The sequence below is a fragment of the Bradyrhizobium sp. HKCCYLR20261 genome (assembly GCF_051168435.1).
GTDB lineage: Bacteria > Pseudomonadota > Alphaproteobacteria > Rhizobiales > Xanthobacteraceae > Bradyrhizobium.
Genome location: NZ_JBNPUZ010000002.1, coordinates 114,679 through 172,349 on the forward strand (window position 1 = coordinate 114,679; position 57,671 = coordinate 172,349).

Genomic DNA, 57,671 nt, shown 5'->3' on the forward strand with positions numbered 1-57,671 from the left:
TCCCGGGCGGCCGCAACTGATTTGACTTGAACGTTGGCCTGACCGCAGCCCGCGGTCAGGCACAGGCCCGGCTGGTCACCACCAGCCCGGCTGCACCGGCCGATAATAGGTCGGAGCCTGGCCGCGGCGACGCTGCGGCGCGACGGGCTGACCATCCCAGCCGCGCTGGACCGGCTGGCCATCCCAGCTGCGCTGGAAGAAGTTCCCGAACCCGTCATCATATGGATCGCCGCTGGCGACGACGTCGACATTGGTCGTCGGCTTGCGCGTGATGAAGCCGCCCTGCGGCTGATTGCTCAGCACGGCAACGAACTCGGTGCGATAATTGGTCTCGCTCGACAGCGGCTCGTCGGAGACGATGATCGAGGAACGCGGCACCGCCGTCGGTGCGATGCGGTCGAGCACATCCTTCGGGATCGTGATGCGGTCGAGCGCGTCCTTGGCGTCGTCGCCGTCGTCGATCGTCACCGCCGTCCAGCGCAGGCCCGCGCCGTTCTGCGCCACGGCCGTGAAGATATGCGTGCCGAGCGGGCGGTCGGGATCGCGGATCGTGACCGGCGACTCGATCGAGGTGTCGAACACCTCGCCACCGCCGTCACGCGCCGGCTTGTGCGTGTTCCGCCGCACATACAGCATCTGGGTCGAGCGGCTGATATAGACCGAGACCGGCTCGGTCGCGAGGCTGGCGTCGGTCGCCGCCTTGCTGGTCTCGGCCTTCTTGGTCGCAGTCGCTTTGGCTGCTTCCTTCGCGCTGGTGACAGCGGCGAGCTTGGCGGAAGCCTCCGCCTTGGCGGCGTCGAGCTGCGCGGCCGCGTCGGCAGCCTTCGCCGCCGCCTTCTGCTGCGCCTCCTCGGCCGCCGGCTTCGCCTGATCGGTCTTCACCGCGGCGAGCTTCCTGTCGGCCATCTTGAGCTCGGCATCGGCACGCGCCTTCGCCTGCTCCAGCTTGCGCAAATTCGACTTCACCGACTTCGCCTCGCGCTCGGCGGCGGCCGCAGCGGCTTTCGCCTCGTCGGCGGCCTTCGTCGCCTCCTCGGCCTCGCGGTTCAGCGTGCTCGCACGCGACGGCGCCGCCGCCAGCGCGTCCGGCTTTGGCACGAACAGCGCGGGATGCGAGAACTCGACCGGCGCCGCGTCGCCGGGGGCGATGATCACGCGCATGCCGATATAGGTGCGGTCGAACAGCTTCTCAGCAAACCCATAGGGCATGCGCACACAGCCATGCGAGGCGGCATAGCCCGGCAGCGGCCCGCCATGCAGTGCGACGCCGTTCCAGGTGATGCGCTGCATGTTCGGCATCCAGGCATCGTCATAGAGCGTCGAGTGGTGGTCCTTGTCCTTCTCCAGCACGGCGAACACGCCAGCCGGCGTCTCGCGGCCGGACACGCCGGTCGACACCGGCGCGCGCCAGATCCAGCCTTCCGAATCGTAGAACGTGACCTTCTGCGTCTTGATCGAGACGATCGCCATGATCGGATCGCCATGCGCGCGCGGCGCGGTCGCCTCGGTCACCGGCGCGGGCTTCGCCTGCCGGGCATGCGCCACGGGGCTGGTCAGTCCCAGCGCCAGGGCCGCCAGAAGCACGAGAGCCGGTCCGGGTGGGTGCATCGCTGCAAGGTTCTGAGCCGCCGAGGATCGTGTCACCATGCCCTATTCCCGATTCGCCATTGCCGTTCCGCCCGCGCGAGCGACGCAGGGTATATACGCTCGATCATGTCTTGGGGTGAAGTGAGGCGGACAACCGCCTCAATCGGCCTCACTTGCCGCATTTGCGTCAGGTGCCTGCACACATCCGCTGACGTGCTTGCCCCCCTCGGCCGCTGTGATCACCCCAACACGGAAGACACCGCATCCAACACCCTACCGGTTGCCCGTCACTTAACGCGAAAGGGCGCGGCGAGGTCCGCGGGCTTCGCACGGGCGGAACAACCGTCATGCGACAAGATGAACGAAATTTTCCGGGAGCGCTTGAATGCGCTGTTCCGCGTGCCCACCCTCCATCGCGCAGGCGAGCTCCGCACCATTCGGGCCCGCTTTTTCTCACCCGGCCCGAAGGGAAGAGAGCCGATGCCCGACCCGCGCGATTTTCACACACCGCAATCGTCCTACACCAAGGAGGACCTGCTCCAGTCCGGCGAGGGCGGCTATTTCGGCCCGGGCAACGCGCAGTTGCCGGCGCCGCCCATGCTGATGATGGACAGGATCACGGCGCTCAGCGTGGACGGCGGCCGATATGGCAAGGGACGTGTGGTGGCCGAGTTGGACATCACGCCGAAGCTGTGGTTCTTCGACTGCCTGTTCCGTGGCGATCCGGTGATGCCGGGCGGCCTCGGCCTCGACGCGATGTGGCAGATGGTCGGCTACTGGCTCGGCTGGTCGGGTTCGCCGGGCAAAGGCCGCGCCACCGGCGTCGGCGAGGTCAGCTTCCGCGGCCAGATCACACCGGACGTGAACTGCGTGCGCTACGAGGTCGACATGCGCCAGGTCAGGCGTGGCCGGCTGGTGCTCGGCATCGCCGACGGCCGCGTGCTGGCCGACGGCAGGTGCGTCTTCGAGGCAGCCGACATGAGGGTCGCACTGGTCGGCGCGGCGGGTTGAGACTTCAACAGTTCCGCTTAACGACCATTTTTATCGAGACGACATGAGCAAAGAATTCATCCTGATTGCCGGCCCCATGGTGCGCGCGTCGAGCTGGCAGCCAACGGCCGAACACCTGCGGAAATTAGGTTACTCGCTGCAAGTGCCAGATATTCTCGCGCATCATGCAACGCCACCGGCCTGGAGCGCTTGGCCACGGCTTCTGCTCGATCACATCGCGCCAACCGACGCCTCCATTCTCGTCGGCCACAGTTCAGCGAGTGCGCTCGTCGCCAGTCTTGCGACCAAGCTCCCAGTCCGCGGCATCATCATTGTCGATGGCGACATTCCGCCGGACGGAGGCCGCGCATGGCCGGTCCGCCCCGCACTGCATGAGTTCGTGCGCCGCATTGCTGCAGCGGACGGAATTCTTCCAATCTGGTCGCGGTGGTTCGTTCAGGACCCGCAGCGGGCCACGCTCATCGGCTTGGACCAGCTGTCCCAGAATCCGATCGCGTTAGCGCAATTCGAGGATGGCCTTCCCGCTATGACGCTGAGCTGGTTCGAAGAGGACATGGACCTGATGCCGTGGCGCCATATCCCCGTTGGCTACCTCCAAACTTCGCCGATCTATGAGCATGCTAGTGCAGAGGCGCTCCGCCTGCGTTGGCCAGTTGAGAAGCTGAACGGAACACACCTTCATCCCACATTGTGCCCAGCCGAGACGGCGAGTGCCCATATAGCGATCGCGCGCCAACTCGAGCCGAACGCAAGCCGCACTCAACCTAAAGCACCTTCTCGAAAAACAAATCCGGATACGGATCGTCGTTGAAGCGGTCGATCTCGGTCCAGCCGGTCTTGCGGTAGAGCTGCTGGGCTTCGCCGAGCGCGCTGTTGGTGTCGAGCCGGAGCGTCGTGATCGACAGGTGTCGCGCGGCGGTCTCGGCGGCGTCCATCAGGCGCCGGCCGAGGCCGAGGCCGCGCGCTGCAGGAGCGACCCAAAGCCGCTTGATCTCGGCGATCTCTCGGCCCGATCCCTTCAGGCCGACGCAGCCGAGCGGCAGCCCGTCCGACAGCGCAATGAAGAACGCGCCTCGCGGCGCCAGCATGTCGAGCGCATCGGGATCGCGCGACAGCTTGACGTCGAAACCGCGCGCGAAGCGGCGCGACAGTTCGGCGTAATACTCGGTCAGGCAGTAGCGTGCCGGCTCGCCGCGCGGATCGACCTCGTCAATCGCGATGCGGTCGCGGCCGAGCGCCGCGGCGACCATATCCATGGCGGCGAGCAGCGCCTCGCGCTGGCTGGAGCGCCCCAGCATCGATTGAGCCTGCGCGTTGGAGAGCGTCTCATAGGCGTCGAACTCGCGACGGCCTGCGGCGGTGAGTTTTGCGATGCGGCGGCGCGCATCGTCCGGATGCGGCCTGGTGGTCACCAGCCCCTCCTCCTCGAGACCGCGCAGCAGCCGGCTCATCAGCCCGGAATCGAGCGCGAGGTAGTCGCGCAGCTCGGCGACATCGCTGCGGCCATGGCCGATCGCATTGAGCACACGCGCCGCGCCGAGCGGCCGCCCCCGCCCGAGGAAGGAGGTGTCGAGCGCGCCGACCTCCGAGGTGACAGCGCGGTTGAAGCGGCGAACGCGGGCGATCGGATCGAGCATGATATCTGACTTAAGTCAGATATCATGCTCTGTCAATGAAGTGGAGGCCGACAGCCGCAACCACCACCGTCTTCATCCGCGCAGGCGGATGATCCAGTACGCCGCGGCGGCCATGATTGAACGATAGGCCACGGCGTACTGGACCCGCCTTCACGGGCATGCCGGCGGAGTAAAACAAGCGACGGCGTCACACCTCGGTGACGTCACGCATTGCGGAAGGTCGGCCGAACGGCCGCGTCTGCGCTTCCACCCAACAAAAAAGGCGGTCCAGACACCCCGCCGAAGCCGGGTGCCGGACCGCCAGGTTTTCCCCGGGAGGAACTCAGATCAGTTCAAGAGCTTCGCGACGTTGTCCTTGGTCACGAGATCGAGGCCGGTGTAGATCACCTCCGGCACCTTCTCGCCCTTCTTGATCGCGAGCAGCGTGTCCATCGACTTCTCGCCCATTTCGAACGGACGCTGGCCGGTGAGCGCGTTGGAATAGCCGTCGCGCAGCAGCTCGAGCTGCATCTTCAAGGTATCGGCGACAACCAGCGTCAGCTTGCCGGCATCGATGTCCTTCTTGTTCTTGTTGACGAAGGCCTTGTAGCCCTCGGGCGCGAACATCGGCCAGCCGCCGATCGGCACGATGGCGCCGAGGTCGGGGGTCGCGGTGCGGAGGTCAGCCATCTGCTGGACGGCCAGCGCTGGATCGTCGTTGCAGAAGGTCGGCGAGCCCGCCACTTCCGTCCACTTCGAGCCCTTCAGCGCCTCGCGCACGCCATCGACGCGCTCGGCGAGATTCTTGGCACCGGGACCGCCGGACACCACGGCGTACTTGCCACCATCAGGCCGGAGCTCGCGCAGCTGCTTGCCGAGCGCAAGGCCGAAGTCTTTGTTGTTGGTGCCGATGTAAGCGAGGCGCTTGGAGCCGGGCGCATCCGCGTCGAAGGTGATGACAGGGATGCCGGCCGCCGTCGCCGCGTCGATCGACTTGGTCATCGCCGCGACGTCGGCCACCGAGATCGCGAGGCCGTCGACCTTCTGGGTGATGAAGTCCTGGATGATCTGCGCCTGGGTGGCCGGCTCGTGCTCGACCGGGCCCTTGTAGATGCACTCGACATTGCCGAGCTCCTTGGCGCGCTTCAGGCAGCCGTCGCGCGCGACGTCGAAGAACGGGTTGTTCATCGCCTTCGGCACGATGGCGAAACGATACTTGGTCTCGGCCTGCGCCGGGCCCATCAGGATCGCGAGCGATGCGACCGCATACAGCAGCTTCTTCATGGCTTCCCTCCTCCATGTCTATCCTTGATGATTGTCTGCGCCGGGCGCGGATAGACCTGATCAGTCACATCCCGGCCAGTATTCGTTACAGCAGTCGCGCGCGGATGCGATCGACCAGCACGGCCGCGATGATGATCACGCCGACCAGGGTCTGCTGCCAGTAGGAGTTGACCTGCGCCAGCACGAGGCCGTTGCGGATGACCTCCAGCAGCACGCAGCCGACGATGGCACCGAGCGGACCGCCGATGCCGCCGGCGAGATTGGCGCCGCCGATCACCGCCGCCGCGATCACGTTGAGCTCGTAGGACGTCGCCATGTTGGCCGGCGCGGAGCCGAGCCAGCCGGAAATGATGATGCCCTGCAGGCCCGCTGCGAGCGCACCGACCACATAGACCTCGATCTTGACCCGCGGCACCGAGACGCCCGTCAGCTCCGCCGCCTTCTCGTTGCCGCCGATAGCGAAGACGTGGCGGCCGAACGTCGTGTGGTGCAGCACCAGCGCCATCAGCAGCGCCAGCAGGATCAGATAGATGAACGGCGCGGGCACGCCGTACACGTCGCCTTGCGTCAGCGCATAGAAATAGTCGGCATCCGGGCCGCCAGGAAAGCTGCCCTTGCCGTTGGAGATGACGTAGCCGAGGCCGCGCACGATCGAGAGCATGCCGAGCGTGGTCACGAACGGCGACAGCCCGAGCAGCGCGACGCAGACGCCGTTGACGAGGCCGACGATCAGCGACACGACGAGGCCCGCCAGCACCGAGACGATCAGGATCAGTCCCGGCACGTTCGCCACCACTGTCTTGCCGTCGGCGGCGAGATGCACGAACAGCGACGACAGCGGCATTCCCGGCGTCGACAGCGACGTCATCACCATCGAGGTGATCATCGCCGCAAAACACATCAGCGAGCCGACCGAGAGATCGATGCCGCCGGTGATGATCACGAAGGTGATGCCGAGCGTGGCGATCGCGATGAAGGAGAAGTTCTTGGCGACGTTCTGCAGGTTGCCCTGGGTGAGGAAGTAAGGGCTGGCAAAGCTCATGATGACGATCAGCGCGACCAGCGCCATCGTCACATAGGCCGTCTGCGACGCGAACACGCCGCGATGCCACCACCTGCTGGCGCCGACATTGGTGAAGGTGACGTCGGGGCTCGTCGCGCTCGTTTCGGATGGAACGGACATCACGCGGCCTCCTTGGCGCCAGTGATCAGCGCGGTGACTTCCTCGGGGCTGGTCTCGGCGACCGGCTTGTCGGCCTTCTTCTCGCCGCGCCGCATGACGACGACGCGGTCGCACACCGCGAAGATGTCGGGCATGCGGTGCGAGATCAGGATCACGGCGATGCCCTGCTCCTTCAGGCGATGGATCAGGCTCAGCACCTGCTCGACCTGGCGCACCGAGATCGCCGCGGTCGGCTCGTCCATCATCACCAGCTTGGCGTTGGACAGCCGCGTGCGCGCGATCGCCACCGCCTGGCGCTGGCCGCCCGACATGTCCTTGACGAGATCATGCGGCCGCGTCTCCGAACGCAGCTCGCGGAACAGTTCCAGCGCGCGCGCCTCCATGCCCTTGTGGTCGAGCAGCTTGAGCGGACCGAAATTGCGCCTGAGTTCACGGCCGAGAAAGACGTTGGCGGCGGCGGTGAGGTTGTTGGCGAGCGCGAGGTCCTGGTAGACGACCTCGATGCCGACGCTGCGCGAGTCCATCGGGCGATGGAAATGCACCTCGCGGCCGCAAAACTGGATCGCGCCCTGGCTCGGCGGAAAGTTGCCGGCGATGATGCGCACCAGGGTCGACTTGCCGGCGCCATTGTCGCCCATCAGGCCGACGACCTCGCCGGCGCCGATCGTCAGATCGACGCCGTGAAGTGCGCGGATCGCGCCGAACTGCTTGCCGATGCCCTTGAGCTCCAGCACCGGCTGTGCCGTGGGCGTCGCGCCCATGGCGGCCGTCTCGTTTGGCATGCGCAGGCTGCTGTCGTCAGACATAGCGGTTCACCACACTTTCCAGATATTCCTGCCGGCCCGAGCGCGGCTGCGGATCGAGGCCGGAGGTGATGGCGCGGTCGGCGAGCTCGGCGAGCGAGCGGCGGCCGGCGAGAATGGCCTGCCCTTCGTCACCGTCCCAGCCGGCGTAGCGTTGCGCGAGCGGCGCCGTCAGCGCGCCGTCCTCCAGCATCTGGTCGGCCGCGATCAGCGCCCGCGCGCACGCATCCATCGAGCCGACATGGGCGTGCAGCAGATCATCGGGATCGATCGACTGCCGCCGGATCTTGGCGTCGAAGTTCAATCCGCCCGTGGTGAAGCCGTCGCCCCGCAGAATGTCGTGGAACACCAGCGCCAGCTCTGGCACGTTCATCGCGAACTGGTCGGTGTCCCAGCCCAGGAGGTCGTCACCGCGGTTGATGTCGAGCGAGCCGAACACGCCGAGCGCCTGGGCCAGCGCGATCTCGTGCTGGAACGAATGGCCGGCGAGGATCGCATGGTTCTGCTCGATGTTGAGCTTGACGTCGTCGAGCAGATCGTAGCGCCTCAGGAAGCCGTAGCAGGTCGCGACGTCGAAATCATATTGATGCTTGGTCGGCTCCTTCGGCTTCGGCTCGATCAGGAGCGGCCCCTTGAAACCGATCTTGTGCTTGTGCTCGACCACCATGGACACAAAGCGGCCGAGTTGGTCGAGCTCGCGCTTCATGTCGGTGTTGAGCAGCGTCTCATAGCCCTCGCGGCCGCCCCACAGCACGTAGTTGGCGCCGCCGAGGCGATGCGTCACCTCGAGCGCGGCGCGCACCTGGCCAGCCGCGTAGGCGAAGACATCCGGATCGGGATTGGTCGCGGCGCCCGCCATGTAGCGGCGGTGCGAGAACAGGTTCGCCGTGCCCCACAGCAGCCGCACCTTGGCGGACGCCATCTTCCGTTCGAACAGATCGGCGATGGCGTTGAGATTGGCGACGGATTCCTTCAGCGTCGCGCCTTCCGGCGCGGCATCGACATCATGGAAGGTGAAGAACGGGACGTCGAGCAGCCGGAACAGCTCGAACGCGACGTCGGCCTTGGCGCGCGCCAGCGCCAGCGCGTCGTCGCCATGCTGCCACGGCCGCAGGAAGGTCTCGCCGCCGAACGGATCGGAGCCCGGCCAGCAGAGCGAATGCCAGTAGCAGACGGCGAAGCGCAGATGCTGCTCCATCCGCTTGCCGCGGATCATCCGGTCCTTGTCGTACCAGCGGAACGACAGCGGGCTACGCGACTCTGGCCCGCCATAAGCGATGGTCGCACCGGTCTGGAAGAAGGGGGCCTGGACGTTCACGAGATCGACTCCTTGAGAGCGGGATAGAGCTTGCGCCATTGCGCGTGAGCTGCGTCGTAAGCCGCACGCTGTGCGGCGCGGGGCGCGAAGCTCTGCAGCCGCCGCGGCTTGCGGCAGACATCGGCGGGCGCCTCGCCGGTGGCGGCGAGACGGCCGAGCCGGGCCGCGCCGATCGCGGCGCCGACCTCGCCCTCCTCGACGCGGTGCACGGCGACGCCGAGCACATCGGCCATGATCTGCGCCCACACCAGCGAGCGCGAGCCGCCGCCGACGAGATCGACCTCGGTGATCGCCTGAGCGTTGCGGCCGAGGGCTGCCAGCATGTCCCGCGCGGCGAACGCCACGCCCTCGATGACCGCCTGCACGAGGTCGCTGCGGTCAGCGGCGCTGCGCAGGCCGACCAGTGCGCCCGCGGCGCGCGCGTCATTGTGCGGCGTGCGCTCGCCATCGAGATAAGGCAGGAACTGCACCGGGCTCGGCCGTTCCACGGCCGCGCCCAGCGGCGCCAGCAGTTCAGCTTCCGGCGCATCGAGAATGCGCGCGAGCCATGCCAGCGACGCCGCCGCCGACAACATCACGCCCATCTGGTGCCAGAGACCGCCGAGCGCGTGGCAGAACGCATGCACGGCCGCCTCCGGCGCCGGTGCGAAACGGTCGGTGACGCGGAACAGCACGCCCGATGTGCCGAGCGACAGAAAGGCGTCACCGGGCCTGATCGCGCCGAGCCCGATCGCGCTCGCCGCATTGTCGCCCGCGCCGCCCGCGATCACGACATCGGCGCCCATGCCCCAGCGCCGCGCCAGTTCGCGTGACAGAACGGCACTGCGCTCATTGCCTTCGACCAGACGCGGCATGTGATCGAGACCGAGCCCGGTCGCCGCCAGCAGCGTCTCCGACCAGCGCCGCGCGCCGACATCGAGCCACAGCGTGCCCGCGGCATCCGACATGTCCTCGACCATCTCGCCCGACAGCCGGTAGCGCACATAGGCCTTCGGCAGCAGCACCTTCGCCACACGATCGAAAATCTGCGGCTCGTGCTTCGCGACCCAGGCGAGCTTCGGCGCGGTGAAGCCGGGCATCGCGAGATTGCCGGCGATGGCGTGCAGTTCCGGGCAGCGCCGCTCGAGCTCGGCGCATTCATCCTGCGAGCGGCCGTCATTCCACAGGATCGCCGGCCGCAACGGCCGACCGTCACGCCCGAGCAGGGTCGCGCCGTGCATCTGTCCGGACAGGCCGATACCGCGCACCGCCGCGGTCTCGCGCGGATGCGCGCGGGCGAGATCGTCGATCGCGCCCAACGTCGCTTCGACCCAATGATCGGGATCCTGCTCGGACCACAGCGGCTGCGGATGCGACAGCGCCAGCGGACGCCCGGCGCTCGCAATCAGCGCGCCCTTGTCATCCTCCAGCACGGCCTTCACGCCGGATGTGCCGACATCCAGTCCGAGAAACACGGTCTACTCCTCCCACGGGTTGCTGGACGTGGCGATCTGCGTCGCTTCGCACAGCCCCTGCTCGTCTCGTCGTCCATCCGCGATCAGCCCGGCCGCGACGCGGCCGCACCGGTCACAGCAGATTGTCGCGCATCACGATGTCGATGCGGATCGTTTCCTGTTCGCTCAGGATCGGCTCGCCGCGCGCCAGCGCCAGCAGCACGCGCAACGCCGAGCGCGCCTCATGTCCCGGGTTCTGCGAGATCGCCGCATCCATCGCGCCCGAGAGCAGCAGCTTGCGCGTCAGCGCCGTGACGTCATGGCCGACGAACACGATCTCGCCGGCGCGGCCGGACTCGGCCAGCGCCTTGGCGACGCCGGAGGTGCCGGCGCCGACATTGTAAAGACCGACGATGTCCGAATGCTCGGCCAGGAGCTTCCGCATGAGGTGTTCTGAGCGGTCGTCCGCATCATGCCCCTCAGCGACGGGCAAAACTTCCAATTGCCGAAACTCCGCCGCCAGCACCTGGCTGAAGCCGAAGATCCGCTCGGCATGGTCGCGCAGGCCGAGCGAGCCGGCCATGATCGCGATCCGCCCGGTCCTGCCGCTGGCAAAGCGTCCGACCAGCGCACCGGCGGTGCGGCCGGCCGCGATATTGTCGATCCCGACATAATGATGCCGGCGCGACGACGGCACGTCCGACACCAGCGTCACCACCTTGGCGCCGGACTCGACGAGATCGTTGATCGCCGCGCGCACGCTCGGATGATCGAGCGCGACCACGGCCACGCCGTCGACGCGGCCGACGAGGTCGTCGAGCCTGCCGGCCAGCACAAGCGGGTCGAATACGTCGGTCGTTCGCACATCGACCGTCAGGCGCCGCGCCGCCATCCAGTTCGCCATCTCGCCGAGTTGCGTCTGGATCTGCTGCATGAATGGGTTGGGTCCGGACGGCATGACGAAAGCAAAGCGCCGCGACCGCGCGCGGGCAAGCTCCGACGCCGCCGCATGCGGCTGAAAGCTGCTGCGCGCCATCGCATCCTTGACACGGCGCACGGTGTCGGGACGCACGCCCGGACGGTTGTGCAGCACACGGTCGACGGTGGCCAGGCTCACGCCGGCCTGCCGCGCGATATCCCGCAATGTCAGCGGTGCGTCCATGCTCCTCCCCTTCGGGTTGAGGAACTTAGCGCGATTTTTGAGGTGCGCAACTCATTTCTGAGGGCCGAGGACCTGGGTTCCGCGACCCTGCCAGACAGGGCGCTACACGAACGCGACCTCGATCCGCCGGTCCGACCGCGATGTCATGCGGCAGGCACGCGAGATGCCGTCATTGGCGATCGCCAGCTTGAACTGCTCGGGCACATCGGCCACCGACATCACGTCGAGCGAGGCCGCCGTCTCCGACAGCGCGCGGACCGTGCAGTCGAAGGTCGATCGTCCTGCGTTGAACGCGATCTGCCCGGCCTTGAACACGCGCCGCAGCGAGGGCGCGAGCGACGGCGCAGCCTCCACCCACGCGACGACGCGGTTGCGACCATCATTCTTGGCCGCATACATCGCAAGATCGGCACGCTCCAGCATCGCGTCGAACGTCAGCCCGGGAACGAAGTCCACGGCGCCAAAGCTCGCCGTCACCCGTATCGGTCCACACGGGCTGTCGACCGCGAGGCTGGCCACCGCCAGGCGCATCTTCTCGAGCACCGCCATCGCCTGGGCCAGGCTGGTGTGCGGCAGCACGATGCCGAACTCCTCGCCGCCGAGACGGCCGATGACATCGGAGTCGCGCAGGACGCCGCGGCAACTCTCGACCACTTGCGACAGCACGAGATCGCCGACGGCATGGCCGTACTGGTCGTTGACCGACTTGAAGTGGTCGACGTCGATCAGCGCGCAGGTCAGCCTGTGCCCGTGGCGCTCGGCCAGCGCCCGCAGCCGCTCGCCCTCGCTGCGGAAGGCGCGGCGCGACAGCGCCCCGGTGAGGCTGTCCCGCATGCTCAGATTGCGCAGCATCAGTTCGTCGATGGCGATGGCCGCCAGGTCTTTCAGAATCTCCGCGTCCTGCGCGCTGAATTCGCGCGGCTTCGTGTCCATCGCACACAATGTGCCGACATTGACGCCGGCGATGCGAAGCTGCGCGCCGGCATAGAAGCGGATGAAGGGCCGCCCATGCACCAGCACGTTGTCGGCAAAGCGCGGATCACGGTGGGTGTCGGCAACGATCAGCGGATCGAGCTGCTGGATCGCGTAGTTGCAGAAGGCCGGACGGCGCTCGCCCTCGCGGTCCGCCACCCCGTCGACCGCCTTGAACCATTGACGATGACCGTCGATGAAAGTGAGCGTCGACATCGGCACGTCGAAGATCTTCCGGCACAGGCCGGTCAGACGGTCAAAGGCGCGCTCGCGCGGCGTATCCAGAACGTCGAGTTCCGCCAGCGTCTCCAGGCGGCGTGCATCATCATGGTGGTCGTTGGACATCGGCGTCTCCCTCGCCTGACCATCGCGCGCGCGGCTTAACGCACGATTGATGAGAAGAATGAGGGAACTACTAACAGGGAACCTGCTGCTCGCATTTGCCGAGACGCGGAATGATGCGAGCAGCATCAGCAACAGTCCATCGCGATGTCGGGGGATGATGGAACTCATCCAGAGGCGATCAGAGCGGACCGCTCGCCGCACTCAATGCCGGGATGACGGCGGTGCTTGTTGAAGCTGGGATGGTCGATGCGCGGCCTTGTAGGGTGGGCAAAGCGGACGCCCGCAGGGCGGTCGCGTGCCCACCGTACATCGGCACGCGTGGAAGGAATGGTGGGCACGGCGCGCGATGCAGCGGAGCAAACAACTCGCAGCTTTGGCGCACCTTTGCCCACCCTACGGGCTGCGCAGGCCTCTAGAACGGCAGCCCGACATAGTTCTCCGCCAGCGACCGCTGCGCGGCGTCGGACGAGAACAGATAGGCGAACTCGGTGTCCTGCAGCTTGTCCTCATACGGGAGGCGATCGGGGAAGCGATGCAGCAAGGTCGTCATCCACCAGGAGAAGCGCTGCGCCTTCCAGATCCGCGCCAGCGCGCGCTGCGAGTAGCCGTCGATGCCGCGGTCGTCACCCTTTTTGTAGTGATCGAGCAGGCCGTGATAGAGATAGTAGATGTCGGACGCCGCCGAGTTCAACCCGCGCGCGCCGGTCGGCGGCACGATGTGGGCGGCGTCGCCGGCGAGGAACATCCGGCCATAGCGCATCGGCTCGGCGACGAAGCTGCGCAGCGGCGCGATGCTCTTCTCGATCGACGGTCCGGTGATCAGCTTGGCGGCGACCTCCTCAGGCAGGCGGCGCTTCAGTTCCTCCCAAAACGCGTCGTCGCTCCAGCCTTCCACCGTGTCGGTCAGCGGCACCTGGATGTAGTAGCGGCTCAGCACCTGCGAGCGCAGCGAGCACAGCGCGAAACCGCGCTCATGCTTGGCGTAGATCAGTTCCGGCGACACCGGCTTGGTGCGCGAGAGTACGCCGAGCCAGCCGAACGGATACACCCGCTCGAACTCCTTGATCTTGTCCTGCGGGATCGACTTGCGGCTGACGCCATGGAAGCCGTCGGCACCGACGATGTAGTCGCAATCGACGCGGATGACCTCGTCGCCGGTCCGATAGGTGACGTAGGGCGCATCGGAATCGATGTCGTGCGGCGTCACGTCGAGCGCGTTGTGCACGACCTTGCCGCCGAGCTTGTCGCGGGCCTCGTAGAGGTCGCGGGTCAACTCGGTCTGGCCATAGACCATCACCGAGTTGCCGCCGGAATATTTGTGCAGGTCGACGCGGTCGAGCTTGCCGTCATGGGCGATGTAGAAGCCGTGATGGATCTCGCCTTCGCGGTCCATGCGCTCGCCGCACTGCGCCTCGCGCATCAGCTTGGCGAAGCCGTGCTCGAGCACGCCGGCGCGGATGCGCGACAGCACGTAGTCGCGGCTGGATTTTTCCAGGATGATCGTGTCGATGCCCTGCAGATGCAGCAGCTGCGACAGCATCAGGCCCGACGGGCCGCCGCCGATGATGCAGACTTGGACTTTCATGGGCTTCTCCTCCCGGATTCGCGACAACAGGCTTGTTGGCTTTGCTTGTCAGTCGCGGATTTTAGCAAGGAATGCGGCTGGTCACTTGGATGGACCCGGCAATCTCTTGCACTTTTCCGGCATCATGCCGCAGCGCAACAGAGATGCTCGCGGCGCAGCTCAGCCGCCGGGAAGCGCGGAGCCATCGCCGACGCCTATCGCGCGGCGGTAATCGCGCGGGCTCGCTCCGGTATGGCGCTTGAAGAAGCGGCAGAAATAGGCGGGGTCCTTGAAGCCGAGCTCGAACGCCAGCTTCGACACCGGCGCCGCGATGTAGGTGAGCCGGCGGCAAGCCTCGCGGGCCAGCCGCGCATGCACGATATCGAGCGCAGACTGTCCGGTCTCCGCCCGGGTCAGCCGGTTCAGCCGTTCCGGCGTCATGCCGAGCTGGTCGGCATAGCGCGCCACCGACCAGTGATCGCGGTGATGCGCCTCGACCAGCACGATAAAGCGGGTGAACAACGCGGCCTGTCCGCTGCCGCGCCGCGCGCCCTCCGACAGCCGCGCGCTCTGCTGCGCCAGCCGCCACACGATCGAGCGCCCCAGCCAATGCGGCACCGGCGAGGCCGCCGAATCCGCGGCCGCGAACTCATCGGCGAGGTCGACGAACAGCGCGGCGATGCGGCGGGTGGCGACCGCCTGCGGATCGAGGGGCAGGATCTGCGCGGTCGCGAACAGGTCGCGCAGCGCTTCGCCGGTCGCCGGCACGTCGCCTTCGACAACGGCACGAGGATTGAAGGTGAGCACGTAGCCGTCGGTGTCGCGCGAGAAGCGGAAGGCATGCACGACTCCCGGCGGAATGATCACCGCCACCGGCCCGGTGCAGCGCTCGCGGCGTTCGTCCAAGGCGATCTCGGCCGGGCCGGACGCCACCCAGAGGATCTGATGCAGGCCCTGGTGCGTATGCGCCTCGATCTCCCAGCGATACAGCTTGCTGCGCACCTGGATCGGCTCGATATGCAGCATGTCCGGCTGCGCGGCGGACGCCTCGCCATACAGCGCGAAGGCGGGGATCGAGGGCTTGGTGCGAAAGCGTGGCATGCGCGACAGCTAAGCCGGAATGCCGGAAAAGTACAAGTCTTGGCCGGGGTTCGTGTCTCACGCCGCGGCAAGGACGCGGTTAGGATCGTGAAAAGAACAACAACGACCATACTCAATGGAGAGGAGGCCAAGGAGATGTTCACGTTCGATCCGTATTCGCCGGCGGTCGATGCCGACCCGTTCCCGTTCTACAAGACCTTGCGCGACGAGCACCCGTGCTTCTGGAGTCCCCAGGCCCAGGTCTGGATCCTGTCGCGCTACGCCGATGTCGCCGCGGCCGGCACCAACTGGCAGACCTATTCCTCGGCCAAGGGCAATCTGATGACCGAGCTGCCGAACCGCGCCGGCGCGACGCTCGGCACCACCGACCCGCCGCGCCACGACCGGCTGCGCGGTCTCGTGCAGCACGCCTTCATGAAGCGCAACCTGGAGAGCCTGTCAGGTCCGATCCGCGACATCGCCCGCGCCAGCGCCGAGGCGCTGCGCGGCCAGGAGCGCTTCGACTTCATCGAGGCGTTCTCGTCCAAGTTCACCGTGCGCGTGCTGTTCGCGGCGCTCGGCCTGCCGCTCGGCGACGAGCAGACGGTGCGCGACAAGGCCGTGCTGATGGTGCAGAGCGATCCGGTCAGCCGCGCCAAGGGGCCGCAGCACATCGCGGCCTATAATTGGATGCAGGACTATGCGGCATCCGTCATCGCCGAACGCCGCGCGCGGCCACAGAACGATTTGATCTCGCATTTCAGCATGGCCGAGATCGACGGCGACCGGCTCGACGAGCGCGAGGTGCTGCTGACGACGACGACCCTGATCATGGCCGGCATCGAGTCGCTCGGCGGCTTCATGAGCATGCTGGCCTACAATCTCGCAGACCATGCGGACGCTCGCCGCGCCGTCGTCGCCAATCCCGATCTGCTGGCGGATGCGGTGGAAGAGTCGCTGCGCTTCAACACCTCGGCCCAACGCTTCCGCCGCTGCCTGCAGAAGGATCTCACTTTGCACGGCCAGACGATGCGCGAAGGCGACTTCGTCTGCCTCGCCTACGGCTCCGCCAATCGCGACGAGCGGCAGTTTCCAAATCCCGATGTCTACGACATCACGAGGAAACCGCGCGGCCACCTCGGCTTCGGCGGCGGCGTGCATGCCTGTTTAGGCTCAGCGATCGCAAGGATGGCGATCAAGATCGCATTCGACGAATTCCACAAGGTCGTGCCCGAGTATCGCCGCACCCAGGAGCAACTGCCGTGGATGCCGTCCTCGACGTTCCGCAGCCCGCTGTATCTGGAGCTGACGGTGCATTAGTTAGTTGCAAGGACTAGATGAGAACCCAGGCTCGCGCCCCGCGGACAGTGCGCTCCCTCTCCCCGTTCTTACGGGGAGAGGGTTGGGGTGAGGGGCGGCCTCACCCACCGACCGTGCGGAGAGCCCCCCTCACCCGGATGGCATCTTCGATGCCATCCGACCTCTCCCCGCACGCGGGGAGAGGTGAAGACCGAGCAAACCGCGACAGCTCACACCAGCGCGCCAAGATCCGCCGCGTTGAAGCCCTTCAATCCGGCCTTGTCGCCGGCCTTGATCTTCGCCACCCAATCCGCATCGCTGATCAGCGCGCGTCCCACAGCGATGAGGTCGAACTCGTCCTTCGCCATGCGCTCGAGCAGCGCATCGAGATCGGCTGAACTCGACGGCTTGCCGGCGAAGGCCGAGAAGAACTCGTCGGACAGGCCGACCGAGCCGACGCTGATGGTCGCCGCGCCCGTGATCTTCTTCGCCCACCCGGCGAAGTTGAGCCCCTTCTCGCCGTCGATCTCCGGAAACTCCGGCTCCCAGAAACGGCGCTGCGAGCAGTGCAGGATGTCGACGCCGGCGTCGACCAGCGGCTGCAGCCAGTCGCCCATCAGCGCGGGCGTCTCGGCGAGGCGCGTCGCGTAGTCCTGCTGCTTCCACTGGCTGACGCGCAGGATGATCGGGAAGTCGGACCCGACCGCCTTGCGGATCGCCGCGACGATCTCGCCGGCAAAACGCGAGCGCTCCTTGATGGTCGGCCCGCCATAGCGATCCTCGCGCTTGTTGGTGCCGGACCAGAAGAACTCATCGACCAGATAGCCATGGGCGCCGTGAACCTCGACCGTGTCGAAGCCGGCACGCTTGGCATCGGCGGCAGCCTGCGCGAACGCGGCGACGGTGTCGGCGATGTCGTTCTCGGTCATCGTATTGCCGCGCGGCTTTTCCGGCGCGACCAGGCCCGAGGGGCTCTCGACCGGTGCGTCCGGCTCCCAGCGGCTCATGCCCTTGGTCGAGCCGGTGTGCCAGATCTGCGGCGCGATGCGGCCGCCGGCGGCGTGCACGGCGCTCGCCACCTTCTGCCAGCCGGCGAGGGCGGCGTCGCCGTGGAAGAACGGGATGTTGGGCTCGTTGCGCGAGGCCGGACGGTTGATCACCGTGCCCTCGGTCAGGATCAGCCCCACCCCGCCCTCGGCGCGACGGCGGTAATAGGCTGCATTCGCCTCGCCGGGGATGCCGTTCGGCGCGGCGTTGCGCGTCATCGGCGCCATGACGATGCGGTTCTTCAGTTCCAGCGACTTCAGGCGAAACGGACGAAACAGCACGCTGGTATCGAGATCGGACATTCAGAAGGCTCCATTGCGTTCGGAACCGCTCCAGTATACTTCGGAAACCTGAAGTCAATGGGGCACCCGAAGTCGCTCAGGTATATCAGAGGAAACCACCGCCTTGACCGCTACGCCGCCGTCCGAGACCGCCCCGCTCCGCTGCAAGCCGCAGCACTTCTCGTCGGAATGCCCGAGCCGGGTGCTGATCGACCAGATCGCCGACAAATGGTCGATGATGGTGCTGGCGGTGCTCGACGGCGGCCCGCTGCGCTTCAACGCGATCAAGAAGCAGCTCGAAGGCGTGACGCAAAAGGCGCTGACGCAGTGCCTGCGCAGGCTTGAGCGCAATGGCCTCGTATCGCGGGAAGTGATCGCGGGGTCACCGATCGCCGTCCAATACGAGATCACGCCGCTCGGCCGCACCTTGCAGCCGCCATTCCGCGCGCTCTACGCCTGGACCATTGCCAAGATGCCGGAGGTCGAGCAGGCGCGTCAGGCATTCGACGAGCGCCGGGCGCGCTGATCCGAAGCAGCCGCACGCTACTGAAACGCGACCTCGGCGAAGCTGCGCAGCTTGCGCGAATGCAGCCGCTCGGATTCCTGGTGCTTCAACAGCTCCAGCGCCTTGAGGCCGATCTGGAGATGCTGGCCGACGCGCTGGCGGTAGAAGTCGCTGGCCATGCCGGCGAGCTTGATCTCGCCATGCAGCGGCTTGTCCGAGACGCAGAGCAAGGTGCCGTAGGGCACCCGGAAGCGATAGCCGTTGGCGGCGATGGCGGCCGACTCCATGTCGAGCGCGACGGCGCGCGATTGCGACAGCCGCCGGATCACGGCGGGGCCCGAGATCTCCCAATTGCGGTTGTCGACGCTCGCGACCGTGCCGGTGCGCATCACCCGCTTCAGCTCGAAGCCGGAATAGCCGGTGACGGCCTCCACGGCCTCTTCGAGCGCGACCTGCACCTCGGCCAGCGCGGGGATCGGCACCCAGGGCGGCAGTTCCTGGTCGAGCACATGGTCCTCACGGACGTAGCCATGCGCCAGCACGTAGTCGCCGAGCCGCTGGGTGTTGCGCAAACCCGCGCAGTGCCCGACCATCAGCCAGGCATGCGGCCGCAGCACCGCGATGTGGTCAGTGACGTTGCGCGCATTCGACGGGCCGGTGCCGATGTTGATGAGAGTGATGCCCTGGTGACCGGGCTCGACGAGATGCAGCGCGGGCATCTGCGGCGTGCGCGCCGGCGCTGCGCCGGTGGTGCCGCCGCCGAGACGGGCATTGCGCGTGATCACGTTACCCGGCTCGACGAAAGCTTCCGCCGCGCCCTGCCCGGCCGCCAGTTGCTGCCGGCCCCAATCGGCGAAGGCGTCGACATAGAACTGATAGTTCGTGAAGATCACGAAATTCTGGAAGTGGTCGGGATCGGTCCCGGTGTAGTGATAGAGTCGGCGCAGCGAGTAGTCGACGCGCGCGGCGCGGAACAGCGACAGCGGCTCAGGCATGCCCGGCTTCAGCTCGAGCGTGCCATCGGCAATGGCGTCGTCCATGGTCGCGAGATCCGGCGCGTCGAACACGTCGCGCAGCGAGCGCGTCACCAGCGGGCTCTCGTGATGCGGCAGCGCCGTCTCGATGTTGATGTCGCGGCGGTAGGCGAAATGCACCGGGATCGGCTCGGCGGATTCGCCGATCTCGACGGGCACGCCGTGGTTCTCGATCAGCAGACGGATCTGCTCGGTGAGATAGGAGCGGAACAGGTCCGGCCGCGTGATGCTGGTCTCGTGCACGCCCGGCCCCGCGACGAAGCCATAGGCGAGACGCGAGTCGAGACGCGCATGGCTTGCGGTGATGAGGCGCGCGAAGGGATAGGTGGCGCGGATACGCGTCGCCGGCACCACGCCATTGGCGTAGGCCTCGAAATGCCCGCGCAGGAACGCCGTATTGCGCTCGTAGATCTCCTCGAGCCGGGCCACCGCGGCGGCGGCGTCGGTGAAGCTTTCGGTCGGGAACGATTGCGGGGAATGGACAGTCAAGGCGGCCTCATCTGCTGAAGCCGGAGGTTAAGCGAAGCGGCCGTTCCTGCGCAACGCCTGCCGGCGCATCGTCCCGGCGCCGGAGGTGCCCTCCCCGCGCACATCAGCGCGAGGAGGGGCTGACTTCAGCACTCCACTCAGCCCTTGGCGAGCTGCTCGTCGAGATCGTGCAGCACCTGGTAGCAGGGCAGCACCTGGGCAACGGAGGCGTTCGGCTCGCGGCCCTCGCGGATCGCGGCGAAGAACTCGCGGTCCTGCAGCTCGATGCCGTTCATGGAGACATCGACCTTGGAAACGTCGATCTTCTGTTCCTTGCCATCAACCAGATCGTCGTAACGGGCGATGTAGGTGCCGGTGTCGCCGATGTAGCGGAAGAAGGTGCCGAGCGGGCCGTCATTGTTGAACGACAGCGACAAGGTGCAGATCGCGCCATTGGCGGCCTTGAGCTGGATCGACATGTCCATGGCAATGCCGAGGGTCGGATGGATCGGTCCCTGGATCGCGTTGGCCTTCACGATCGGCGAGCCCGCCTGATAGGCGAACAGGTCGACGGTGTGCGCGGCGTGGTGCCACAGCAGATGGTCTGTCCAGCTGCGCGGCTGGCCCAGTGCGTTCATGTTGGTGCGGCGGAAGAAGTAGGTCTGCACATCCATCTGCTGGATGTGGAACTCGCCGGCCTTGATCTTCTTGTGCACGAACTGGTGGCTGGGATTGAAGCGGCGGGTGTGGCCGCACATCGCGACCAGCTTGGTCTCCTTCTGCAGCTCGACCACCTGCTGCGCGTCCTTCAGCGAATCCGCGAGCGGGATCTCGACCTGCACATGCTTGCCGGCCTTGAGGCAGTCGATCGCCTGCGCCGCATGCATCTGCGTCGGGGTACACAGAATGACGGCGTCGACCTCCGGCAGCTTGAGGCTGTCGGCAAGCTCGGTCGAGACGTGCTTGATGCCGTATTTGTCGGCGACTTCCTTGGTCTGGTCGAAGCGGCGGCCGACCAGCGACACCACCTCGACGCCGTCGATGTTCTTGATGCCGTCGAGATGCTTGATGCCGAAGGCGCCGGCGCCGGCAAGCGCGACCTTGATCGTGTTGGCCATTTAGTTGTTCTCCAGAATGACATGGCCGACGGCGGTGTTGCTGGCCGGCACATGGTAGAAGCGGTGACGCACGATCGGCGCGTTGCCCTTCTTGGTCTCGTTGACGTCGCTCATGGCGCCGCGCGCGATCAGCCACATCACGAGCTCGATGCCCTCGCTGCCGGCCTCGCGGACGTAGTCGATGTGCGGCACCTTGGACAGCCCTTCCGGATCGTTGATCAGCTTGTCGAGGAAGGCGTTGTCCCATTCGCGATTGATCAGGCCGGCGCGCGGACCCTGCAGCTGGTGGCTCATGCCGCCGGTGCCCCAGATCTGCACGTTGAGCGGCTCGTCATAGCTCTCGATCGCCTTGCGGATCGCCTTGCCCAGCATGAAGCAGCGGCGGCCCGACGGCACCGGATACTGCACGACGTTGACGGCGAACGGGATCACCGGACACGGCCAGGCATCGACCTGACCGAAGATCAGGCTGAGCGGCACGGTGAGGCCGTGGTCGACGTCCATCTTGTTGACGATGGTGAGATCGAAATCATCCTGGATCACCGACTGCGCGATATGCGCGGCGAGCTTCGGATGCCCGATCACCTTCGGGACAGGCCGCGGGCCCCAGCCCTCGTCGGCCGGCTGATACTCGGCCGCAGTGCCGATCGCGAAGGTGGGAATCATGTCCAGGCTGAAGGCGGTCGCGTGGTCGTTGAAGACCAGGAACACGACATCAGGCTTCTGCTCCTTCTCCCACTGCTTGGCGAAGTCGTAACCGGCGAACACCGGCTTCCAATAGTCCTCGCCGGTCTTGCCGAGGTCGAGGGCGGCGCCGATCGCAGGAACGTGCGAGGTGAAAACGCTTGCGGAGATTTTTGCCATTTACTTCTTCTCCCCGGTGTAGCGGTTGCCCTCAGGCGAGCGGCCGCCCTTGATCATCATCTCGCGGTACTGGTCTTCGGTCATGCCGGTCATGCTGCCGGCCATCTGCTGAAAGCTCTTGCCGTCTGTCGCGCCAATCTTGGCCAGGAAGTAGATGTTGCCGCCGAGCGCGATGCAGCGGTTGAGATCACGGTCGAGCACCGCCTGCTTCTGCTCCTCGCTCATCGGCCATTCGTCGAGATAGGCACGCTCATTGGCCTTGAAGCGGGCGCGGTTCTCGGCCTTCATCAAGGACATGCAGAACTGGTTGAGGTGATAGCCCATCCGCGACATGTCGGCGTCGAAGATGGTCGTGCCGGGAACGTCGGTATAGGGTTTGTCGAGCGACATCGCTTCCCTCCTTCAGGATTCTTCGGGCCAGTACAGCCGCATCGGATTGTCGACCAGGAGCTTCTTCTGCAGTTCCTGGGTGACGGCGATATGGGGAATGAAATCGACCAGCAGGCCATCGTCGGGCATGTGGTCCTTCAGGTTCGGATGCGGCCAGTCGGTGCCCCACAGCACGCGATCCGGGAATGTCTCGACGATGCGCTTCGCGAACGGCACCACGTCGCGATAGGCACTCTGCTCGCCGTTCAGCGCCGGCGGTCCCTTGACCGACAGCCGCTCCGGGCAGCTCACCTTGGACCAGACGTTGTTATGCTCGCGCATGAACTTCACGAACAGCTCGAACTCGGGGCCATCGACCGGTTTGGTGACGTCGGGCCGGCCCATGTGATCGACCACGACCGTGGTCGGCAGCGAGGTGAAGAAGTCCCAAAGCTCCGGCAGGTCGACGGCCTCGAAATAGATCACGACATGCCAGCCGAGCTTGTTGATGCGGTTGGCGATCTCGACCAGTTCGTCCTTGGGCGTGAAGTCGACCAGGCGCTTGACGAAGTTGAAGCGGACGCCGCGCACGCCGGCGTCGTGCATCGCCTGCAGCTCGGCGTCGGTGACGCTGCGCTTGACGGTGGCGACGCCGCGGGCCTTGCCGTTGGAATGCACGAGTGCATCGACCATGGCGCGGTTGTCGGCGCCGTGGCAGGTCGCCTGCACCACGACATTGCGGGCGAAGCCGAGATGGTCGCGCAGCGCGTAGAGCTGATGCTTCGAGGCATCGCAGGGCGTGTATTTGCGCTCGGGCGCGAAAGGAAACTCGGCGCCGGGGCCGAACACGTGGCAATGCGCATCGACGCTGCCGGCCGGCACCTTGAAGCGCGGCTTCGACGGGCCGTCGTACCAGTCGAGCCATCCCGGGGTCTTCTGGAACTCCATGAGGTTTCCTACTCCTTGGATTTGATCTTATTGAGAATGCGATCGGCCTCGGTGCGCCAGTCCGGGCTGCGCGCGAATTCCTTGCTGCCGCGAGTGCCGAACAGGCCATCATCGGCGAGGTCGGCCACCCAGGCCTGGCGCTCGGCGGTGCCTTCAGCCGACCATGGCGTCAGCCCGATGTCGCGCACGGTCTCCGCCACTTCCCGCACCTCTTCGGCGCGGCGGCGGCCATGCTCGATCACGCGCTGAAAGAAATAGGCGCCCTGCTTCTCCCAGTCGATGCCGGGAAAGGTCTCCTTGAGCGATGCGAGAACCGCATCCTCGACCCCGTAGGCGCGCGCGGTGGTGAAGCTCTCGATCACCATCGCCTCGAGGCCCTTGATCATGATGCTGCGGCACATCTTGGTCGCCGAGGCCACGCCGAGCTTGTCGCTGGCCGGCTTGGCGGCGAAGCCGAGATCGTTGAGCAGCGGCGCCAGCTCGCGCGCGCCGGCACCGCCGAGCAGCAGCGGCACCTTGATGCGATACGGCGGCACCGAGGTCATGACCGCGCCTTCGACGTAGCGCCCGCCGGCGCCGTCGATCAGCGCGGCCGCGCGCTGCTTGGCGCCGGGAGAGGCCGAGTTGAAGTCGAGGAACCAAGCACCCGGCTTGATCGCCGGAGCGCAGGCCTCCGCGACCGCCACGTCCTGGCTCGCGGTGACGGCGGAGACGATGAAGTCGGCCTGCGCCGCCAGTTCGGCGTGCGACGCGGTCAGCGTCACGCCGATGCCGTCGGCATGGGTTCGCATCGCGTCGCCACGGCTGTCCGACAGCTTCACATCATAGGCCGAGACGCGCACGCCGTCCTTGCGCAGATCCTCGGCGAGGATCTTGCCGACCTCGCCGTAGCCGATCAGCCCGACATGCCACTGGTTCGACGCCGCGGTCATCGCTTAGTCAATGTACTTGAGCCCGGCCTTCGCCAGCGGCTCGCGCATCTTGTACATGTCGAGGCCGAGCACGCCCGAGGCCAGCTTCTCGCGCTTGTCGGCCTCGTTGGCCTCGCGCGCCGCCGCCGCATCCGCCGCCTGATGCGCAACCGCGGCCGGCACCACGACGATGCCGTCGACGTCGGCGACGATGACATCACCCGGATTGACCGCCGCACCGGCGCAGACGATCGGGATGTTCACCGAGCCGAGCGTCGCTTTCACGGTGCCGCGCGCGCTGATCGCCCGCGAGAATACCGGGAACTGCATCTCGGTGAGATCGGCGACGTCACGGACGCCGCCGTCGATGACGAGGCCCAGCGCGCCGCGGGCGCGGAAGCTCGTCGCCAGGAGATCGCCGAAGAAGCCGTCGGTGTTCTCCACCGTGCAGGCGGCCACGACGACGTCGCCGGGCTGGATCTGCTCGGCCGCGACATGCAGCATCCAGTTGTCGCCGGGCTGCAGCAGCACGGTGACGGCGGTGCCGCACATCTTCGCGGTCGGATAGATCGGACGCATGTAGCACTGCATCAGGCCGACGCGGCCCATCGCCTCGTGGATGGTGGCGACGCCGAACTTCGACAGCTTCTCCACCGCCGCCTTGTCGGCGCGGGTGATCTTGGTCTTGACGATGCCGAGATTGTTCATGGGGGTGCTCATGGCTCGCTTTAGATTACTTGCCCTTGGCCTTCAACGCGGCGTCGAGACGCGGGAACACGCGCCGGGCGTTGCCTTCGTAGATCTGGTGGCGCTGCTCTGGGGTCAGCTTGGCGGCCTCGATGTAGCGCTTGGTGTCGTCGTAGTAGAAGCCGGTTTCCGGATCGATGCCGCGGACGGCGCCGATCATCTCCGAAGCGAACAGGATGTTGTCGATCGGGATCACGCCGGTCAAAAGGTCGATACCCGGCTGGTGATAGACGCAGGTGTCGAAGAAGATGTTGTTGAGCAGGTGATCCTTCAACAGCGGCTTCTTCAGCTCCTGGGCGAGGCCGCGGAACCGGCCCCAATGATACGGCACCGCGCCGCCGCCATGCGGGATCAGGAACCTCAGGGTCGGGAAGTCCTTGAACAGGTCCGAGGTCAGGCACTGCATGAACGCCGTCGTATCGGCATTGAGATAATGCGCGCCGGTGGTGTGGAAGCAGGCGTTGCAGCTGGTCGAGACGTGGATCATCGCGGGGATGTCGAGCTCGACCATCTTCTCGTAGATCGGATACCAGTGCCGGTCCGACAGCGGCGGCGAGGTCCAATGGCCGCCCGACGGGTCCGGGTTCAGATTGATGCCGACGAAGCCGTATTCCTTGATGCACTTCTCAAGCTCGGGAATGCAGCTCTTGGGGTCCACGCCCGGCGACTGCGGCAGCATCGCGACGCCGATGAAATTATCGGGGAAGAGCTGGCTGACGCGGTAGCACAGCTCGTTGCAGATGCCGGCCCAGGTCGAGGACACCTGGAAATCGCCGATGTGGTGCGCCATGAAGCTCGCGCGCGGCGAGAACACGGTGAGGTCGCTGCCGCGCTCCTTCATCTTCTTGAGCTGGTTGCTCTCGATGCTCTCGCGCAGCTCGTCGTCGCTGATCTTGAGCTCGGAGGCCTTCGGCATCACCGAGGGATCCTTGATGCCCGCGATCTGCCGGTTGCGCCACTCTTCCAGCGCCTTCGGAGCCGTCGTGTAATGGCCGTGCACGTCGATGATCACGTCAGTCTCTCCCTCAAGCTTTTCATTCGTCCGGCGCCGCTCAATGCGCGACCACGGGGCTGCCGACATCCTTGCCGCTGGCGCGGCCGCCCGGTCCGACCGCCTGCTTTACCACAAGGGCGAGCGCCGCGATCAAGCCGGGAACTGCGATCACGGTGAAAATCTCGCTGAAGGTGAGGTGGCGCGCGGTCAGCTCGGCAACCAGGAAGGAGCCGGCGATACCGCCGAAGCGGCCGATGCCCATCATCCAGGCCACCCCGGTGGCGCGGCCCTGGGTCGGGTAGAACGACGCCGCCAGCGCCGGCAGCGACGACTGCGCCGTGTTCATGACCACGCCGGCGACGAACACGATCACCACCAGGAAGCCCATGTTGCCGGCCGCCTGCCCGATCAGGAAGATCGTCACCGCCGTCAGCGCGTAGCCGACCGCGACGATGCGGTTGGCGTTGAAGCGGTCCATCAGGAAGCCGAAGAACACCGCTCCGACGCCGCCGAGCGGGAACAGCGCCGAGATCAGGGTCGCGGTCTGCGGGTTGAGCCCGACATCCTTGAACAGGATCGGCATCCAGTTGATCAGCGCGTAGAAGATCACCAGCCCCATGAAATAGGTGATCCAGAGCATCAGCGAGCCGATGCGCAAGACCGGCGACAGCACCATGCCGATGCCGGTGGCGTTGACGCGGCGGGTGGTCTCGGCATGCTCCGGCTCCAGCATCACGAACTGGCCGACATCGGCAGCCCTGGCCGAGATCTTGCGCATCACCTTGCGGACGCGCTCGGCGCTGGCGCCGCGCGACAGCAGATAGTGCACGGATTCCGGCAGGATCGCGATCAGCAGCACGGTGAGCACCAGCGGCGTCGCGCCGCCGAGCACCAGCACGCTGCGCCAGCCCCATTGCGGGATCATCCATGCGGCGAGGAAGCCGCCGCAGGCGGCGCCGAGCGGAAAGCCGCAGAACATCAGATTGGTCATGGTGGCGCGCAGCCGGCTTGGGCAGTACTCGCTGAGCAGCGTCACCGCATTCGGCATGGCCGCGCCGAGGCCGAGGCCAGTGACGAAGCGCAGCACCGTGAGCTCGGTCAGGTTGGTCGCGAAGGCCGAGGCGAGACAGGCGACGCCGAAGATCAGGACCGAGCCGACCAGCACCAGCTTGCGGCCGAGACGATCGGCCACGGGACCGGCGAGCAGCGCGCCCGCGGCCAGGCCGAACAGCGCCGCGCTCAGCACCGGTCCGAGCGCCGATTTCTCGATGCCCCACTCCTTGAGCAGCGACGGCGCGATGAAGCCGATCGCCGCGGTGTCGAAGCCGTCGAGCAGCACGATGGTGAAGCCGAGCGCAAAGATCAGCCACTGGAAGGCGGAGAACGGGTGATCGTCGAGAAAGGCCTGGACGTCGACACGGGCGGTCGTAGGCATCGCTTCTGCTTCCTTGGGGTGCTGTTCTGGCTCGTTCGCCGAGGTCCGCAGGCGCGTGTTTCCAGCGCGATCGGGTCCTGCAGCTTCGGCAGCTTGACCGGTTATGTGACCGAGGGCGACCGCCCGCGCCAGCGCCGGGAGGCTTCTATCAGCTATTCCGAAATGGCATAGGATATCAGATGAGCCATGCTGATTTTAGAATGGGTCTGGAGAGCTCCGCTGTTTGCTTTTTGCCCCGCTGGACGCCGCGGCTCCACCCTCCCCTGGAGGGGGAGGGTGGCACCGCCCGAGCTGACGTTATTCGCGATTCACCGCGGCAGCTTCTTGATCAGCGCCGTCGCCAGCTTCATCGTCTGCTGCGCCAGCGGCGTCGGGCGCTTGTGGGCTGACGTGACGAAGCACAGCACGCTGGTCGGGGCCGGCTCGGTCAGCGGCCGGATGGCAAGCTCCCCTGCCCGCCCGGACGCCGCGACGCCGCTCGGCGTCAGCACCGCGTGGCCATAGCCCGCGCAGACGAGATCGATGATCGACGGCACGCTCGACACCTCCCAGGCGATGTCGAGCTTGACGCCGGCGAGCGCCGCCTGCGTCTCCAACAACCGCCGCATCGCGTGCACGCGCTCGGGCATGATCAGGCTGTAGCGCGACAGCTCGGCCATCGGCAGCGGCGCGGTGATGCGGCGCTTGCCCTTCGGGGCGTGGCTGACCAGCGCCAGCGGCTCCTGCAGCACCGGCGTGATCTCGATGCCGGCCTGGGCGTCCGGATTGTAGACCATGCCGACATCAATGCGGCCCGAGGTGATCCACTCGACGACGTGCGTCGACAGGCCCTCGACGATCGCGAGCCGCGCCGCCGGATACTCTTTGCGGAAGCGATCGATCAGCGGCAGGGTCAGCTGCCGCGCGATGCTCGGCGGCAGGCCGATGGTGACGCGGCCGACCGGCGCGTCACGGCTGGCGCCGAGATCCTCGCGCGCATGCGCCACCAGCTGCAGCACCCCGACGCTGTGATCGAGCAGCCGCTTGCCGGCCTCCGTGAGCTCGACGCCGCGGCCATTGCGCGCGAACAGCTGCTGCTTCAGTTCGGATTCCAGCGCCCGCACCTGCCGCGACAGCGCCGGCTGGGCGACGTCGAGCACGGAGGCGGCCTTGCTGAACGAGCCGAGCTCGGCAACCTGGACGAAATATTCGAGCTGCTTGAGGTTCATGGTTGGGCCCGCGCCTCCGAGCCGCGCGACGCAACGTCCGATCGACACACTGGACGCAACCTCTGAGGCCCAGCGGCAGCGCCATGGCCTTCGACGGTCGGGGTTTTGCGCCTGCCTGCCTCCGCGCCGTCATGGCCGGGCTTGTCCCGGCCATCCACGTCGTTCGGCAAGCCGGGGACCACGTGGATGCCCGGGCCTTCGCCGGGCCGAAGCGGCTTCGGCCGCGCAGGCGGGACAAGCCCGGGCATGACGGAGTAACTAACGGGCACGATCGTTCGTCGCGACAGCCCCGCATTGCTTGCAAGAAGAGAAGTAATCCGGGTGAGGGAGTAGAGGTCTCGACGCAGACACTCCCCGTGCGGTCGCCCCTCACCCCAACCCTCTCCCCGTAAGGACGGGGAGAGGGAGCGCACGGGCGTCTGCGCCTGGCAGCGAGCTTCCATCACACCCGCCTTATCTCAATTCAGCACATTCACCGAGAAATTCAGCACCGACGCGAACGCGACCCAGCACGCATAGGGCACGAACAGCAGCGCCGCGGTGCGGTCCTCGCGCCATTGCATCACGATGAAGGTCACGATCAGCACGAACATGCCGGCGATGATCGCGAACGCGACCCACATCAGATGCGCGGTGAAGAACACCGGCGACCAGGCGAAGTTGAGCACCAGCTGGCCCCACCACACCTGCATCACGGCGCCGCTCTCGACCCGCTCATAGGTGCGCCAGCCGGCGACCGCGACCAGGATGTAGATCACCGTCCAGGCGATCGGAAACAGCCAGCCGGGCGGGGTGAACCAGGGCTTGTTGAGCGAGCCGTACCAGGCGCCGGGCATGTTGGAGGCGCCGATGATCCAGCCGCCTCCGACCACGAGGACCAGGAGGACGAGAAGATGCAGGATGGATCGGTTCATATTCCGCTCGGCGTGATTTTCATGAGAAGGTTCTCGGCTGGCTCGCTGGCGACCGGCAGCCATGCGACCGAGGCACCCACCCGCGCACTGGACAGGGCCGCTCGGTGCGCGTAGCCAGGACATAACACAATGCGAGGAAAAGTCAGGGTTTTCCCCTGACGCCAACGTCCAGGGACGGGAACGCCGATCAATTCTGCGCCCGGGTCCTGATACCAGGAAACGGAGCACCGTCAGTGGCTGATTCCCCGGCCCCCTCTTCAGCCATCGCCTCGATCGCGGCCGTCGAAGCCGGCCTCGCCGCCCAGGGCTATATCGCCAGCCGCCAGATCGCGACCGCGGTCTATCTGTCGCAGGCGATCGACAAGCCGATCCTGGTTGAGGGTCCGGCCGGCGTCGGCAAGACCGAGCTTGCGAAGGCGATCGCCGCCTGGCGCGGCCTGAAGATGATCCGGCTGCAATGCTATGAGGGGCTCGACGAGGCCAAGGCGCTGTACGAGTGGAAATACGCCAAGCAGCTGCTCTACACCCAAATCCTCAAGGACAAGCTCGGCGAGGTGCTCGGCGGCGCCCAGACCCTGCACGCTGCGCTCGGCCAGCTGCATGATTTCGGCGACGTGTTCTTCTCGAAAGAATTCGTCGAGCCGCGGCCGCTGCTCCAGGCCCTGCTCGAGCCCGAGGGCTGCGTGCTGCTGATCGACGAGATCGACAAGTCCGACGCCGAGTTCGAATCGCTGCTCTTGGAAATCCTCTCCGACTTCCAGGTCACCATCCCCGAGCTCGGCAGCATCGCCGCCGCCAAGCCGCCGACCGTGATCCTGACCTCCAATTCCGAGCGCAATCTCGGCGACGCCTTGAAGCGGCGCTGCCTGCACCTGCACATCGGCTTCCCCGAGCAGCGGCTGGAGGAGCGCATCGTCGAGAGCCGCGTGCCCGGCATCTCGCAGACCCTGCGGCGCCAGCTCGTCGCCTTCATCCACGACATCCGGACGCTCGACCTGAAAAAGCAGCCGTCGGTCAGCGAGACCATCGACTGGGCGCGCGTGCTGGTGCTGCTGCAGGCCGCCGAGCTCGGGCACGAGGTGGTCAAGGACACGCTCAACGTGCTCCTGAAATACGAGTCGGACATCGAGGTGGCGCTGCCGCAGGTGACGACATTCGTCGCCAAGGCACAGCGCCAGAACATCTTCGGGTAGGCGCCATGCAGGAGAACCTTCATCGGTTCTTCCGGGCAGCCCGTGGCGCCGGCGTCCACGTCTCGCCGGCCGAGAGCATCGACGCGATGCGCGCGGTCGCGAGCGTCGGTGTCGCCGATCGCACCGTGCTGCGCGACACGATGCTGCTGACGCTCGCCAAGAGCGAGGACGAGAAAAAGGCGCTCGGAGCCTGTTTCGATCTGTTCTTCGCCCATGTCGATCCGGCGCAGGCCGAGGTCAACGGCGACGCGTCGACGGACGCCGCGTCAGACGAGGCCCAGGCTGCACCGCCCTCGGGACAGCCGAGCGACGGTGACGCGAGTCCCGAACTCGGCCCCCTCGCCCAGATGCTGCTGGCGCAGAACACCGCCGACATCTCGGCCGCGATCGCCAACGCCTCCAGCGCCGTTGGCCTGTCCGAGATCCGCTACTTCACCCAGCGCGGCCTGTACTCCAGCCGCATGCTGGAGACGATGGGCATCCAGCGGCTGCGCGATGATCTGGATGCGCTGACCGAAACCAACCCGGCCCTCGCCGAACGGCTGCAGGGCGGCCTCGACGGCCTGCGGGACACCGTGCGCGATGCGGTCGCGCAGGCGCTGGCGCTGTACGGCCGCGAGGAGACCGAGAACCTGCGCCACGAGATCCTGCGCAACGCGCAGCTGTCGCGGATCGAGCCGCGGCAGGTCGCCGAGATGCGGGCGCTGATCCGGCAGATCGCCCGCCGGCTGCGCGAGCGCTACAGCAAGCCGCGCAAGCGCCAGCGCCGCGGCCATCTCGACGTCCGCCGCACGCTCCGCCGCAACGCCGCGTGGGGCAGCGTCCCCTTCCTCACCGCCTGGAAGCGCAAGCACCGCGACCGCCCGAAGATCGTCGCGCTGTGCGACGTCTCCGGCTCGGTCGCCCGCGTGTCCGACTTCTTCCTGCTGCTGATCCACAGCCTGCACGACGTCGTCAGCGACGTCCGCTCGTTCGCATTCTCCGGCCATCTGATCGAGGTCAGCGAGATCCTGGAGCAGAAGTCCGCGGAAGACGCCATGGCCGAAATCATGCACAAGGTCGGCTTCGGCTCGTCCGACTACGGCTCCTCGCTGGTCGATTTCGAGAAGCAGTTCATGGCCTCGGTGACGCCGCAGACCACCGTGATCGTGCTCGGCGACGCCCGCAGCAACAAGCTCGACCCGCGCGCGGACATTCTGAAAGCGATCTCCGAGCGCGCCAAGCGCGTCGTCTGGCTCAACCCGGAGGGCCGCGTCACCTGGGGCTGGGGCGACTCCGAGATGCCGCGCTACCAGACCTTCTGCAACGTCGTGCGCCCGTGCGCCACGGCGCAGCAGCTGGAGCGCGCGGTGAGCGACATCGTCTCGGCGTATCAGTAGGCCACCGCTCTCGCCCCGTCATTGCGAGCGAAGCGAAGCAATCCAGGGCCGAGTGCGCGACTCTGGATTGCTTCGTCGCTGCGCTCCTCGCAATGACGACGGGGTTTGTAGCAAGGGTGGGCAAAGACGTCCTGCGGCGCGAGCCGCGCGACGGCGTGCTCACCGACAGGCCGTCGCGAAGGACTGATTGCTTCATCTCGGACAGACCGACGGGTCGAAATAAGAGTCCATCTTATGAGTCCCAGCGTTTAGCTTGCGCGCTGGTGGGAGTTGCGGTTCGATATGCGAGCCCCACCCATCGCTGTCGTCCCGGACAAGCCGTGCCGCGCATCAGCGCGGCGCGGCGCCGATCCGGGACCCATACTCCGCGGCGGACGTGAAGGGCACGAAGCCAATCGCCAGCGTGCCTCAAGCTGCTCCCTAGGGGTATGGGTCCCGGCGCTCGCCGGGACGACAGCTGTGTTTGTCGTTCGACTGTCGCATATGCAGACACAGATGCTGCGCCTGATGTGCATCGAACGTAGGATGGGCAAAGACATCGGGCGGCGCGAGCCGCGTGAGGGCGTGCCCGCCGACAGACCATCCGCGAAGGACGGTGGGCACGGCGCGATCATATAGCGGCGACTAACAACTACACTACGGCGCGCCTTTGCCCACCCTACGCACCGTCGCCTGAGCTACCGTCCGCCCCCAGCGCGCTTCATCAGGGTCGCGCGCTGCTGGTCCGAAAAACTCACGCCCGATTTCTTCTCCACCACCCGCACGGCCCACGACCGCATCGGATCGTCATCCACCCGCGCCGGCTCGCGCAGGATGGCGACGCCGATCTCCAGCATCTTGGCGTCGGCCTGATGCTCGATGCCGCCGCCTGCCGTGCTCGTCAACCCGAACACGCCGGCTGCCGCGCCGATCGCTGCTGCCAACGCCGTCGTCACGAAGAGTCTCCAGTCCAAGTCCGCCCCCTGCTCTCACTGCCACTGAGCGGCCACGGTCGAACAGGTTGGTGGCTGCGACATGGCAATCCCGAGTCCATCGTTCGGCAACGCGCGCATCAGATGACCACAATTGTTCGATGAGCGAAGCCAGATGCGTGCGAACTGTGACGTGCTATGTGACTGCCCGTCGCGTTACCTTGTCGCAGCAGTGAGGCCTTGTGTCGTCGGGCAAATCAGCCCGATGCTTACGCTCAACCTGCCTCGACGAAGAGGGGCGTACGCGTCGTCACGATACGTGAGGCAGGCTGCGGTGGACGTCGTGCATCATGCGCATCTCGCGCGGACGAGTGATGTGGGACGTCCGGTGAAGTCGTGATGTCCTGATACCCCGATGCTGGTATCACCCGCGCGATGCGCAAGCATCGTCGCGGCATGGTGGCCAACAAGCCCGGCGCACCAGGGAGACCACGTATAAGCCGATAAAACATCGCGCAGGGAAGGCCGGCATGTTCGGCCCACCTGTGGTTCCTGCCCCGTGCATTTTCTGTCGCACGGGGGCCGCGGGTGTGGTGAGCACCCGGCCTTCCCTGCGCCCTCGGTTCTCCCGTGGGTGATCCACCAGCAAGGCTCGGACGCGTCAGCGCCGCGAGAACGCGCATGCTCGTGTCCGGTCGACGTGAAGAACGCCTGAGGAGAAGCGGATGCACGCGCCCGCGCGCAATCGCGATCTAGCCCCGCATGGGCCGATCCGATCGGCCATTCACCGGCGACACATCCGCATCAACGAACAGGCGCTGATGGGCCGCAATGGCGAGATTGGCCATCCTGAGCCGGTTGGTCTGGCCGCGATCGACCAGCCGCGAGATTTCGGCCGCCAGGAACTGATAGGTTTCGACCTCGTCGCGGACGGCGCCGGACCGCCAGAGAAAGTCGAGCGCGATGTCATAGGCCTCGGCGGCCGCGGGCTGTCGAACGTCACTGAAGATCAAACGTGCCATGGAAGTGAAGGCGCGGAGGCGAGTCTGGTTCCTGTAGCGGGACATGATCTCACCACCTCCGTGCCGGCCTGGCCCTCAGCGCGGCACCACCGCGGTGGCCTCGATTTCCACCCGCGCCGCCTTCTCCACGAGCCTGACAACCTGCACCAGCGCCATGGCCGGATAGTGGCTGCCAAAGATCTCGCGATAGATCTTCCCGAGCTCCTTCAGGTTGCCGAGATACTCGTCCATGTCGACGACGTACCAGGTCAGCCGCACAAGGTGCTCCGGACGCGCGTCGCCCTCGGCCAGGATCGCGGCAATGTTCAGCAGCGCCTGCCGGACCTGCGCGATGAACCCGTCGGCAAGCTTCTCCTGCGCGTCCCAGCCGATCACACCGCCGGTGACGACGATGCGCCCCTCGGCGCTGATGCCGTTGGCATAGCCCTTCGGCATCGGCCAGCCGCTCGGCTGCAGCACGCGCAGGCTCGAAGCATCCTGCTTCACCACGGCGAGCGTGGGCGCTTTGGTCGTGCTCACGAACGTCTCTCCCTGTTTCTGCTACGCGGCCGTGCCGGAGGCCGCGGCCTGCGCGATCTGCCGCAGAGCGAACCGCTTCAGCTTGCCGGTCTCGGTCTTGGGCAGTTGCGTGACGAATTCGATCGCGCGCGGGTATTTGTACGGCGCGATCTCGCGTTTGACATGCTCCTGCAGCTCGGTCACCAGCGCCGGCGTGCCCTCCGCTCCGGGCGCCAGCACGACATAGGCTTTCACGACCATGCCGCGGGCTTCGTCGGGGGCGCCCACCACGCCGCATTCGGCGACGGCCGGATGGGTCAGCAGCGACGCCTCGACGTCGGTGCCGGCAATGTTGTAGCCCGACGACACGATCATGTCGTCGGAGCGGGACTGGTACCAGAAGTAGCCGTCCTCATCCATCACATAGGTGTCGCCGGTCACGTTCCAGCCGTTCTGGACGTATTTGCGCTGGCGTTCGTCGGCGAGATAGCGGCAGCCGGTGGGACCGCGCACCGCGAGCCGGCCCATCGTGCCCGGCGGCACGTCGCGGCCCTCATCATCGACGATCTTGGCCTCGTAGCCGGGCACTGGTTTGCCGGTGGCGCCGGGACGGATCTCGTCCTCAACAGCGCTGATGAAGATGTGCAGCATCTCGGTCGAACCGATGCCGTCCATCAGCTTGAGCCCTGTCGCCTTCAGCCAAGCGTCGAAGGTCGGCTTCGGCAGGGTCTCGCCGGCGGAGACGCATTTCCGCAGCGAGGAGATGTCGCGGCCCTCGAGCTTGCCCAGCATCGCGCGATACGCCGTCGGCGCGGTGAAACAGACGGTCGCCTTGGTGCGCTCGATCGCGCCGAGCAGATCGTCCGGCGAGGTCTTCTCCAGCACGACGTAGGAGGCGCCGATATGCATCGGAAACAATACGCCGCCGAAGCCGAAGGTGAAGGCGAGCGGTGCGGTACCGATGAAGCGGTCACTCTGGCTGGCGCGCAGCACATTGCGGGCATAGCCGTCGCACACCGCGAGCATGTCGCGGTGGAAATGCATCGTGCCCTTGGGATCGCCGGTCGTGCCCGAGGTGAAGGCGATCAGGCAGAGATCGTCGGAGGCAGTGTCAACCGCGGTGAAGTCGGGGCTCGCGTCTACAATCAGCGCTTCCAGCGCGTCGGGCTGCCCGTTGCCCCAATACACGACCTGCTTGAGCGCCGGCGCGAGCGGGCGGGTCTTTTCCATCTCGTCGGCCAGCTTGCCGTCGCACAAGGCGAGTGCAATCTGCGCCTTCTGGATCGGATAGGACAACTCCTTGGCGCGCAGCAGCGGCATGGTGGCCACCACGATGCCGCCGGCCTTGATCGCCGCCAGATAGGTCGCGACCATCATCGGATTGTTGGCGGAGCGCAGCAGCACGCGGCCGCCCGGCACGAGGCCGAGCTTGCCAACGAGGACATTGGCAATTTTGTTCACCAGCGCCTGCAGCTCACGATAGGTGTAGCTCACCTCGGTGCTGACGATGCACGGCGTATCGCCCCGCCCCTCCGCGACCCAGCGGTCGAGGAAATGCGTCACGCAGTTCAGCCGCGGCGGATACTGGAATTCGGGACGGCTGAACACGAAGTCCGGCCACAGCTCGCGCGGCGGCAGGTTGTCCTGCGCGAAGGTGTCGACATGGGCGCTGTGCGCGCTCTCCGGCTGCTGAACCTTGGCGGCAGTGGCCATCACACGCTCCTGTCTCAAAGGGAAGGACGCCCGGCACGTTTCAGTCCTAAACATTTTAGACTTAAAACAATTGGACGCAAGAGGCGAAGAGAGCCGAAGATTGTGCACTGCCCGCAAATTGTTTGAGCGTTTGCCGCGCGCCGCGGCGTGCCTGCGACGTGCTGTCAGGCCCGGCTCAGTCCTGCCGGCGCTGCACGGCCTTCTGTGCGGAGCCCTTGGTCTTGGCCAGCAGCCGCATCAGTTCGCGCACGTCCTTCTCCGTGAGATCCCCGAAGATGTCGGCGATCCAGCCCTCATGCTCGGTGGCCATCTTGCGGAATTCGGCGCGGCCGAGCTTGGTCAGGCGGATCACCTGGACGCGGCGATCGGTATCGGAGGTACGGCGGTCGAGATGGCCGGATTCGACAAGCCGCTCGACCAAGCCCGTCACGTTGCCGTTCGACACCATCATGCGCTTGGACACGTCGGACAGGGTCATGCCGTCAGGCGCCTTGTCGAGCTGCGCCATCAGGTCGAAACGCGGCAGGGTCACGTCGAAGCGCTCGCGCAGCCGGCCGCGGATTTCGCCCTCGATCAACGTCGTACAGGTCAGCAGCCGCAGCCACAGCCGCAGCTCCTCCGCATGGTCCTCGGGCAGCTCGACGGCCTTGGTCTCAGAATCAAGCGTCATGACGGGTTCACTGGTGACGGAATCATTTGGAGCACGTTCAGCCTCGTCGGCGCGGCTCATGAGTTTGACCTTCAGGAGGTCAAGGGAGCAAGGAAAAACGTACCGTCATTTGCGCCGGACGGTGAGCAGGACAATTCCTTTAACCTTCAAGCAATTGGCGCGCCGCTTGCATACGGCCGAAACTGCCCGTTCCGCAAGCAGCTCGCTTGCGGCTCGGGGCATCATCAGACTAGGCTTGGTCCAAGCTGCGGTCTGACCCATCATTCGGTCAGGTGCCAAAAACAAGACCTGAATTTCCGCATCCCGGGGGAGTTGTCATGAAAGTGAGTTCGAAGCTGGCCGGTCTCGGCGTCGTGGCGTGCGTGCTGGCGCAGCCGGCGCTGGCCGCCGACAAGATCAAGATCGGCGTCATCGTCACCCTGTCCGGCCCCGCGGCCGCGCTCGGCGGGCAAGTCCGCGACGGCTTCAACCTCGCGATCAAGGATCTCGGCGGCAAGATGGGCGGCAAGGACGTCGAGGTCGTCGTCGCCGACGACGAGCTGAAGCCGGACGCCGCGATCACCAAGGTCAAGGGCCTGCTCGAGCGCGACAAGGTCGACTTCGTCGTCGGCCCGATCTTCTCCAACATGCTGCAGGCGATCCACCGCCCGGTGACCGAGAACAAAACCTTCCTGGTGAGCCCGAATGCCGGCCCGTCCAGCTATGCCGGCAAGGAGTGCAGTCCGTTCTTCTACGTGACCTCGTATCAGAACGACCAGGTGCACGCGATCCTCGGCAAGGTGGCGCAGGACCGCGGCTACAAGAAGATGTACCTGCTGGTGCCGAACTATCAGGCCGGGCGCGATTCCGTCGCCGGCTTCAAGCTCGACTACAAGGGCGAGATCGTCGAGGAATCCTACGTTCCGCTGAACACGCTCGACTTCCAGCCCGAGCTGTCCAAGATCTCCTCGCAGAAGCCGGACGCCGTGTTCACCTTCATGCCCGGCGGCATGGGCGTGAACCTGGTGAAGCAGTTCAAGCAGGCCGGCCTCGCCGACACGGTTCCGGTGCTCTCGGCCTTCACGGTCGACGAATCCACCCTCCCCGCGCAGCAGGATGCCGCCGTCGGTATGTTCGGCGGCGCCAACTGGGCGCCGAACTTCGACAATGCCCAGAGCAAGAAATTCGTCGCAGCCTACGAGGCCGCCTACAACATCGTGCCCGGCACCTATGCGATGCAGGCCTATGACGCCGCCCTGCTGATCGACAGCGCCGTGAAGGCGGTCAAGGGCGACCTCAGCAACAAGGACGCCGTCGCAGCCGCGCTGAAGAAGGCCGATTTCGCCTCGCTGCGCGGCAACTTCAAGTTCAACACCAACGGCTATCCGATCCAGGACTTCTACCTGACCAAGGTCGCCAAGCGGCCCGACGGCAAGTTCCAAACCGAGATCGTGCAGAAGGTGTACGAGAACTACGCCGACCGCTACGCCAAGGATTGCGCAGCCAAGTAACGACAGGGAGTGAAATCAACATGAGCCATCCGGAAATCGCCGGCATCACCCGGGCCAATGAGGGCATCCAGGGCATCTCCTGGAACATCCTCGGCCAGGTCTACGTGCCGAAGAGCCGCACCGAGCACAGCTTCTCCTGGCATGCGACGTTCCCGGTCGGCACCTTCGTGCCGCCGCACATCCATCCCGACCAGGACGAGTATCTCTACATCCTCGAAGGCCGGCTCGACTTCTTCCTCGACGGCGCCGAGGACTACGCCACCGCCGGCGACACGGTGCGGCTGCCGATGGGCAAGCCGCACGGCATCTTCAACAAGTCGCAGCAGACCGCGAAGACCCTGTTCTGGGTGTCGCCGACGCGGCGGCTCTACGAGCTGTTCTGGGGGATCCACAACATGCGCGACCAGAACCCCGACGACGTCGTGAAGCTCGCCGCCGAGCACAACATCCACTTCTTGCCCCCACCTCCGGGGGCGTGAGGCGACCGGCGCTTGAGCTACGAGCCGTCGCGCAGCAAACAGTGCGCTCCCTCTCCCCGTCCTTCACGGGGAGAGGGCTGGGGTGAGGGGCAGCCCCAGCAACGGTCTGAGCTACAACTACGACGCCTGCCGCGTCACCATCCGCGCGGCAAAGCCAGCCCGGCTCGCATAGCCGCGTACGATGCCCTCGCGGGCCTCGTAGTTGAGAATGGTGTTGATGTCGGTGAACCCTTGCGGCGCGAGCTGCTCGACGGCATCGATGACGCCTTCCGGCCCGCCACGGCGGTTCGACGCGACGATCTCCGCGGTCATCGGCAGCCGCTTCTGCTCATAGGCCATCAGCGCCTGGCGCGGATGCTCCGAGCGGGCCAAGGCATCGGCGAGCGCACGGGCATCGAGGATCGCCTGCGACGCGCCGTTGGAGCCGACCGGATACATCGGATGCGCGGCATCGCCCAGCAACGTCACGCGACCGCTCGACCAGTACGGCAGCGGATCGCGGTCGCAGCAGGGATACTCCCAGAACTCCGGCGTCGCGCGCACCATCGCCGCGAAGTCGACCTGGGGAATGGAGAAGCCGTTGACATGCGGCATCAGTTCGTCGGCCTTGCCGAGCCGCGACCAGTCCTCGCGCCGCGGCGGCGCGGTGTTGGCGTCGCCGATGCGCACCAGGACAGCCCAGTTGGTGAGCCGGGTCGCGGTGCTCGAGCCCTCGGCGATCGGATAGATCACCGCCTTGGCGTTGAGGCCGCCGGCGATGATCATCGACCGCCCGCTCAAAAACACCGGCCAGTCCGTGGCGCCGCGCCACAGCATCAGGCCGTTCCAGCACGGCGCGCCCTCGTTCGGGAACAGCGTCTGCCGGACCTTTGAATGGATGCCGTCGGCGCCGATCAGGACATCGCCGCGGGCGGTGTGGACATGGGAGCCGGAGCGGTCAAAGAAATAGGCGGTGACCCCGCCCTCGTCCTGGGTGAAGGAGCCGAGCCGGCAGCCGGTGTGGACCTTCTCTGGTCCGAGCCGCTGCATCACGGCCTCATGGATCACGCTCTGCAGCCGGCCGCGGTGGATCGAGAATTGCGGCACGTCGTGACCCGCGTCGACGCCACGGGTCTCGTGCCAGACCTCCTGGCCGCGCCGGGTCAGATAGAACAGCTCATAGGTGCGGATGGCGACCTCATCGAGCCGGTCGAGCAGCCCGAGTTGGGCAAGCTCGCGGATCGCGTGCGGCAGCGTGTTGATGCCGACGCCGAGTTCGCGGATCGACTCCGCCTGCTCGAACACCTCGCAATCGATGCCGCGCGCCCGCAGCATCAAAGCCGTGGTCAACCCGCCGATACCGCCGCCAACGATGATCGCCTTCATCGCCCATACTCCACTGACATTCGTCGTACCGGGCGGCAGCGTCGCACAGCGGCTTACTCCGCCGCAAGCGGCTTCGCCGCCTCCGCCTTCAGCTCCGCCCGCGTTTTCGGTTTAGCCTTAATCTTCAGCTCCTCAAAGTCCTGCCGCTCCCGCACGCTATTGCGGAAGATCTGCTCCTTGCCCGGCAGATATTGCGGCGGACAGAACATGTCGGCGCCATACCAGGCCGCCGCCTTCATGGTGAAGGCGGGATCAACGAGATGCGGGCGGCCGAGCGCGACGAGATCGGCGCGGCCGGCAGCGAGAATGGTGTTGACCTGGTCGGCGCTGGTGATGTTGCCAACGCACATGGTCGCGACATGAGCCTCGTTGCGCACCTGGTCAGAGAACGGCGTCTGGAACATGCGGCCATAGATCGGCCGAGCCTCACGCACGGTCTGTCCCGTCGAGACGTCGACGAGATCGACGCCGGCCTCGCCGAACGCGCGGGCGATCAGCACCGCATCATCGCCGGTGATGCCGCCCTCGGCCCAATCTGTCGCGGAGATGCGCACCGACATCGGCTTGTGCGCCGGCCAGGCCGCGCGCATGGCCGCGAACACTTCAAGCGGGAAACGCAACCGGTTCTCGAGCGAGCCGCCGTACTCGTCCGTCCGCTTGTTGGTCAGCGGCGAGATGAAGCTCGCGAGAAGATAGCCGTGTGCACAGTGCAGCTCGAGCATGTCGAAGCCGCAAGCGTGGCCGCGCTCGGCCGCCGCAACGAAGTCGGCCTTGATCGCGTCCATCGCGGCACGGTCGAGTTCGCGCGGCACCTGGCTGTCGGGGAAATACGGCAGCGGCGACGCCGACACGATGTCCCAGGCGCCCTGCTCCAGCGGACGGTCCATGCCGTCCCACATCAGCTTGGACGCCCCCTTGCGGCCGGCATGACCGAGCTGCAGCGCGAACTTCGCCTGCGAGTTGGCGTGGACGAAATCGACGATGCGTTTCCAGGAGGCTTCCTGCGCATCGTTCCACAAACCGGCACAGCCGGGCGTGATACGCGCATCGCGGCTGACGCAGGTCATTTCGGTGAACAGCAGGCCCGCGCCGCCGATCGCCCGCGAGCCGTAGTGCACCAGATGGAAGTCGCCCGGGACGCCCTCCTCGGCGGAGTACATGCACATCGGCGACAGCACCGCACGATTGGCGAGCGTCATGTCCCGCAGCTTGAGCGGCTGGAACATCGGCGCCACCGGCTTATCGACATCGACCTCGAAGCCCTTGGCGCGCACCTGGCGTGCAAAAGCCTTGTCGACCTCGACCACGAAGTTCGGCGCGCGCAGCGTGAGATTGTCGTAGGTGATCGCCTTCGAGCGAGTCATCACGCCGAAGGCGAACTGCACGGGATCGAAGTCCCAGAAGCGGTCGACATGCTCGAACCAGACCAGCGAGACGTCAGCGGCGTGCTGGGTCTTCTCGACCTCCTCGCGGCGGCCGTGCTCATAGAAATCGAGCGCCGCCGGAATGGTCGGCGCGCGCTGCATGGCCTCGGCCAGCGCGATCGCATCCTCCATCGCGAGCTTGGTGCCCGAGCCGATCGAGAAATGCGCAGTCGACTTGGCGTCACCCAGCAGCACCATGTTGTCCTTGACCCAGCGCTTGTTGCGGATCATCGGGAAATTGCGCCACATCGAGCGGTTGATCAGCAGCGGATGATCGCCGAGGAACCAGCCGAAGATCTCCTTCATGCGGTCGGCGGATTGCCGCTCGTCGAGCCCGGTCAGGCCAGCCTTCTCGAACGTCTCCGGATCGGTCTCGAAGATCCAGGTCGAGTGCCCCGCCTCGTACTGATAGGCGTGCGCGATGAACGGACCCCACTCCGTCTCCTGGAAGATGAAGGTGAAAGCATCGAGCGGCTTGGTCGAGCCCATCCACGCGAACTTGTTGGCGCGCAGGTCGACCTCGGGCTGGAAATGATCGACGTATTTCTGGCGGAAGCGGCTGTTGATGCCGTCCGAAAGAATCATCAGGTCGGCATCTGCGAACTGCGACTCGTCCTCGAGATCGACCTCGAAATGCAGGGAAACGCCGAGCTCGCGGGCGCGCTCCTGCAGAATGCGCAGCAACGTCCGGCGCGAGCAGCCGCAGAAACCGTTGCCGCCGACGCGATGCACGGTGCCGCGGAAGTGGACCGCAATGTCGTCCCAGTAGGCGAACTCCTGGGTGATGCGCTGGTAGCTTGGAAGATCGTGCTTCTCGAAATTGTCGAGCGTGGCGTCGGAGAACACCACGCCGAAGCCGAACGTGTCGTCGGCGCGGTTGCGTTCGTAGACCGCGATGTCGGCCTTGGGCCGCTGCTTCTTGAGCAATATCGCCGCATAGAGACCGGCAGGTCCGCCGCCGATGATCGCGATCTTCATGAGCGCCTCCACTGGAGAGCCGAGCCAATGGAAATTATTTTAGACCTAAAATATTTCCTGGCAAGCCCCTTCGGTTCCTTCCATTCGTCAATTGCCTTGGAAGACCGGCTTCTGCTTGGCAGCAAAGGCTTCGAATGCGCGGTTGAAATCCTCCGTCGTCATGCACAAGGCCTGGGCAACTGCCTCCGCCTCGATCGCCTCCTCGACCGACATCGCCCATTCCATCGCCAGCATGCGTTTGGTCATCGTGTTGGCGAAGGTCGGACCATTCGCGATCTCCGTCGCCAGTGCCACGGCCTGGGCCAGCACATCCGTCGGCGTGACGATCCGGCTGAAGAAGCCCCAGCGTTCGCCCTCGTCCGCGCTCATGAAGCGGCCGGTGTAGAGCAGCTCGGAGGCACGCGACTGGCCGATGATGCGCGGCAGGATCGCGCAGGCGCCCATGTCGCAGCCGGCCAGACCAACCTTGTTGAACAGGAATGCGACCTTGGCGCCGGTCGCGGCGAGCCGGATGTCGGAAGCCATCGCGACGATCGCGCCGGCGCCGGCACAGATGCCCTCCACGGCCGCCACGACCGGCTGCGGACAGGCGCGCATCGCCTTGACGAGATCGCCGGTCATCCGCGTGAACGCGGTCAGGCCCTTGGTATCCATCTTCACCAGCGGCCCAATGATTTCGAACACGTCACCACCCGAGGAGAAGTTACCGCCCGCGCCGGTCACGACAATCGCCTTGACGTCGTCGTCAAACGCGCAAGCGCGGAAGAAATCCGTCAGCTCGCGATAGCTCTCGAAGGTCAGCGGGTTCTTTCGCTCCGGCCGGTTCAGCGTCACGGTCGCGACGCGATCCTTGACCGCGAGCAGGAAATGGCTCGGCTTGTAGTCGGCCAACGGCACGGTGACGGGATTGGCGGGCTTGGACATGTGAACTCCCTCGGTTCGATTATTCTGTCTGAACGACGCGACCTAGACTTCGCCGCCGGCTACTGCGATCGCCTGCCCCGTGATGGCGCCGGCGCCAGTACCGCACAGCCACAGCACGGTGTCGGCGACCTCTTGCGGCTTGATCAGCCGTCCCTGCGGATTGTGCTTGGCAAGCTCGGCGATCGCCTGCTCGCGGCTGCGGCCGGTCTTCTTCATGATATTGTCGACGCTGTCGGCGACGAGATCGGTGTCGGTGAAACCGGGACACACGGCGTTCACGGTCACGCCCGTCGCAGCCATCTCCAAAGCCAGCGACCGCGTCAGGCCAACGACAGCATGCTTCGCGGCCGTATAGGCACTGACATAGGGGTAACCCTTGAGGCCCGCGGTGGACGCCACCGCAACGATCCGGCCGTAAGGCTGCGCCCTCATCGCCGGCAACACGGCCTGCACGGCGTGCACGACGCCCATGAAGTTGATGTCCATCATGCGGCGGAACAGCGCGGCGTCGGACTTCAGGAACGGCGCGGACTCCGCGCTTCCCGCGTTGGCAACCAGGATCGCGATCGGCTGTCGCGCGGCGGCAGCCGTCACCGCCGCAGCCAGCGCCGACTGATCGGCGACATCGGCGATGGCGGCGTGATCGGCGCAGCCGGACGCGATTGCTTCATCGAGCGTTGCGCGGCTGCGCCCGACGATCGTCACGGTTGCGCCGGCGGACTTCAAAGCGCGCGCGATTTCGCGCCCGATGCCGCGGCCTCCACCGGTCACCATCGCATGCGCTGCTGCTGGCAGTCCGGACATGCGCGCGTCTCCTCATCTTTGCAATACGATCGCAGCTTCGAGATTATTTTAAACTTCAAATTTTTGCAACAACACGGCCGAAGCGGCTTGACACTCTTGTCGACGCGGCTAGCGTTCGAAGGCCTGGAGCACGCAGCGTTGCGGCTTCTGGTGCCATCTCGGAGGTCTGCGTGTCCGCGTCGCAAATCCTGACCACGAAGAACGGCCGCTTCGGCTACGAGGCAGCGGGATCGCCCGATCGGCAGACCCTGGTGTTCCTCCACGGCATCGGCGGCGCGGCGCGCGCCTGGCGCGGCCAGCTTGCCCATTTCGGCGAGCGCTTCCATGCAGTGGCCTGGGACATGCCGGGCTACGGGCAGTCCGCCAGACTCGATGCGGTCAGCATCGCCACTCTCGCGGCCGCGCTTCAGAGCTTCCTGAACCAGATCGATGCGCGGCGGCCAATCCTGGTCGGCCATTCCATCGGCGGCATGATCACCCAGGACTGGCTGATCACGCATCCGCACGCCGCGAGCGCTGTCGTGCTGGCACAGACCAGCCCCGCCTTCGGCAAGGCTGATGGCGACTGGCAGAAATCCTTCATCGAGGCGCGCCTCGGGCCACTCGATCGCGGCGCCACGATGGCGTCGCTGGCACCGGATCTCGTGAAAGAACTGGTCGGCGACGATGCCGACCCCGCCGGTCTCGACCTTGCGACATCCTGCATGGCCAGCGTTCCCGAGGCGAGCTACCGCGCTAGCATGCTGGCGCTGCTCGGCTTCGACCGGCGGCAGGCGCTCAAAAATATCAAGGTGCCGACGCTGGTGCTCTCGGGCTCCAGGGACCGCAATGCACCGGCGCCGATGATGGAGAAGATGGCGAGCTTCATTCCTGGCGCTCACTATGTCGAGCTTCAAGGTGCCGGTCATCTCGTCAATCTCGAACGTCCCGGCGAATTCAACGCTGCGCTCGACGCCTTTCTGAAATCACACGCCACGACAACTGCGGAGGCACGATGACCATCCAGGTCCAGAAGACGGCAACGGCCTCCGGCGAGGCGCTCGACGCGCCGATGTTCGATCCGGCCGCCTACCGGCTCACCGCCGAGCAGGCCGACATCATCACCCGCGCGCGGCAGCTCGGGCAGAGCGTGCTGGCCGGTCGCGCCGCCACCTGGGATCGGGAGGCGACGTTCCCGACCGAGAACTACAAGGACCTGCATCGCGCCGGCCTGCTCGGCATCTCCGTTCCCAAGGCGCTCGGCGGTCTCGGCGCCGGTTACCAGACCTACGCGCTCACCGCCGCCGAGATCGGCCGCTACTGCGGCGCGACCGCGCTGACCTGGAACATGCATGTCTGCTCGACCCTGTGGTCGGGACCGCTTGCCGACGATCTCGACATGGAGGACGATGTCCGCGCCGAGCACCAGCGGCGGCGCGCGATCCACTACAAGCGCATCGTCGAGGACGGCGCGATCTACTCGCAGCCGTTCTCGGAAGGTGGCGCGGCCGCGGCGGGCGGCGTGGCGTTCGGTACCGAGGCGAAGCCGGTGAAGGGCGGCTGGCTGGTCAGCGGCAAGAAGATTTTTGCCTCGCTGTCCGGGCACGCTGATTACTACGGCGTGCTGTGCACGGAGATCAGCGAGGGCGAGAAGGCCTCGCGGCGAAACACGCTCTACCTCGCGATCCCGGCGAAGAGCGAAGGCGTCTCCGTGGTCGGCGACTGGGATCCCCTTGGCATGCGCGGCACCGTGTCGCGCACGCTGGTCTTCAAGGACGTCTTCGTCGACGAGGATGCGGCGTTGATGCCGCGCGGCGTCTACTTCCAGGCGGCGATGCGCTGGCCGCACATGTTCATGACGCTCTCGCCGACCTATATGGGCCTCGCGCAGGCCGCCTACGACTTCACGGTGAAATATCTGCGCGGCGAGGTGCCGGGCATGCCGCCGGTCAAGCGGCGGATGTATCCCACCAAACAGATCGCCGTGGCGCAGATGCAGATCAAGCTGGAGCAGATCAAGGGCATCTGGTTCCAGGCGGTCACCGAAGCGCGCGCCAATCCGACGAAAGAACAGGTGCTGCGCGCCTATGCCGCGCAGTATTCGGTCATGGAAGGCGCCAACGAGCTCGCCGCGCTTGCGATCCGCACCTGCGGCGGGCAGTCGATGCTGAAGACGCTGCCGCTCGAGCGCATCTATCGCGACAGCCGCTGCGGCTCGCTGATGCTGCCGTGGACCGCCGAGCTGTGCCTCGATCGCATCGGCCGCGAGGCGCTGTACGAGCCCGGCGAGACGGACGAGTAGCGCGTGGACCTCTGCAGCCTGATCGAGCGCAACGCCGCGTTCACGCCGGACAAGCCGGCGATCCGTTTCGAAGGCGCGACGCTGACCTATGCCGAGTTCAGCGCGCGGATCGCCGCGATGGCGCGGGCGCTGAAGTCCGAGTTCGGCGTCGGGCGCGGCGACCGCGTCGCCATTCTCAGCCTGAATCGGCCGGACTATCTGGTCCTGCTCTATGCCTGCGCCAGGCTCGGCGCGATCCTGGTGCCGCTGAACTGGCGGCTGGCGGTCGCCGAGCAGGTCTTCATCCTGTCGGATGCCGCCGCCAAGGTGCTGGTGCTGGAGCAGGCCTTTGCGCCGGTGCTGCCGGCGCTCGCGGAGCAGCATCCCGAGACGGTGCCGGTCGGTGTCGACTTCACGCCGGCCAACGGTCTGGCGATCGATGAACTGATCGCCCGCGGTCACGGCGATGATCGCAATCCGCATATCGATCTCTCCTGCCCGCTCCTGATCGTCTACACGTCGGGCACGACGGGCCGGCCGAAAGGCGCCGTGCTGCGCCAGGAGGCGCTGCTTTGGAACGGGGTGATGAGCCAGCACATGCATGGCCTCACCTCCGACGATCATGTGCTGACAGTGCTGCCGCTGTTTCATGTCGGCGGCCTCAACATCCAGACCACGCCGGCGCTGCATCACGGGGCCACCGTCACCTTGTATGCGCGCTTCACGCCGGACACGACGCTCGCAGCCATCGTCAATGAGCAGCCGACATTGACCGTGCTCGTGCCCGCAACCATCCAGGCGGTCACCGAGCATCCAGGCTGGGCGGCCGCGGACCTTTCTTCGCTCAAGGCCGTCTCGACCGGCTCCAGCATCGTGCCGCCGGCGCTGATCGATCGCATCACCGCGCGCGGCGTGCCGGTGCTGCAGGTCTATGGCTCGACCGAGACCTGCCCGATCGCAGTCTACACCCGGCTCGGCGGCGACCTCTCGCGCGCGGGCTCGACAGGCCTGCCGGGGCTGTGCTGCGAGGCCAAGATCATCGATCGCGATGGTGATGATCTCCCGGCCGGAAAGGCCGGCGAGATCGCGGTGCGCGGGCCGAACGTGTTCTTCGAATATTGGGGCAACGCCAAAGCCACGCAGCAGGCCATCCATGACGGTTGGTACCGCACCGGCGACATCGCGCAACGCGATGCGGACGGATACTTCTACGTGCTCGAGCGCAAGAACAACATGATCATCTCGGGCGGCGAGAACGTCTACCCGGCCGAGATCGAGCGCGTGCTCGCCGAGCATCCGGACGTCGTCGAGTGCGGCGTGATCGGCCGACCCGATCCGCGCTGGGACGAGGTGCCGGTGGCCTTCGTCGTCAAGCGCAAGGATTGCGCGCTCGATGCCGAGACGTTGCGCGCGCATCTGCAATCGCAGCTCGCGCGCTACAAGGTGCCGCGCGACATCGTCTTCGTCGACGATCTGCCGCGCACCGCGCTCGGCAAGGTGCAGCACCATCTGCTGCGCCAGAGGCCCGATGACCATTAAGGAGATGCGCTTGTGAAGATAGCAGTGCTGGGCGGCGGCAACGGCTCGTTCGCGGCTGCCGGTGATTTCGCCCTTGCAGGCCACGAGGTCCAGTTCTGGCGCCGTGATGCGGATGCCGTGGCGCAGCACAGAGCGGCAGGCTCGATCATCACCGTCAAGGACGTCAGCGGCCGGCACGAGGCGAAGCTCGCGCTGGTCACGACCGATATCGGCGAGGCCGTCCGGGGCGCCGAGCTGATTCTCTGCCCCGCGCCGGCCTTTGCGCAAGCAGACATCGCGAAACAGCTCGCGCCGCATCTCGCCGACGGCCAGGTCGTGTTCCTGCCACCGGCGACGTTCGGCACGATGATCTTTGCGGCGGCCGCGCGTGACGCCGGCAACAAGGCGGAGGTCAGCTACGCGGAGACCGGCACCCTGCCCTGGCTGACGCGCAAGCACGGGCCGTTCGAGGTGGCGATCACCATTCGCGCCAAGCGGCTGCCGGTCGGCGTCTTCCCGCAGAAGACAGCCGAGCACGCGCTTGCCGTCATCGGACGCGCCTTCCCCGACGTAATCGAGCCGTGCGGCGATGCGCTGTCGGGCGCGCTCATGAATGCCGGCTGCATCATTCATCCGCCGCTGATCGTGATGAATGCCGGTCCGATCGAGCATTTCGAGCGCTGGGACATTCACAAGGAAGGCACGCAAGCTGCGATCCGCCGCGTCACCGACGCGCTCGACGCGGAGCGGATCGCCGTGCGCGAGGCGCTCGGCTATGGCGCGCCGCATTTCCCGCTGGCGCATCACTACGCCAAGGAGGGCGAGGTCTGGATGTATGGCCGCGGCTCGCATGACCGGCTCACCGACTCCGGGGACTGGCGCGAGCAGCTGGTGCTGACGCAGCATCGCTACATGCGTGAGGATCTTCGGCTCGGACTGTCATTCCTGATCTCGGCTGCGGAGCTGACCGGAACGCCCACGCCACTTGCTCGCGCGTTCCTCGCCATTGGCGGGGCGATCTGCGGCGAGGATTTCATGGCGACGGGACGCACGCTGAGCAGCCTGGGCTTTGGTGGACTCGATCGATCCGCCCTGCAGGCGCTGCTGCGCGACGGGTTCGCGGCATGAGCGCGCGCGGTCACATCGCCTGTCTCGGCGCCGGCCGCATGGGCCGCGGCATCGCGGTCGCGTTCGCCTATGCCGGTCATCCAGTGACAATGATCGACATCAAGCCGCGCACGGCGGAGGAATTCGCCAAACTGGAGCGCGAGGCGCTCGGCGAGATCAGCGCGACGTTCTCGACCTTGGCGCGGCTCGGGATGCTGCAGGCCGCCGATGCCGACAGGCTGATGGCCAAGATCACCGTCGCGCCGGCGGCGGCGAGCAACGACGTGCTGGCGCAGACCACGCTGGTGTTCGAGGGCGTGCCGGAGATCGTCGATCTCAAGCGCGAGGTGCTCGGCGCGGCTTCGCGCGCCGTGGCGCCGGATGTCATCATCGCCTCGACGACGTCGACGATCCTGGTCGATGATCTCGCCAGTGCGATCGACAAGCCCGAGCGCTTCCTCAATGCGCATTGGCTCAATCCGGCCTATCTGATCCCGCTGGTCGAGATCTCGCCGGGCCAGGCGACCGATCCCGACGTGACGGCGCGGCTGAAGGCGCTGCTCGAAGAGATCGGCAAGGTGCCGGTGGTGTGCGCGGCGACGCCGGGCTTCATCGTGCCGCGCATCCAGGCGCTCGCCATGAACGAGGCCGCGCGCATGGTCGGCGAAGGTGTCGCCAGTGCCGAGGAGATCGACAAGGCGATCCGCTACGGTTTTGGCTTCCGCTACGCGGTGCTCGGCCTGTTGGAGTTCATCGACTGGGGCGGCGGCGACATCCTCTACTACGCCAGCCGCTATCTCGAAGGCGCGCTGGGCAGCGACCGCTATCGCGCGCCCGAGGTGATCGAGCGCAACATGGCCGAGGGCCGGATCGGCCTGCGCACCGGGGCGGGGTTCCTCGATTATTCGGGGATGGATGTCGCCGCCTATCGCGAGCAGCGCCTCGGCGCATTGGTCGACATGCTCAGGCATTTCAAGCTGGCCCGGCCGCCGGTGGTGGAGTGAGGATTTCGGTGTAGGGTGGGCAAAGGCACGTGGCACATCATCGCCGTTGCGCGATGATGTCTCTCGCGCCGTGCCCACCATCTCACTCAACATCCGCGGATGCATGGTGGGCACGGCGCCATCAGCAGCTGCAATCCGAGACGCAGCACGGCAGCGCCTTTGCCCACCCTACGACAGCTGGGCTTTGGCCTCTCACTCATGTTGATCGCGACTGAATCAACAAGCACCGTCGTCATCCCGGCGAACGCCGGGATCCATAACCCCAGGAAGCTGTTCGAGGCAGGCTGGTCATTGGCATTTTGCCCAGCACCTCTGCTGCGGAGTATGGGTCCCGGATCGGCGCCATGCCGCGCTGGCGCGCGTCATGGCTTGTCCGGGACGACAATTGCGGGTTGGTCGGATACACGGGTCAAACAGCGATCGAGATGAGTACGCACGATATGAATACGTGCGGCATGAGGGCGCGATCTCGCGGCCGATGACGCCCGAGCTATGCATCAGTTCGTCCCTCGCAAACATGCAGAGGGCGCAGGGAATGCCGGGTGACAGCCTCACCCATGGCCCGCCTGCGGAAAAAAATGCAGGCGGCAGGTACCACAGGCAAAGCCGGAACACGCCGGCATTCCCTGCGCGATGGGTTTACGGCTGCTTCGCGATCTCCCCGGTGCGCCGGGCTTGTTGGCCACCGTCGTCCACGTGATGCGTCAGCACCAGCGCAAACTTGACCTCAGCATCGGGAGGCCAGGACCACGCGACTTGACCGTCCGCGAGCGATCGTTCGTCCGCGCCCTCGTGAGTGAGGACGCTGCGATCTCTCGCGGCCACCGCTCCCCGCCTCGCGTGTCGTGACGATCGCGCGCTACGCCCCTCTGCTTGAGGCGGGATGGGGAGAGAGAACCATATATTCCGAAAAATGGCAAGTGATTTATATTTTTCGGAATACATACGATCACACGTGACATGCGTCCGCCTCGTCGTTTGAGGCAACCTGCCGCCGCGATCGCGGTGCCCTCCCCTCCCCCTTGCGGGGAGGGGTCGGGGGTGGGGGTCTCCGGGCGCTGAACGGCGTTGGGGTGAATGTACCGCGAAGTGCCAGCGCTTGTAGCCGTCAGCGGCACCGCCTGGGAGACACGCAAAGCAATCGAGGCTTGCGCAAACCACCCTGGATTGCTTCGCTGCGCTCGCAATGACGCTGTGGGGGCATCGCGTCCAACAGGCGGTTCGCCCGCGGACCGGAGCTCCGCTCTTCTCTCTGAGAGCGGAGTTCGGGGACCCCCACCCCCGACCCCTCCCCGCAAGGGGGAGGGGAGCGACTGCCAGCGGGGCGAGTGCTCGAATACGGCTAAGAGGGCTATCCGAAAGAAAGGACTACCCGAACACGTCCTGCAGCACGCCGTGCTTGATCACGGCAACCCCATCCAGCTCGATCGTCGTTCCCATCATCGGCAGATCGAAATGGCCCGCCGTGTAGCGGCCGGCGAATTCGTTGGCGCCGGTGGAGAACAGGAAGTTGCCGGGGACGGCGCGCAGTTCGGTGCCGTTGGTGTCGCGCTGGTCGTACATGGTCAGTGCTTCGTAGCGTGCGCCGGGATTCATGCCCCAGCCGACATGCGAGACGGCATAGGCCTCGCGATCGCCCCAGGAGGCGAGATAGGCGCGCATCATCGCGGCATCGGCGCCCTCGCCTTCCAGATCCGTGATGTAGTCGTCGCGCATCGTCATCGTGACGGGCGAGGACAGATAGCGCTTGAAGGTGAGGTTGATGTCGCCGGGCGCCATCACGATGGTGCCGTTGACCGATTTGCTCTTGGGGAAGCTGACGACGATGCCGCCCGGCCAATGCGCCAAGGTACCGGGACGATCGGTCCAGCCCCAGACGCCGACCGTCGAGGCCCCCTCCATGATCACATCGAGATCGGTGCCGGCCTTCGAGGTCACGCGCATCCGCTTGGTGCCGCGCAGCATCTTGGCGGCGGCGCGGACGCGCTTCTCCAGCGCTGCATCGGGCCGCATGCGCTCCAGCGCTTCCGGATGCTCGTTGGAGATCACGAGAATGCGCGCGCCGGCTTTGAGGATCTCCGGCGTCTCCACCGCATGCATTAGACCTTCGATTGTGCAGTCGACGACGAAGCCGGCCTGCTGGAGGGCCGTCACGACGGGGCCGAGCTTGCCGATCGCCTCGGACGCGCCGGTCGATCGCACGGGCACCGGGTGGGGATTGCGCGGCGTCGGTACGATCACATGGAAGGGGCGCGCGCCCATGCGCAGCAGCGCCAGCTCGGCGATGTGGACGTTGAGCGGGCGCGACTGCGTTTCCGACAAGATGGCGGCGGTGTCGCCGGCCTTCACCGCGCAGCGCTCGAAGATCTCGCAGAATGCGTCGATCCATTTCGCCTCGATGCGATCCGCCAGCATGGTCGTTCTCCCGATTTTTCGTTGGTCGTGTTTATCAGACTGAGGGGAAGCCGCGCAGCAGATAGGCGCGCAGGCCCTGCAGCAGGGCGTTGAGAATGAGGCCCAGCAGCGAGATCGTGATCAACGGCACGAACATGTCGACCGCCTGGAAGGTGCGCGCGGCGGTGACGAGCACGTGGCCGAGTCCGTCGGTCGAGGTGATCATCTCGGCCAGGAATACCACGATGCAGGAAATCACGAGGCCGATGCGGCAGCCGGTCAGGATCGAGGGCATGGCTGCCGGCAGCACAACCTTCCACAGCACGTCGCGCGGCGGCGTGCCGGCGGCGAGCGCCGACCAGATCAGCTTCTGCTCGACATTGGTCGCCCCGTAATAGGTCGACAGCAGGATCGGGAACAGCGCGTCGGCCGCCACCAGCATGATCTTGGATTCGTGGCCGAAGCCGAGCAGCAGCAGGAAGGCGGGATAGAGCGCAACCTTCGGCAGCGGCGCCAGCACGCGCACGATCGGCTTGACGGCGGCGTTGATCGGCGGACTCACGGCTGCGGCGATGCCGAGGGAGACACCGAGCACGACGGCGATGGCGAAGCCGGCGAACAGCCGGAACAGGGTCGCGGCGATGTCCTGCTGAAAGGTGACGCTGGAGAGCTGCTGCGCCATGCGCAGGAACACCTGCCCGGGCGGCGGCAGCAGGGTCGGCGGCGCATAGCCGAACGACACGAGGCTTTGCCACAACAGCAGGACCAGCACGATCGGCGCGGCGCCCAGCAGGACGTTGTTGGAGGTGCGCGTCATGAGAAGCTCAAGGGCATGTCGAACTGCGGCTCGGACCAGCGCACCAGCCAGCGCCTGACGATTTCGAACGCGGCATCGAGGCAGATGCCCATCGCGCCGACGATGATGATCATCGCGAACACCGTGTCGTACTGGCCCATGTCGAGCGCGTTGAACAGGATGTTGCCGGCGCCCGACTGGCGCGCGATCATCTCGCTGGTGACCATGGTGATCAGCGCCAGCACCAGTCCGGTGCGGCAGCCGGTCAGGATTTCCGGCAGCGCGGCCGGCAGCACGATGCGCAGCAGGCGCTCGGCCGGCGACAGGCCCATGGCGGCGCCCGACCACAGCATCTTCTCCTCGACCGCCTTGGCGCCCTCGAAACTGTGATAGATCACCGGCAGGCTGACGCCGAGGAAGATCACCAGCGTCTTGGAGATATCGCCGACACCGAGCCACAGCATGATGATCGGCATCAGCGCCGCCTTCGGGACGGGATAGATCAGCATCAGCAGCGGATTGAAGAACGCTGCGGTGGCGCGGCTGCGGCCCATCAGCAGTCCCAGCGGGATCGAGAACGCCAGCGCCAGCGCGAAGCCGATCGCCATCCGCCGCAGCGAGGCCAGGATGTTGATCAGCGATTCCTTGTCGGTGAGGATCGGCGGAATCGCGCGCAGCGATTCCAGCGCGGTCGGGAAGCTGTCGTTCTTCAGCCCGAGCGAGGCGAGCTGCCAGAGCAGCAGCAGCCCGCAGCAGGCCAGCACCGGCGCGAGCGGCTTCACGAGCCCGTTCATGACGGCAGCTCGTTGTCGCCGGAGGCGTCGAACATGCGCTCGATCTCGACAATGTAGTTCTGGTAGCGCGGGTCGAGCAGCAGCTCCTCGCGACGGCGCGGGCGCGGCAGGTCGATGTCGATCACCTCGCGGATGCGGCCGGGCGAGCGCGACATCATCACGACCTTGTCGGACAGGAACACGGCTTCCTCGACCGAATGCGTCACGAACAGCACGGTCTTGCGGTCACGCTCCCAGATGTCGAGCAGGTCGTTTTGCAGCCGCGTGCGCGTATGTGCATCGAGCGCGCCGAACGGCTCGTCCATCAGCAGTACCTCGGGGCCATAGGCGAGCGTGCGCGCCAGCGCGACGCGCTGCTTCATGCCGCCGGACAGCTCCTTCGGGTAGAACTTCTCGAAGCCGGTGAGGCCGACCATCGCGAGCAGGGTCCGCGCGAGCACCTCGGCCTTCGCCGGCTTCATGCCCTGCTGCAGCGGGCCGTACATGACGTTGCCGAGCACGCTCTTCCAGGGAAACAGCGCGAACTCCTGGAACACCGGACCGCGATCCGTGCCGGGGCTGGTGATCGGCTTGCCCTTCATCCTCGCGGCGCCACTGGTCGGCTTGACGAAGCCGCCGACGATGTAGAGCAAGGTCGACTTGCCGCAGCCGGACGGGCCGAGGATCGAGACGAAGGCGCCCTCCTCCACTGAGAGCGAGATGTCCGACAGCGCGGTGTGGTCGCGGCGCGACGAGGTCTTGAACACCTGCGAGACGTGGTCGATCTCGATGATCGGAGTCGCTGGGCTGCGGCCGAGCGGAACGCCCGCGAGCTCGCCTGGTCGGATCGGGGTCACGCCCATGTCGGCTTCTCTTTCCGGTGCAGCACGCTTAGAGGCTCCCAATCATCAGGCATCACAGACCGCCTTAGATATTCGTCCGTATCCACATCCACCGTCATTCCTGGGGCAAGGCTGAGGGTCTTGAACCTGGAGCTGGCCCGCCTCACGACGTCGGTCGTTCAAGCCGCCTGCCGACTGCAATGAGCACGGCCATCTCCCCGCCCGAGGTCGTTCCCTCCCCCCTTGTGGGGGAGGGCTAGGGAGGGGGGTGTCCACACCCACCGCTCTCTCGGCTACCCCCCTCCCCAACCCTCCCCCACAAGGGGGGAGGGAGCCTCGAGAGCTTACTCGCCTCACGGCGACAACTTTGGAATCTCGAGCTTGCCTTGCGTTCATGCTCACTAGGCTCGAGATTCCGGGTTGAATCATCGAGGCTGCGCCTCGATGCTTGCCCCGGAATGACGGGGTGTGTGGTCGCAAGATTAGCAAGAACCCTGCCAATCGTCGCGCGTCGCGGCTCATTCCTGCTCCTGATCGAACCAGGGCCATTCCGCAGGTCCCTCATGCGTGACGGCGCCGAGCGGCGCCTGCCCGACCAGTTTCGCGTACTTCGCGAGCGCGCCCGCGCGGTGCCGCGGCGGCCGTTGCGTCCAGGCCTGACGGCGTGAGACGAGTTCGCGCTCATCCAGCAGCACGTCGAGCGTGCGCGCTTTCGCATCGATCCGGATCGGGTCACCGTCCCGCACCAGCGCCAGCGGACCACCGACGAAGGCTTCCGGTGAGACATAGCCGATGCACATGCCGCGGGTGGCGCCGGAGAAGCGGCCGTCGGTGATCAGCGCGACCTTCTCGCCCATGCCCTGGCCGTAGATCAGCGCGGTGACCCCGAGCATCTCGCGCATGCCGGGGCCGCCGACCGGTCCCTCGTTGCGGATGATCAGCACCTCGCCCGCCTGGTAGTTGCGCGCGCGGACCGCGGCGACGCAGGCCTCCTCGTCCTCGAACACGCGGGCACGGCCCTCGAACACCAGGTTCTTGAGACCGGCGACCTTGATGACCGCGCCATCCGGCGCGAGGTTGCCCTTGAGCACCGCGACGCCGCCATCGGCCATCATCGGCTTGGCCGGAGTGAAGACGACCTCTCCATCGGGTGCATTGGCCGTGCCATATTGCTCGGCGAGCGTGCGACCGGTCACCGTGATGCAGGAACCGTCGATGTGACCGCTCTCGATCAGCGCGCGGATCACGACGGCCGCGCCGCCGATGTCATAGACGTCCTTGGCGGTGTACTTGCCGCCGGGCCGGAGATTGCCGATCAGCGGCGTGCGCGAAAACACCTCGCCGACATCGTCGAGCGTGAAGCGGATGCCGGCCTCGTTGGCGATCGCAGGCAGATGCAGCGCGGCGTTGGTCGAGCCGCCGGTGGCGGCGACGATCGCCGCACCGTTCTCCAGGGATTTGCGGGTGACGATGTCGCGCGGCCTCGGACCATCCTTGGCGAGCATCTGCATGATCAGCCGCCCCGCCTGCCGCGCGACATGGCCGCGCTCGACATAGACGCCGGGGATCATCGAGACGTTGGGCATGGACAGCCCCATCGCCTCCGACAGCATGCCCATGGTGTTGGCGGTGAACTGCCCGGCGCAGGCGCCGATCGTCGGCAGGCACGAGCGCTCGATGCCCTCCAGCGTGGCGGCGTCGATCTCGCCGGTCATGTAGCTGCCGACCGCTTCATACGAGTCGAGCACCGTCAGCGTGCGGCCCTGATATTTTCCGGGCAGCGCGCTGCCGCCATAGATGAAGATCGACGGCACATTGCAGCGGACCATGCCCATCATCACGCCGGGCAAGGTCTTGTCGCAGCCGCCGAAGCCGATCAGCGCGTCATAGGCGAGGCCGTGCACGACGGCCTCGATCGAATCGGCGATCAGCTCGCGCGAGAACAGAGAGAACTTCATTCCCTCATGGTTCATGCTGATGCCGTCGGACACCGAAACGGTGGCGAACTCGCGCGGCGTGCCGCCCGCCTCGGAGACGCCCGTCTTGGCGGCATCGACCTGGAAGTCGTGCGTCATGTTGCAGGGCGTCTGCTCGCCCTTCTGGCTGACGATGCCGATCATCGGCTTGGCGATGTCGGCATCATCCAGACCCATCGCGCGCATGAAGGCGCGGTGCGGGGCGCGGTCGAGCCCCTCCACCGTGACGCGCGAGCGCAGCTTCCTCATCGATACGTGCTCCGCGTGGCGCCCTACTGGATCGGCGCGACGATCGAGGGATGCTTGAACTGGGCGACGTCGAGCTTCGGCAGCATGCCGGTCTCGGCGTAGATGTCGAGCATCTTCTGGATCGCCGGGAAGTTCGGCGCGGCGACGGGATCGCGGCCGAAATCATTGTCCTTGAGCAGATAGGTCTCGATCACCGGCACCGGCACCTTCATCACTTCGGACACGACCTTCAGGGTCTCGTCGCGGTTGGCGAGCGCCTTCTTCATGCCGGCGGTGATGTCGCGGACATAGGCCTTCACCAGCTCCGGGTTCTTGTCGACGAAGTCGGCGCGGCAGGCTTCGAGGATGTGGACGATGTTCGGCATCGCCTGCGACAGCTGGAACAGCTTTCGGGTGCCGCCC

52 protein-coding genes (2 of these 52 only partly in view) are annotated in these 57,671 nt (G+C 66.2%); 14 read left to right on the forward strand and 38 right to left on the reverse strand.

Going from position 1 to position 57,671, the window contains the following annotated elements; translation table 11 throughout:
• Positions 1-20 carry the end of a hypothetical protein gene (locus tag ACQR1L_RS04175; protein WP_434856669.1) on the forward strand. It extends 655 nt beyond the left edge of the window, so the window shows 20 of its 675 coding nt (coding positions 656-675); the start codon falls outside the window, past its left edge; it ends in the stop codon at positions 18-20.
• 55 nt (positions 21-75) lie between these two features.
• Here ACQR1L_RS04175 and ACQR1L_RS04180 read toward each other — a convergent pair whose 3' ends face one another.
• Positions 76-1,647, reverse strand: coding sequence for a L,D-transpeptidase (locus tag ACQR1L_RS04180; protein ID WP_434856670.1), 1,572 nt, complete (start codon positions 1,645-1,647; stop codon positions 76-78).
• Positions 1,648-2,067: 420 nt separating this feature from the next.
• Between ACQR1L_RS04180 and fabA the strand changes: the two genes are divergently transcribed.
• Complete coding sequence (gene fabA, locus ACQR1L_RS04185; RefSeq protein ID WP_434856671.1) at positions 2,068-2,598, forward strand: bifunctional 3-hydroxydecanoyl-ACP dehydratase/trans-2-decenoyl-ACP isomerase; 531 nt, start codon at positions 2,068-2,070, stop codon at positions 2,596-2,598.
• Between the two features lie 43 nt (positions 2,599-2,641).
• Complete coding sequence (locus ACQR1L_RS04190) at positions 2,642-3,409, forward strand: alpha/beta hydrolase (RefSeq protein ID WP_434856672.1); 768 nt, start codon at positions 2,642-2,644, stop codon at positions 3,407-3,409.
• Here ACQR1L_RS04190 and ACQR1L_RS04195 read toward each other — a convergent pair.
• From ACQR1L_RS04195 to ACQR1L_RS04240, 10 genes are all read right to left on the reverse strand, one after another.
• Complete coding sequence (locus tag ACQR1L_RS04195) at positions 3,363-4,235, reverse strand: bifunctional helix-turn-helix transcriptional regulator/GNAT family N-acetyltransferase (protein WP_434856673.1); 873 nt, start codon at positions 4,233-4,235, stop codon at positions 3,363-3,365. The genes ACQR1L_RS04190 and ACQR1L_RS04195 overlap by 47 nt on opposite strands.
• 327 nt (positions 4,236-4,562) lie before the next feature.
• Positions 4,563-5,498, reverse strand: coding sequence for a sugar-binding protein (locus ACQR1L_RS04200; protein WP_434856674.1), 936 nt, complete (start codon positions 5,496-5,498; stop codon positions 4,563-4,565).
• 85 nt (positions 5,499-5,583) lie between these two features.
• Positions 5,584-6,681: an ABC transporter permease gene (locus ACQR1L_RS04205; RefSeq protein WP_434856675.1), complete on the reverse strand. Its 1,098-nt coding sequence runs from the start codon at positions 6,679-6,681 to the stop codon at positions 5,584-5,586.
• The gene (locus ACQR1L_RS04210) at positions 6,681-7,442 is read right to left on the reverse strand and encodes an ATP-binding cassette domain-containing protein (protein ID WP_434857234.1); all 762 of its coding nucleotides are present in this window, start codon (positions 7,440-7,442) and stop codon (positions 6,681-6,683) included. The genes ACQR1L_RS04205 and ACQR1L_RS04210 overlap by 1 nt, the downstream gene beginning before the upstream one ends.
• Before the next feature lie 37 nt (positions 7,443-7,479).
• Positions 7,480-8,802, reverse strand: a complete 1,323-nt coding sequence (xylA, locus tag ACQR1L_RS04215) for a xylose isomerase (RefSeq protein WP_434856676.1) — start codon at positions 8,800-8,802, stop codon at positions 7,480-7,482.
• Complete coding sequence (xylB, locus tag ACQR1L_RS04220; RefSeq protein WP_434856677.1) at positions 8,799-10,256, reverse strand: xylulokinase; 1,458 nt, start codon at positions 10,254-10,256, stop codon at positions 8,799-8,801. Before xylB ends, xylA begins: the two co-directional genes overlap by 4 nt.
• A 112-nt stretch (positions 10,257-10,368) precedes the next feature.
• Complete coding sequence (locus tag ACQR1L_RS04225) at positions 10,369-11,397, reverse strand: LacI family DNA-binding transcriptional regulator (protein WP_434856678.1); 1,029 nt, start codon at positions 11,395-11,397, stop codon at positions 10,369-10,371.
• A gap of 102 nt (positions 11,398-11,499) precedes the next feature.
• The gene (locus ACQR1L_RS04230) at positions 11,500-12,714 is read right to left on the reverse strand and encodes a sensor domain-containing diguanylate cyclase (protein ID WP_434856679.1); all 1,215 of its coding nucleotides are present in this window, start codon (positions 12,712-12,714) and stop codon (positions 11,500-11,502) included.
• Between the two features lie 412 nt (positions 12,715-13,126).
• Entirely contained in the window at positions 13,127-14,299 is a 1,173-nt protein-coding gene (gene pobA, locus ACQR1L_RS04235) for a 4-hydroxybenzoate 3-monooxygenase (protein ID WP_434856680.1), read from the reverse strand.
• A 159-nt stretch (positions 14,300-14,458) separates the two neighbouring features.
• Entirely contained in the window at positions 14,459-15,379 is a 921-nt protein-coding gene (locus ACQR1L_RS04240; RefSeq protein ID WP_434856681.1) for a helix-turn-helix domain-containing protein, read from the reverse strand.
• 135 nt (positions 15,380-15,514) lie between these two features.
• Between ACQR1L_RS04240 and ACQR1L_RS04245 the strand changes: the two genes are divergently transcribed.
• Entirely contained in the window at positions 15,515-16,678 is a 1,164-nt protein-coding gene (locus ACQR1L_RS04245; protein WP_434856682.1) for a cytochrome P450, read from the forward strand.
• A 209-nt stretch (positions 16,679-16,887) separates the two neighbouring features.
• Here ACQR1L_RS04245 and ACQR1L_RS04250 read toward each other — a convergent pair whose 3' ends face one another.
• Positions 16,888-18,006 carry an NADH:flavin oxidoreductase gene (locus ACQR1L_RS04250; protein ID WP_434856683.1) on the reverse strand — a complete coding sequence of 373 codons (1,119 nt, stop codon included), beginning with the start codon at positions 18,004-18,006 and terminating at the stop codon, positions 16,888-16,890.
• Between the two features lie 181 nt (positions 18,007-18,187).
• Here ACQR1L_RS04250 and ACQR1L_RS04255 point away from each other — a divergent pair, with 181 nt between their 5' ends.
• Positions 18,188-18,511: a winged helix-turn-helix transcriptional regulator gene (locus tag ACQR1L_RS04255; protein ID WP_434857235.1), complete on the forward strand. Its 324-nt coding sequence runs from the start codon at positions 18,188-18,190 to the stop codon at positions 18,509-18,511.
• Positions 18,512-18,528: 17 nt separating this feature from the next.
• On the opposite strand, the gene ACQR1L_RS04260 is transcribed toward ACQR1L_RS04255, so the two are convergent.
• The 11 genes from ACQR1L_RS04260 to ACQR1L_RS04310 form a co-directional block, all read right to left on the reverse strand.
• A complete protein-coding gene (locus tag ACQR1L_RS04260) occupies positions 18,529-20,013 on the reverse strand; it encodes an AMP nucleosidase (RefSeq protein WP_434856684.1) in 1,485 nt (494 codons plus the stop codon).
• 137 nt (positions 20,014-20,150) lie between these two features.
• The gene (locus tag ACQR1L_RS04265; protein WP_434856685.1) at positions 20,151-21,110 is read right to left on the reverse strand and encodes a Gfo/Idh/MocA family oxidoreductase; all 960 of its coding nucleotides are present in this window, start codon (positions 21,108-21,110) and stop codon (positions 20,151-20,153) included.
• Entirely contained in the window at positions 21,111-21,974 is an 864-nt protein-coding gene (locus tag ACQR1L_RS04270) for a class III extradiol dioxygenase subunit beta (RefSeq protein WP_434856686.1), read from the reverse strand.
• Positions 21,975-22,364: a protocatechuate 4,5-dioxygenase subunit alpha gene (gene ligA, locus ACQR1L_RS04275; protein WP_009030426.1), complete on the reverse strand. Its 390-nt coding sequence runs from the start codon at positions 22,362-22,364 to the stop codon at positions 21,975-21,977. It lies immediately after the preceding gene.
• Positions 22,365-22,376: 12 nt separating this feature from the next.
• Positions 22,377-23,291 carry an amidohydrolase family protein gene (locus ACQR1L_RS04280; protein ID WP_434856687.1) on the reverse strand — a complete coding sequence of 305 codons (915 nt, stop codon included), beginning with the start codon at positions 23,289-23,291 and terminating at the stop codon, positions 22,377-22,379.
• 8 nt (positions 23,292-23,299) lie between these two features.
• Positions 23,300-24,223: a DUF1932 domain-containing protein gene (locus tag ACQR1L_RS04285; RefSeq protein WP_434856688.1), complete on the reverse strand. Its 924-nt coding sequence runs from the start codon at positions 24,221-24,223 to the stop codon at positions 23,300-23,302.
• Positions 24,224-24,226: 3 nt separating this feature from the next.
• Positions 24,227-24,922: a 4-carboxy-4-hydroxy-2-oxoadipate aldolase/oxaloacetate decarboxylase gene (ligK, locus tag ACQR1L_RS04290; protein WP_434856689.1), complete on the reverse strand. Its 696-nt coding sequence runs from the start codon at positions 24,920-24,922 to the stop codon at positions 24,227-24,229.
• A gap of 13 nt (positions 24,923-24,935) precedes the next feature.
• Positions 24,936-25,961, reverse strand: coding sequence for an amidohydrolase family protein (locus ACQR1L_RS04295; RefSeq protein ID WP_434856690.1), 1,026 nt, complete (start codon positions 25,959-25,961; stop codon positions 24,936-24,938).
• Positions 25,962-26,001: 40 nt separating this feature from the next.
• A complete protein-coding gene (locus ACQR1L_RS04300) occupies positions 26,002-27,378 on the reverse strand; it encodes an MFS transporter (RefSeq protein WP_434856691.1) in 1,377 nt (458 codons plus the stop codon).
• 308 nt (positions 27,379-27,686) lie between these two features.
• Entirely contained in the window at positions 27,687-28,586 is a 900-nt protein-coding gene (locus ACQR1L_RS04305; RefSeq protein ID WP_434856692.1) for a LysR family transcriptional regulator, read from the reverse strand.
• 458 nt (positions 28,587-29,044) lie between these two features.
• Complete coding sequence (locus ACQR1L_RS04310) at positions 29,045-29,458, reverse strand: TspO/MBR family protein (RefSeq protein WP_434857236.1); 414 nt, start codon at positions 29,456-29,458, stop codon at positions 29,045-29,047.
• Positions 29,459-29,733: 275 nt separating this feature from the next.
• Here ACQR1L_RS04310 and ACQR1L_RS04315 point away from each other — a divergent pair, with 275 nt between their 5' ends.
• Together ACQR1L_RS04315 and ACQR1L_RS04320 are read left to right on the forward strand one after the other, a co-directional pair.
• A complete protein-coding gene (locus ACQR1L_RS04315) occupies positions 29,734-30,693 on the forward strand; it encodes an AAA family ATPase (protein ID WP_434856693.1) in 960 nt (319 codons plus the stop codon).
• Positions 30,694-30,698: 5 nt separating this feature from the next.
• Positions 30,699-32,072, forward strand: a complete 1,374-nt coding sequence (locus ACQR1L_RS04320) for a vWA domain-containing protein (protein WP_434856694.1) — start codon at positions 30,699-30,701, stop codon at positions 32,070-32,072.
• Between the two features lie 677 nt (positions 32,073-32,749).
• Here the strand turns inward: ACQR1L_RS04320 and ACQR1L_RS04325 are convergent.
• The 5 genes from ACQR1L_RS04325 to ACQR1L_RS04345 all read right to left on the reverse strand — a co-directional run bounded on the left by ACQR1L_RS04325 (position 32,750) and on the right by ACQR1L_RS04345 (position 36,886).
• Entirely contained in the window at positions 32,750-33,025 is a 276-nt protein-coding gene (locus ACQR1L_RS04325; RefSeq protein ID WP_434856695.1) for a hypothetical protein, read from the reverse strand.
• 710 nt (positions 33,026-33,735) lie between these two features.
• On the reverse strand, positions 33,736-34,050 hold the full coding sequence (locus ACQR1L_RS04330; RefSeq protein ID WP_434856696.1) for a hypothetical protein: 315 nt from the start codon (positions 34,048-34,050) through the stop codon (positions 33,736-33,738).
• A gap of 30 nt (positions 34,051-34,080) precedes the next feature.
• Positions 34,081-34,524, reverse strand: coding sequence for a RidA family protein (locus ACQR1L_RS04335; protein WP_434856697.1), 444 nt, complete (start codon positions 34,522-34,524; stop codon positions 34,081-34,083).
• 21 nt (positions 34,525-34,545) lie between these two features.
• Complete coding sequence (locus ACQR1L_RS04340; protein WP_434856698.1) at positions 34,546-36,216, reverse strand: benzoate-CoA ligase family protein; 1,671 nt, start codon at positions 36,214-36,216, stop codon at positions 34,546-34,548.
• Between the two features lie 175 nt (positions 36,217-36,391).
• Positions 36,392-36,886: a MarR family winged helix-turn-helix transcriptional regulator gene (locus ACQR1L_RS04345; RefSeq protein ID WP_434856699.1), complete on the reverse strand. Its 495-nt coding sequence runs from the start codon at positions 36,884-36,886 to the stop codon at positions 36,392-36,394.
• 317 nt (positions 36,887-37,203) lie between these two features.
• Between ACQR1L_RS04345 and ACQR1L_RS04350 the strand changes: the two genes are divergently transcribed.
• Together ACQR1L_RS04350 and ACQR1L_RS04355 are read left to right on the forward strand one after the other, a co-directional pair.
• Complete coding sequence (locus ACQR1L_RS04350) at positions 37,204-38,376, forward strand: ABC transporter substrate-binding protein (protein ID WP_434856700.1); 1,173 nt, start codon at positions 37,204-37,206, stop codon at positions 38,374-38,376.
• A gap of 20 nt (positions 38,377-38,396) precedes the next feature.
• Complete coding sequence (locus ACQR1L_RS04355) at positions 38,397-38,855, forward strand: cupin domain-containing protein (RefSeq protein WP_434856701.1); 459 nt, start codon at positions 38,397-38,399, stop codon at positions 38,853-38,855.
• A 117-nt stretch (positions 38,856-38,972) separates the two neighbouring features.
• On the opposite strand, the gene ACQR1L_RS04360 is transcribed toward ACQR1L_RS04355, so the two are convergent.
• The 4 genes from ACQR1L_RS04360 to ACQR1L_RS04375 form a co-directional block, all read right to left on the reverse strand.
• On the reverse strand, positions 38,973-40,220 hold the full coding sequence (locus tag ACQR1L_RS04360; protein WP_434856702.1) for a flavin-dependent oxidoreductase: 1,248 nt from the start codon (positions 40,218-40,220) through the stop codon (positions 38,973-38,975).
• Between the two features lie 53 nt (positions 40,221-40,273).
• On the reverse strand, positions 40,274-42,622 hold the full coding sequence (locus tag ACQR1L_RS04365) for a bifunctional salicylyl-CoA 5-hydroxylase/oxidoreductase (RefSeq protein ID WP_434856703.1): 2,349 nt from the start codon (positions 42,620-42,622) through the stop codon (positions 40,274-40,276).
• An 87-nt stretch (positions 42,623-42,709) separates the two neighbouring features.
• Positions 42,710-43,546, reverse strand: coding sequence for an enoyl-CoA hydratase family protein (locus ACQR1L_RS04370; protein ID WP_434856704.1), 837 nt, complete (start codon positions 43,544-43,546; stop codon positions 42,710-42,712).
• Positions 43,547-43,588: 42 nt separating this feature from the next.
• Entirely contained in the window at positions 43,589-44,350 is a 762-nt protein-coding gene (locus tag ACQR1L_RS04375) for an SDR family NAD(P)-dependent oxidoreductase (RefSeq protein WP_434856705.1), read from the reverse strand.
• Positions 44,351-44,520: 170 nt separating this feature from the next.
• Between ACQR1L_RS04375 and ACQR1L_RS04380 the strand changes: the two genes are divergently transcribed.
• Genes ACQR1L_RS04380 through ACQR1L_RS04400 form a run of 5 tightly spaced genes read left to right on the forward strand, consistent with a single transcriptional unit; the run spans position 44,521 to position 50,239 of the window.
• Positions 44,521-45,348, forward strand: coding sequence for an alpha/beta fold hydrolase (locus ACQR1L_RS04380; protein ID WP_434856706.1), 828 nt, complete (start codon positions 44,521-44,523; stop codon positions 45,346-45,348).
• A complete protein-coding gene (locus ACQR1L_RS04385) occupies positions 45,345-46,631 on the forward strand; it encodes an acyl-CoA dehydrogenase family protein (protein ID WP_434856707.1) in 1,287 nt (428 codons plus the stop codon). Before ACQR1L_RS04380 ends, ACQR1L_RS04385 begins: the two co-directional genes overlap by 4 nt.
• A gap of 3 nt (positions 46,632-46,634) precedes the next feature.
• Positions 46,635-48,149 (forward strand): class I adenylate-forming enzyme family protein, encoded by a 1,515-nt coding sequence (locus tag ACQR1L_RS04390; protein ID WP_434856708.1) that lies wholly within the window; start codon positions 46,635-46,637, stop codon positions 48,147-48,149.
• Positions 48,150-48,161: 12 nt separating this feature from the next.
• Positions 48,162-49,256 (forward strand): NAD/NADP octopine/nopaline dehydrogenase family protein, encoded by a 1,095-nt coding sequence (locus ACQR1L_RS04395; RefSeq protein WP_434856709.1) that lies wholly within the window; start codon positions 48,162-48,164, stop codon positions 49,254-49,256.
• On the forward strand, positions 49,253-50,239 hold the full coding sequence (locus ACQR1L_RS04400) for a 3-hydroxybutyryl-CoA dehydrogenase (protein ID WP_434856710.1): 987 nt from the start codon (positions 49,253-49,255) through the stop codon (positions 50,237-50,239). The genes ACQR1L_RS04395 and ACQR1L_RS04400 overlap by 4 nt, the downstream gene beginning before the upstream one ends.
• A 1,368-nt stretch (positions 50,240-51,607) precedes the next feature.
• Here the strand turns inward: ACQR1L_RS04400 and ACQR1L_RS04405 are convergent.
• From ACQR1L_RS04405 to ACQR1L_RS04430, 6 genes are all read right to left on the reverse strand, one after another.
• Complete coding sequence (locus tag ACQR1L_RS04405; protein ID WP_434856711.1) at positions 51,608-52,654, reverse strand: peptidase M29; 1,047 nt, start codon at positions 52,652-52,654, stop codon at positions 51,608-51,610.
• A 34-nt stretch (positions 52,655-52,688) separates the two neighbouring features.
• Positions 52,689-53,450 carry an ABC transporter permease gene (locus ACQR1L_RS04410; protein ID WP_434856712.1) on the reverse strand — a complete coding sequence of 254 codons (762 nt, stop codon included), beginning with the start codon at positions 53,448-53,450 and terminating at the stop codon, positions 52,689-52,691.
• Positions 53,447-54,223 carry an ABC transporter permease gene (locus tag ACQR1L_RS04415; RefSeq protein WP_434856713.1) on the reverse strand — a complete coding sequence of 259 codons (777 nt, stop codon included), beginning with the start codon at positions 54,221-54,223 and terminating at the stop codon, positions 53,447-53,449. Before ACQR1L_RS04415 ends, ACQR1L_RS04410 begins: the two co-directional genes overlap by 4 nt.
• Positions 54,220-55,065, reverse strand: a complete 846-nt coding sequence (locus tag ACQR1L_RS04420; RefSeq protein WP_434856714.1) for an ABC transporter ATP-binding protein — start codon at positions 55,063-55,065, stop codon at positions 54,220-54,222. Before ACQR1L_RS04420 ends, ACQR1L_RS04415 begins: the two co-directional genes overlap by 4 nt.
• 497 nt (positions 55,066-55,562) lie before the next feature.
• Positions 55,563-57,269, reverse strand: a complete 1,707-nt coding sequence (ilvD, locus tag ACQR1L_RS04425) for a dihydroxy-acid dehydratase (protein ID WP_434856715.1) — start codon at positions 57,267-57,269, stop codon at positions 55,563-55,565.
• A 23-nt stretch (positions 57,270-57,292) separates the two neighbouring features.
• On the reverse strand, positions 57,293-57,671 hold the final stretch of the coding sequence (locus ACQR1L_RS04430) for an ABC transporter substrate-binding protein (protein WP_434856716.1). 599 nt of this gene lie beyond the right edge of the window; the window shows 379 of its 978 coding nt (coding positions 600-978); its start codon lies off the right edge, out of view; its stop codon occupies positions 57,293-57,295.

Bases quoted from the DNA above. Each gene is read 5' to 3' on its own strand.
- ACQR1L_RS04180 (WP_434856670.1), bottom strand. From the start codon at position 1,647: ATGGTGACACGATCCTCGGCGGCTCAGAACCTTGCAGCGATGCACCCA.
- fabA (WP_434856671.1), top strand. From the start codon at position 2,068: ATGCCCGACCCGCGCGATTTTCACACACCGCAATCGTCCTACACCAAG.
- ACQR1L_RS04190 (WP_434856672.1), top strand. From the start codon at position 2,642: ATGAGCAAAGAATTCATCCTGATTGCCGGCCCCATGGTGCGCGCGTCG.
- ACQR1L_RS04195 (WP_434856673.1), bottom strand. From the start codon at position 4,235: ATGCTCGATCCGATCGCCCGCGTTCGCCGCTTCAACCGCGCTGTCACC.
- ACQR1L_RS04200 (WP_434856674.1), bottom strand. From the start codon at position 5,498: ATGAAGAAGCTGCTGTATGCGGTCGCATCGCTCGCGATCCTGATGGGC.
- ACQR1L_RS04205 (WP_434856675.1), bottom strand. From the start codon at position 6,681: ATGTCCGTTCCATCCGAAACGAGCGCGACGAGCCCCGACGTCACCTTC.
- ACQR1L_RS04210 (WP_434857234.1), bottom strand. From the start codon at position 7,442: ATGGGCGCGACGCCCACGGCACAGCCGGTGCTGGAGCTCAAGGGCATC.
- ACQR1L_RS04225 (WP_434856678.1), bottom strand. From the start codon at position 11,397: ATGGACGCACCGCTGACATTGCGGGATATCGCGCGGCAGGCCGGCGTG.
- ACQR1L_RS04230 (WP_434856679.1), bottom strand. From the start codon at position 12,714: ATGTCCAACGACCACCATGATGATGCACGCCGCCTGGAGACGCTGGCG.
- pobA (WP_434856680.1), bottom strand. From the start codon at position 14,299: ATGAAAGTCCAAGTCTGCATCATCGGCGGCGGCCCGTCGGGCCTGATG.
- ACQR1L_RS04240 (WP_434856681.1), bottom strand. From the start codon at position 15,379: ATGCCACGCTTTCGCACCAAGCCCTCGATCCCCGCCTTCGCGCTGTAT.
- ACQR1L_RS04245 (WP_434856682.1), top strand. From the start codon at position 15,515: ATGTTCACGTTCGATCCGTATTCGCCGGCGGTCGATGCCGACCCGTTC.
- ACQR1L_RS04250 (WP_434856683.1), bottom strand. From the start codon at position 18,006: ATGTCCGATCTCGATACCAGCGTGCTGTTTCGTCCGTTTCGCCTGAAG.
- ACQR1L_RS04265 (WP_434856685.1), bottom strand. From the start codon at position 21,110: ATGGCCAACACGATCAAGGTCGCGCTTGCCGGCGCCGGCGCCTTCGGC.
- ACQR1L_RS04270 (WP_434856686.1), bottom strand. From the start codon at position 21,974: ATGGCAAAAATCTCCGCAAGCGTTTTCACCTCGCACGTTCCTGCGATC.
- ligA (WP_009030426.1), bottom strand. From the start codon at position 22,364: ATGTCGCTCGACAAACCCTATACCGACGTTCCCGGCACGACCATCTTC.
- ACQR1L_RS04280 (WP_434856687.1), bottom strand. From the start codon at position 23,291: ATGGAGTTCCAGAAGACCCCGGGATGGCTCGACTGGTACGACGGCCCG.
- ACQR1L_RS04285 (WP_434856688.1), bottom strand. From the start codon at position 24,223: ATGACCGCGGCGTCGAACCAGTGGCATGTCGGGCTGATCGGCTACGGC.
- ligK (WP_434856689.1), bottom strand. From the start codon at position 24,922: ATGAGCACCCCCATGAACAATCTCGGCATCGTCAAGACCAAGATCACC.
- ACQR1L_RS04300 (WP_434856691.1), bottom strand. From the start codon at position 27,378: ATGCCTACGACCGCCCGTGTCGACGTCCAGGCCTTTCTCGACGATCAC.
- ACQR1L_RS04305 (WP_434856692.1), bottom strand. From the start codon at position 28,586: ATGAACCTCAAGCAGCTCGAATATTTCGTCCAGGTTGCCGAGCTCGGC.
- ACQR1L_RS04320 (WP_434856694.1), top strand. From the start codon at position 30,699: ATGCAGGAGAACCTTCATCGGTTCTTCCGGGCAGCCCGTGGCGCCGGC.
- ACQR1L_RS04330 (WP_434856696.1), bottom strand. From the start codon at position 34,050: ATGTCCCGCTACAGGAACCAGACTCGCCTCCGCGCCTTCACTTCCATG.
- ACQR1L_RS04340 (WP_434856698.1), bottom strand. From the start codon at position 36,216: ATGGCCACTGCCGCCAAGGTTCAGCAGCCGGAGAGCGCGCACAGCGCC.
- ACQR1L_RS04345 (WP_434856699.1), bottom strand. From the start codon at position 36,886: ATGACGCTTGATTCTGAGACCAAGGCCGTCGAGCTGCCCGAGGACCAT.
- ACQR1L_RS04350 (WP_434856700.1), top strand. From the start codon at position 37,204: ATGAAAGTGAGTTCGAAGCTGGCCGGTCTCGGCGTCGTGGCGTGCGTG.
- ACQR1L_RS04355 (WP_434856701.1), top strand. From the start codon at position 38,397: ATGAGCCATCCGGAAATCGCCGGCATCACCCGGGCCAATGAGGGCATC.
- ACQR1L_RS04360 (WP_434856702.1), bottom strand. From the start codon at position 40,220: ATGAAGGCGATCATCGTTGGCGGCGGTATCGGCGGGTTGACCACGGCT.
- ACQR1L_RS04365 (WP_434856703.1), bottom strand. From the start codon at position 42,622: ATGAAGATCGCGATCATCGGCGGCGGACCTGCCGGTCTCTATGCGGCG.
- ACQR1L_RS04370 (WP_434856704.1), bottom strand. From the start codon at position 43,546: ATGTCCAAGCCCGCCAATCCCGTCACCGTGCCGTTGGCCGACTACAAG.
- ACQR1L_RS04375 (WP_434856705.1), bottom strand. From the start codon at position 44,350: ATGTCCGGACTGCCAGCAGCAGCGCATGCGATGGTGACCGGTGGAGGC.
- ACQR1L_RS04385 (WP_434856707.1), top strand. From the start codon at position 45,345: ATGACCATCCAGGTCCAGAAGACGGCAACGGCCTCCGGCGAGGCGCTC.
- ACQR1L_RS04400 (WP_434856710.1), top strand. From the start codon at position 49,253: ATGAGCGCGCGCGGTCACATCGCCTGTCTCGGCGCCGGCCGCATGGGC.
- ACQR1L_RS04405 (WP_434856711.1), bottom strand. From the start codon at position 52,654: ATGCTGGCGGATCGCATCGAGGCGAAATGGATCGACGCATTCTGCGAG.
- ACQR1L_RS04410 (WP_434856712.1), bottom strand. From the start codon at position 53,450: ATGACGCGCACCTCCAACAACGTCCTGCTGGGCGCCGCGCCGATCGTG.
- ACQR1L_RS04415 (WP_434856713.1), bottom strand. From the start codon at position 54,223: ATGAACGGGCTCGTGAAGCCGCTCGCGCCGGTGCTGGCCTGCTGCGGG.
- ACQR1L_RS04420 (WP_434856714.1), bottom strand. From the start codon at position 55,065: ATGGGCGTGACCCCGATCCGACCAGGCGAGCTCGCGGGCGTTCCGCTC.
- ilvD (WP_434856715.1), bottom strand. From the start codon at position 57,269: ATGAGGAAGCTGCGCTCGCGCGTCACGGTGGAGGGGCTCGACCGCGCC.